Origin of the sequence: uncultured Roseobacter sp. (assembly GCF_947493125.1) — a bacterium.
Taxonomy (GTDB): Bacteria; Pseudomonadota; Alphaproteobacteria; order Rhodobacterales; family Rhodobacteraceae; genus Roseobacter.
Map to the genome: position 1 here is coordinate 1 of NZ_CANLQB010000017.1, position 43,231 is coordinate 43,231.

Consider the following 43,231-nt stretch of genomic DNA (forward strand, 5'->3'; position numbering starts at 1 on the left):
TTCGCAAAATCCACGCCGCTTACATCAGCGCACAACATCCGCCGTAAGCGCCAATACCGCGAGAGCGGTTTCGTCCTCGTCCCGCAGTGCTACCGTCCGAACACCTTACAGTTGAGATCCGAAGCGAGTCCAGCGTGCTCATTAGTCGGAAAAAGGCGAACGTCTGGTTCCGGGGCTTGTCATTCTTCTTCGCCTGTGGATTGCTGCGATCTTAGGAATTTACGGAGAAAGCAGAATGATCGAACCCGCCGTGCTGCTAACCTATTCGTTGATCGTTCTTGGCTTTGTTTTCATTCCCGGACCGGCGACCCTCCTTACGGTCGCGCGGGCCACAACTTCAGGAACGAAAGTCGGTATTGCGACGGGTGCTGGTATCACAGCGGGCGACGTCCTCCATACCATAATGGCAGTGGTCGGTATCTCCGCCATCATTGCGGCGTCTGCCACGCTGTTTACCATCGTGAAATAACTTGGGGCTGCATATCTGGTTTATCTTGGTTTGAAGGCGATACTCGAGAAAGCTTCCGTCGATCTTGGCCAGGGTCGCGTTCCCATCACGGCACCTCAAGCTTTCAGACAGGCGATCCTTGCCGAAGTTTTGAACCCTAAGACCGCGCTGTTCTTCCTTGCGTTTCTGCCTCAGTTCGTCGCCCCAGAAAGAGGTTTTGTGGTCGCACAGCTTACCATTCTTGGGATTGTATTCGCGCTGATCGGCTTCGTCTGCACAATCGTCTACTCCGTCGCAGCAGGTGGCCTGGGCAACTTCCTCCGCCGCAATCCAACTGTTCTCAAGTGGCAAGGGAAGGTTGTCGGCAGCATCTATTGCGCTCTGGGTGTTCGGCTCGCGATTCAGGAGCGATGATAGACGGCCCGCTATGGCAGCTTTTCTGAGCATGACAGACCCGGGACGATCAAGACTGAACGTCAGCTATGGCAATTTATGGGGCCCACTACCGTTGCAATGCACCACTGCCTGACCACTGTATCAGCCGGGCAAGCAAGGTAAGCATCAAGACTCATCAGACGCCTTCAGATGCACGTCGCTTGAACAGAGGTTGTCGCGAACAGCACTACACAGCGCGTCACCTGGCAGATGTCGGCAAAGGCTCACCTCCATTACCACATTGTCTTCTCTGCGTGTGACGAATACTCAGAATCGTATTTCTCCGTGTCAAAGCCGGATATCTGCTCTCTAAGGAATTGACCTGCCGATGGCAGATCTGATCCCTCAGCATTCCCCTTCCAAAGGTCTGACCTCATCAAAGCTTTTGCACACTGGAAGTAGACCTCCGAAACCCTAACGACTACAACTGTGTTTGGCAGAGTTTTCCGCTTAGTGAAATCCTGCCGTAGATCTTGGTCGGCCGTTACGATTCCAGTTCCATTTATCCGTACAACATTGTTTGAATTTGGATTCATGAACATCAAGCTGAGGCGCCCGTCCGACACGATGTTCCGCAGGGAATCAATTCGATTATTGCCACGCCAATCCGCGAACAGAACTGTCTTGGGATCACGTATCCTTACGGCCGGCACATCCTCACCACGAGGGCTTCCATCTGTCCCTCCGGGTCCCACAGTCGATAGCACCATAAATCGCGACGCCTGTATCCATTTACGGTATAGCGGCGTCAAATGATTAACGACCTTTCTGTTTGCGCCCTCCGGCACTTCGCCGTACTGCGCTTCAAGCTCTGAAATCTGTGTGATTGGTTTCATTGTAAGTCCATAAACTGTAAGTAATGCGATGTGCTCTCAGTAGATGCATGTCTTGAGTTCCAGGGCAGACGCCGAAAGCATGCTTTTTGACGTTTAGGTTAGAGCCGATTTACTTACTGGGCTACAGACCGGGTGAACAAACGCCATCGTGGGATCGTCATCAGGAAGGGCGATATTGGGATCCTCGATGCAGCCGAGACTCTCACACAGCTTGATGGATGCTGCATTACTGGGATCTACGTAACTCACAATCCTGTCCCATCCCAGATCCCTGGTAACATGACGGCGAAGAGCCTTGACGGCCTCGGTCGCATAGCCGAATCCCTCGTATTCGGCTCCCCACAGAGACCATGTGAGCTCGCGTTCCGGCCAACCTCTCGGATACCATGGGCCAGCCATGCCGATGACTTGGGCGTCCTCGAGTTTCTCGATGGCAAACGGACCCGTCCCTCGGAGGTGCCAATGGCCAAGAAGACTGGAGAAGACCCGCCAAGACAGTGCCTCACCCGACTCGCTCCCGCCGCCAACATATTGGGCGCGGTCACTCAGGAAGAATTGGTCCCAACCTTCCAGATCCGTTGCTTTCAGCCGTCTGAAGCGTAGCCTTTTAGTCGTGATGTCCTTCTGTTTCATGTCGGCTCCTTGAGTTTTCCAGGTAGTGTTCCCGGCTGGCAAACTTGAAAAAGGTCGGCTTCGCGAACCAGGTGCAACGCTCATTTGGGTTTTCGCAACATGGGATGGATCGCCGGGCACCCGCCGACATCTATCGTTCCGAGACTTTCGAAGCCGTGCCGAAGATAAAGCGCTCGGCTGCGCACCGTCGTCGCTTCGAGGTAGGCCGGGACACGATCGGCGTCGCAAAGCTTCAGAACCGGACGCAACAGCGCACTCCCCAGACCTTGGCCCTGTCGTTCCGGGACCACTCCCATCAGGGGCAGGTACCAATGCGGTTCTTCAATATGAAAAGCTTCCATCGCCTCGAACACAGAGAACACGCTGTTGTGCCGTTCTGCCGGGATGGAATTTTCGATGACGGCTTCGATCGCGCCTTCGGACGGGCCGCCACCCCGCGGGATCCAGAGTGCCGCACCGCCGTCTCGCGCTTGATATGTGTTCCGTGCGAACGCAGCTCCGCCGAAAGCGCGCGCAAAATCAGGGAAATAGGTCTGATACTCGGACAGTTCCGGATAGAGCCAACGGACGGGGGGATCGGCCTCAAATGCTGCAGCCAGAACCGTTAGCAACTCCGTCTCCTGAAAGCCGGAACCGTGTAGCGCCGATTTTTTGGCCGACGTTTTCAGTTCGATGGTCATTGGAGCCTCATGCGCTTGAAGAAAGTTGTGAGAGGGCCGGCAAACCGGCCCACCGACGTTCAGAGCCGATCAACCGACGGTTCACCCTCGCCGAGCCAAGCCCGCTCGAAGGCCCGACGCGCAGCGGCAACCGTTCCGATGTCGAGTTGATCAACGGCGAGCGCCTCTTCGGCTTGCCAAATCCCCCAGAGCGCCCAGGCGTTATTTGGATGAGTCTCCAGCGCCGCCTCGAACGCAGCCAGCGCGCCAAGTGCATCGCCAGCCTGGAGCCGGACCGCGCCGAGCGTCTGACGCACGGGATAGGACCAATAAGGCGGCTCCATGTAGGGTATGGTGTCCTCGAGCGCGATTGCTTCTTCGAGATGATGCTCGGCTGCATGCCAGTTGCCTTGAGCCTGCTCGATCCGCGCCTCTACGAGGTGCTTCGCGATTTCCAGCACGTCGCGCGCGGGCAGGTATTGTTCTTCCAGGCCGGACAGATCTGCGTCTGCGATGAGCACCTCGATGGCCTGCTGTTCCGCAAGTGCCGCTGACAGATCGCCCTGAAGAGCAAAGGCCGTGCCGCGTGCCCAGTGCCAGTGGCCCCGCACGAACGGAAACGTTGCGCCGGGATCGGGGAGCGCGAGGATCACCTCCGGCTCAGCCAGTTGGGCGTGGGCGGCATAAGGTGCAGTGTCGATTGCCTGCACCCAGGCCAGCTCTCCGGAGACCTTGTCCGATGTGACGTCCGCAAGAAGGTCCGCGGCTTCGAGCGCATCCTCACGCAGGCCGGCCATCTGTGCGCCGACGAGAAGAAAATGGATGTTATGAGGATAGTACCCGTATCGGTAAAGCGGGCTTGCCGCATCGCCAGCTGCCGCGAGATAGGCCTGATCCGCAGCAATTGCCTCTCGGTTGACAGCGATGGAGTCCGCATACCGACCGATCCGATTGTAGATGTGCGCAGGCATGTGCAGAAGGTGCCCGGCTACCGGAACCGCTCCTCGAAGTGCATCTGCGGCAGCCTCTGCCGCCTCCGGTTCCGCTGACGCCTCCACCGCGTGAATGTAAAGATGGAGCGCGCCGGGATGGTCCGGCGACAGGGCGATGGCGCGTTCGAGGGTCGAAAGAATGGTTTCGGTTTCGCCCCTGGCGGTGATGCCGTCCGCCTCCCAGTAGTCCCAAGGTTGCAAATTCATCAACGCGTCCGCGTAGATAACCTGCACATTCGGATTGTCGGGAAGCCGCTCTGCCGCAATTGCCATTCTGTTTGCAAATGCCTGATCTTGAGCCGCCCGGTAGCCAAGGGACGGATCGTGGCGCGACATGACCGCCGCAGCAAGCATCCGATCACGCGGCGTGATCGACAGCGCGAATGCTCGTCCAGCCGCCGCGGCAGCGGCTTCAGCATTCCGTTCGCGCATGCCGTCGTTTAGGTTCGGTCCAAGCGCGTAGGCCTCACCCCAGAAGCAGGCTGAACAGGCAGGGTCGGCCTCTTGCGCCAAGCGAAAAGCCTGCACAGCTGCGGAATGATTGAAGCCCCAAAGGAGTGCGATGCCGCGCGCAAACGCCTCGCGCGCCTCGGGAACATCGCTGCCGACGTCGAAACCAAAGTCGCCATATCCTGCGAATACCATCGCGGCATGCGCATCGTCCGCCGGTATTTGTCCCTCTGCATGACCGACACCCGGGCGAAAGAGTTCGGTCCGCCGCTCAGGTTCGTGCGCTATTGCGATACTGGTTAGTAAGGTTGTCGCCGTTAAAGCGGCCATCGTGGTCAGTCGGATACCCATCGGGCTACTCCTTTATGTTTGACTTAAGACGAGCTGGCGTTCGCCAAAGCTCGGTTTGGTGTCAGTGCAGGCCAGGGCGATGCACGCAGCAATCGGCGATGGCTTCGACATGACGATGGTCGGTGCCACAGCAGCCTCCATAGACGCGGAGATCCGGCAAAATCTGCTTCAGACGGGCGTAGTCGCGCCCGAGTTCGGCGGGGTTGCCGGGATCCAGTTCCTCCGCCTCATCCAGTTCGGCATGGCTGAGGCGGGACGCGTTTGCACGCACGCCCCATATCCGCTTGAGCCAGGCCGCCTCGGTTTCGAGTGCTGCGCGGAAATGGTCTGGATGTGCGCAGTTCACCATGAAGTACGCCGCAGCACCGGCCGTCGCCATGTCGGTCTGCTCGATTGCCTCACCAAGCGCTGTGCCGTCTGGCAGCCTGCCATCCGTTTCGGTTGTGTACGAGACGACGGATGGAATGCCCGCCGCTGACGCGGCGCGGATGACACCGACCCCTTCGTTCACTGTTGAAAGGGTGAAGGCGCTGACCATATCTGCGGCGGTTGCGGCAAACCACTTGATCTGCTCAGCGTGGTACGCCTCGGCTTCCTCCGCACCCATCGCGGTGTCAGGGCGATAGCCATCGCCGCGCGGGCCGATGTTCCCGGAAATCACGATCGGCGAGATTGCCTCTGCCGTACTGCGAATATCGGCAAGCAAAGTGATCGCTGCCTTGTTGAGCCGCTCCAGATCGCCTGAGGAGTGTCCGACTTGTACGCCCCAGTCTCGACTTGCTCGCCATGTCGGCGCTTCAAGGACGAATCCTATGCCCTTGTCAGCAGCTATGGACAGGTGCCGCTCAAAATACGCACGGAGCGTCTGACGGCCGGAAACGCTGTCCAAAAGCGGATAGGACGCAAAGCAAGGCAGATCGAGGCCATTCTCGAAGATAAGCGTCGTTTCGAGACCGGAGTCGGTGAGAAATTGTCCACCCTGAGATTGAGGCAGGTTGTTTCGATATATCGCGGTCATCAAAGCCATCCTCTCGGATGCTTCAGAAGGTGACCGATAATTTCATCGGACCGGTCCAATTCGGGCAACCCGACGTCGCGACGAAGGTGTGCTGTAAAGGGAGGGGACGCGTGCTTGCGCCGGAAACGGACAAGGAAACACATAAGATCGTCTTTCTCGTTTGTTGACGATCAAGGTGTCCCTCATCGGTGTAGCTGAACGCACCGCTCCTGCGTTAAATCCGTGTGAAATGCGGTCCGCGCCGCACCAATTTTGACTTGAGCGAGAAGCCGCGTCGGCTGTCGCGCTGCAGTGACGACCTAGCCTTACCTGTGGATACTTCGGGGAAACTACCGCTCTGGAGCTGACGTCAACCGTGTGCCAGCCCAGCCGCGACACGTCCGACCTTAATCACGTACCGGTTGCTATTCGGAAAGAACCGGAGCCATGAAGGACGCGCAGGTAAGGCAATCAGGCAACTGGCAAGGTGCATAGCCCTGCTCGCTTGCAATTGCGTCTGCGGCCGAGCGTAGAGCGTCGGCACTGTCTCCGTCCCACTCGGCGCGGGCATATATGAGCGCGATCCGAACCAGGGGTAGATCGAGTTCTTCGGCCCGATGCTGTAGGGCCTCAAGAGACCGGTGTGGCTCGACTCCACGTGCTACTTCATGGCAGGCAAGCGCCGCGTCCACCTCAAGCCGCACAATCGGATCGAGGCTCGCCGCGTTTTGGGTGAGCTTCTTGAGCCTTCTGGCGCCAATCGATGCCTGCCCGGTCCGTAATTCCGCGCGCCCGAGTGACGCTTCTGCCAAGGTCTCAAAGAAGCCGTGTGTCTGACCCCGCGCGATGTGCCTTGCACTCTGAAAGGCTTTCGCCGCCTCTTCCCATCGGTTTGCGAAAAAGAACAGATCGCCCAATGCCAGAAAGGCGATGTAGCGGTCGATCGGGTGGTTGTTCGCCAGGGCGGAATTGACGGATCGACGCGCATGGGACAGCGCCATTTCCGTCTCACCAATCGCCGCGTAACTTCGCGTCAACATGTACTGCATAAAGACATAGCGGGATACGAGATACTCATCTCGTTCTGCCGGATTGTCCTCCCAGGCGTCGGCATAGTCAGCGATTGCATCAAGTGCTGCCCGCATTTTCCCCTGATAGGTGAAGATCTGGCAGCGGGAAACTGCGCTTTCGCGAAGGATCATTGCGTCCGATAGCTTGACGCCAATGGACCCCGCGGCATCCGCGTGGCGAAGCGCCGTGGCAGGTTCGTGGTGCTGATAAGCGAAGGCCGCGTGCAAAGACAGGAAGCCGAACATCCAGTCGTCGCCAAGTGTGCGGCAGAGGCTCAGCGCGTCAGACAAGGTCGTATGCAGACCGGCGGCGTCAGAGTAGGAGACAAGAACCGGCAAGCTGAGTTGAAGACGTCGAAGTTCGAGCCTCAGCACCTCCTCGCTAGTTTCCATCCTTGCCAAGCATCCCCGCACGAGAGACAGCATTCGGTCGGCGAGAGCGAAAGCGCACATCTTGATCGCGTCTTCCGAAGCCGCGAAAGCGAAATCGACTGCTTTGTACGTCAAGTCCGCTTTGGCAGCATGGTCAGCCAGCACGGCGCTGTATTCTCTCTCTCCTCCCTGCCACTCGGGTTCAAGATGGGCGACGATTGCGGCATGGAGCGCTTTGCGCCGCGTTGCGGGGATCGATTGATTGGCAGTGTCCTGAAAGAGGGCGTGTTTGAAGGCAAAGACACGTTCCGGAACGCTCCGAACGCGAAACAGGAGATCAGCATCCGAAAGCGCCGAAACCGCATGTTCGTAGGCTGACGGAGTCAATCCCGACACGACCTTGAGCAGGGTGTCGGAAGGCTCGGCGCCGATAACCGATGCCGCCTCGATAAGCCGTCTCGGTCCGCTTTCCAGGGCATCAAGGCGTTGCGCAAGCAATCCTTGCAGCGGCAGCGGAATTGCACTGAGCTGATGATCTTCTACACCTGCCGAATGTCGTGCGAGCTCTTCGATGAAAAGTGGGATACCTTCACCGCGCGACAAGATCTGCGCCCTGGTCGAAGATGGCAGGGAGAATTCGTCCAGCATTTCCTTGGATTCGTTGTCCTGCAGAGCGTTCAACGCCAGGACAACCACCTGACCTTGCCCGGCCCATGTCCGAGGTGCGCCCGGTCTTTGCGTGACGACAAGCATTGGCCCTGCGGCGTCGAGCGATCGCACAATTCTGTCCAGAAGGCAGTGCGCGTCTCGATCCGCCCAATGCGCGTCCTCTACCAGAAGCACCGCATTGCGGCCGCTGACAGAGGCTATGGCGGCAAGGAATGCATCCGCGAGCCACTGGAATTTTCCATCGCGCGGGGTCTCGATCCAAGTCCGATCTTCTCCTGACATGCCCAATAAGCTCGCAAGCGGTGCCAGGAAGCGCTCGGTCAGGCCCTGCGAGGCAAGTGTTTGCCTCAATCGCTCGATTACGGCCGCGGGCTCCGACGCGTCTTCCGTTTCGAACAGCGCACACAATGGCTCCTTGAAGCGTTCGAAACCGCTGCCAATTTCTCCGGGGGTGAACTGAACACGCAGCACAGTTTCTTCTTCGAACCTTTTGGAGAATTCGTGGACAAGCCGAGACTTTCCGATACCGGGTTCGCCGATCACGACAGCTGCGCGCGGTCCATCGGATCGGAGAGTGTTCGAGAGTGCCTGGATCTCGACCTGTCTTCCGACGAACCGGCCAAGCCCGCGAGCCTTGCGGATATCAAATCCGCCGCGACCCCTTGCCTCTCCGGAAAGCCGCCACACGTCGACCGCGTCAGAAGCGGTTTCAACAGACGGCATCGGCCTAGAGGCAAAGACACCGCGGCACGCCAACTCGACAGGTTCCGTCATGGTGACGGTCCCCATCTCAGTGTTCTCAACTATGGTCTGCGCCACGTAGGTCAGCGGCAGGACCTCCGAGTTTGTACCGATCAGAGCGCGGCCGGCGTGGAGGCCCACCGCACTGCTCTGTTGAGCGATCTCAAATGCAGCCAACGCCGCGGAGAGCGCCGGGCTCTCATCAGGTCGCCCGGCACCAAAAACGCAGGATACGTGGTGGCCCGCTCGCCCAACGATCTTGCCGCCTTCGCGCCTGATCGCTTCTTCCATGTTCGTCAGTGCCGCACGGCTCAGGGCTTCTGCGTTCTCCGGATCTGCATCGCGCAGCGCAGCCAGAAGCCGCTCAGACACAATGTGCATGACCGCGACATGCCGCAAATGAACAGGTGAGCCTGGATCATCGTTCACTGAGATGGAATCGATAGTGTCATGCTCCGACGCGCCAGGTGCATCCGGAGCCGGTTCGACAGCGGCTTGCGGTGCGGGCGCATGAGCAGCCGAACGCACTTCCTTAAACAAGGCCTGCGTGGCCGGCTCGACCTCGACCGAAAGTTCCGCTCGAATGCGTTTGCTGGCGACATGAAAGGCTTCCAACGCTGCATTTCTTCGCCCTTGGCGCGACAACGCAACCATGAGCGTCCGCAATGCGCCTTCGTCATAGTTATCCAGCAAGAGATGCATTCGGGCCAGGCTCTCAAGCTCAACGTAGTTGTGCGTTTCGAGTCCCTGCTGCTCTGCTTGTTCCAGCCAGTTCACGAAACGTTGACGCAGCTCCGCCCGACGTGCGTGCAGCAGATCTTCGATCTCGGGTTCAAATCCCGAAAGACCGTCCAGCGGAATGCCGCTTGGTGCGTCGGCTAGGGGCCCAGCCTCTTCCAGGCGGTCCATGTCCAGGGATACCCTGTCACGGCGCAGCTTGAGCCAACCGGGAGTCACTTCCAGTGCCTCGACATGGGACGGACCCAGGGTCGTACGAAGCCGGAAGATCGCTTGGCGAAGCGAAGTGCGGGACTGCTCTTCCGCCTGCAGCGGCCAAATTAGCGACGCGAGATGGGATCGGCTGATGGCGCGGTCGATATCAAGCGCGAGAAGCGCCAGGATCAACTCGACCCGGCGGGTCGGCAAGCGAACCGGTACGCCATCGATCCGCGCTTCGAAGACCCCAAAGAGGTTAATCTCGAGCTTGTCCTCAGAGTTCTGGTCTTGAAGCATCGAGGTCTCCGGTGTCGGCATTATACGCCGTTCCTTGAGGCCGAACAAAGTTTCGGCAATCGCCCCTGCAGCAACTCTGACGCTGCCGCGTCCTGGAGCATGGAACAGCAGCAACACTAGGTGAGCGTCAGTCGCTTCGCAAACGGAGCCAGTCAGACAGAGCTAGATTTAACGCTCCCGTCACGCCGCCTAAACGAGGAATGAACGGTTCCGAGACAAACGGTCTTAAACCCTGACGACTGGGTAGCGGTATGATGCTGGTCAGACGTCGGAGAACACTTGCCAGACCTGTGAAGGTGAGCGGCGGAGACTGAATATGAAACGGAGGTTGTTGCGCGATGATTGCGGTCACTGCGACCTCATAATACGGCGTGCCGTCCCCGACGATGCTCCGCATGTCGCAATGGTCGAGAGATCGGCAGCGCAGCCTTTCAGCAAGATCCCATCGATTTGGTGGCTGATGCAGCAAAGCGCTTCTACCGTAGAATGGGCGTCATACCTTGCCAAAAGCGACGCCGCTCTCGTGGCGCAGAACCACAGCGACGGAGTTGTTGCTTTCCTGGGCGCGAGCGTTATTGATCGCTATCTGCACATCGACGAGCTGTCGGTAAAGCACGGGATGCAGCGAAGGGGCATCGGTCGGCAGCTGGTCGACCAGTGTCTTGAACGGGCGAGATCGTTCGGAATGGTGGCGATAACGCCAACGACATATCACGACGTTCCCTGGAACGCGCCATGGTATCTACGCCGCGGCTTTTGCATTGTCGGCGAGGAACGTATGCCCGGCTTTCTGAGAGATCAGCTCGACTCCGATCACGAACAGGGGTTATCCCCGCCAGTGCGGGCAGCCATGTGGCAACGGATTTCATCAAACCAGGCCAGAAGCGTGAGCGAGAAGTGTCGTGAACAGTGATCCGTTGCCTCGATCTCACCACTCGGTGTGCCCGGGATGTGGTGCCGTCTTGAAAGACATCGACGGACCGACCCATCCTTACATGCTCTCTTCGCCCACATGCTTTGCAGCATATACCGAGCTCCTGGCATTTGAGTACAGCGATCCAGCCTTGATGCCGACCCACAGGCTCAGCGTGGACGCTTTTGCCGTTCAACATCCCGGCGACGGGGTATCCCGCCAAGCCATACAATCTGTGGGTCTCCATCTCGCGAGACTCGCCGTGCAACTTCAGCATCTCCATGTGCCTAATCGGTCCGCGGACATCATGTTGCTTCTGGGCAAATACAAAGGCGAGTTGGAAGCCCTGTCACCGCCCATTGAGTTCTCGATGACTATTGCTGATGTGCAGGCAGATGCCGGTACGCCAGCCCACATCTGCGCCGTAACAAATTGGGCGAAATCAGCATGGAACGACTGGAGGGAACATCACGACTACATCCTGGACTGGGCCGAACGTCACCTATCAATCGACAATCGTTAGATGAAACGTTTTCTTGAACGTCGGTGCAGTTTTAGCTTGTTGCGCCGCTTCTGTGAGCTCGGCCGAAAGCCGTCATTGGTGACTTCGAAATGCAGCTGCCAATGGAGTGACCGCCTTGTATCCGAACTCTTTGGCCCAGCGTTCGAAAACGCTGCTGCCGAACCTCAAAAAATTCATCTTCCCAAGGATTAAAGATGCCACTTCATCCCGACGCCCGTGCCCTGATTGGCGAACCAAGGCCAAAACCGAATGATTGGGACGTCGCCGACGTGCGTGCAGCGGAATTCAAATCAATTCCGCTCGGTGGCCAACCTGTTGCAGTGGCGTCAGTAGAGGACCTTGAAATCCCCGGTCACCCAGAGCTGAGCATCACGCACTATGCGCCGTTGGATCGGGATCAAGGCACTGGCATCATCTGGTTTCCGGGAGGCGGCTTTGTTTGTCCACCAACGGCGTATGATCGGTCGATGAGGCGACTGTGTCAGAAGTCCAAGCGGGATGTCTTTCTTGCGCACTACCGCCTTGCTCCCGAATACCCGTTTCCGGCTCAGTTCGAAGACGCGCCCGTATTGTTCCAACACGCGCTGCAATACGCGACCGGAAAAAGTCCGACCGAGGCCTTGCTCCATGTTGGTGGAGACAGTTCAGGGGGCAACATCGCCGCGGCGTTGGCGCTTCATGCCAATCGTGACGCAAAGAAACACATCGCTTCGGTGAGCCTCGTTTATCCGATGTTGGATGCCACCTGCTGCCAGCCTTCCTACCAAACCTACGCCGAGGGCTACGGGTTCACAGCACGAAAGTCAGAATGGTACTTTCGGCAATGGATTGCCCAATCGGAAGTGCGAAACCCACGCGCATCACCTTATTGGGCAGAAGACCTATCGAGCTTTGGACGTTGCTTTGTTGCCTCTGCCGAATGCGATCCGCTCCGCGATGAGGCCGAGGCATTCGCAGGACGCCTGATCGCTGCCGGCAACGATTGTCGGGTAAAGCGATATGATGGCATGATACACGGCTTTTTTCAGATGCCGGGTGTGCTTGAAGGCGGCGAGGTGCTGATTGCGGACTTGGCGCGTTACCTCGAAAGAGGAGCGGTTGAGTAAGCATGTCTGCCGCTTTGTTGGGTCCAGCCATGACAGTGTGCATTCGAGCGTACTGCCAACCAAGTGCCGCGGCGTGGACGAATGGCAGGTCTTGCGATGCGGCCGCTTATCAAATCAGCTTTATGCAGAGGTTAGAAGTGCATGACATCGACTGAATTGTTCTACGGGCCCGATCTTGCGGCCATACATGCAGACCACCATGAGGCCTTGGCCCGGACCGCGGCTGACGTCCTGTTGCCGCTGATGCCAAGCGCAGGCCGCGTCTTGGACCTCGGGTGTGGTGCTGGTCGACTATCCTTGATGCTCGCGGCGGATGGACATGAGGTCGTCGGCGTCGACCTTTCGCCTGCATTGTTGTCCATCGCCCAGCGGCGAGTGCCCTCGGGGCGCTTTAAAGAAGGCGATATACTCTCCGCAGACTTCGGCACCGTGGATGCAATTGCTGCAATCGGCGAGGTCGTGAACTACGCTACAGCCACCGGTGGCCCCAGTGCTTTGGAGACCCTGTTTCGTCGTGTACGCGAAAGCTTGCTACTCCGAGGTCGGTTCCTTTTTGACTGCGCTGGTCCCAATCGCCATGGGCAAGGCGAATGCGTCTGGTCTGAGAAGCCGGACAGCTTCGTTGCGATGCAGGCCTCTGTGCGGGACGACATCATTACCCGAAAAATCGTTACCTTTATCAGGCGGGGCAGCGGTTGGGAAAAGTCCAGCGAACTTCACCGCCTGCGCACCTACGAGCCTGCCGAGGTTTGCAGAATGTTGGAAGAAGCAGGCTTTGAGGTGCAACGTCTGTCGGGGTATGGCGAGGCTCAGTTGCCGAACGGCCTTCATCCGTTTCTTGCGACAGCCGTTAACTTGAGTGGCTACTTAAGGGAACGCTCCGACCAAACAGCGGCAGAATATTCAAAGCCGTCGTCATGGTAGAGCCATTGCAGAAACACCAAGAAGCTGAGTAAGAGATGACTAGGCGCAGTTTCCGTTACGCAAAGATGGCTGATGCAGATCGCTGCTTCGCTATCGAGACCTCTGCCTACGAAGGGGACGAGGCCGCGACCCACACCAAAATCTCCAAACGGATCGCCACCTACCCGGAGGGTTTTCTGATCCTTGAAGTAGACGGAAAAGTCGTTGGCTTCATCAATAGCGGCTGCGTGTATCAGGTCGAGATGTCCGACGAGGACTTCAAAGAACTCATAGGACATGACCCCGATGCACCCAATGTGGTCATCATGTCTGTCGTGGTCAATCCTACCGCGCAAGGTCAAGGGCATTCGCGGGCGCTGATGGAAGAATTCATCAGGCACATGCGACGGATGGGGAAATCAACAATCCACCTCATGTGCAAAGAACATCATGTGCCGCTCTATGAGAGATTTGGGTACAGCTATGTGCGACCATCAGCCTCCAATCATGGAGGTATGACTTGGCATGAAATGTCATTACAAATTTAGATCAATGGCTAATTGACCAAACATTCAACTTTTCAGCGTGAAAGTTAGCTTCACCTGCGAAGCCAACCTTGACTTAAACGTCTTCGCTACCGCTGCATCCTGTTACGTCCGTGTGCGGAGACGGACCTCATGGGTGCTTTCACCGCACCTCTGTCGCCAAACACTCTGCACGATAGACGTAATACCTTGCCCTTCCGCGACAGTCACATCGCCGACACCGAAAGCGCCCGACCAGGTTGACCAGCGGCATTGACGGGTTGAACCGTAGGTAGAGCTGATAAGGCGGAACCATGTACTTGTGCGAGCAATCAGCACAGATGACCTCAAGCACGTCTGCCGCCTTTAAGTCGCAAATCTTGACGTGGTGGCCGAAGCCATAGACTTGAGAGATGAGCGGCATACCGGAGAGAACATAATAAGAACATACGTTCTGAGTCCAGCCTCAGATTTCGCTAAGCAGTCTTGCCTGGCGCCAATCGCTACGGTTTCCAATAACCTCATCTGGCCATGGTCTCATAGGCTGCAGTGGCCCGTCGCATCAGCTCGACCGCGATGACCCCGCCTTCATCGAGTGGCAAGGCTGTTGCAAAGCTGAGAGTTGCTGGCGGGTGCGCCCTTCCTGTCAGCGTTCGCTTCGAGCCAGAAGCCACTTGCTCCCTCCATGTCGTAAATGCCGCTCTCCCAGAGCACTGATCCATGCTCGATACTGACCGAAAAGTCTTCTTCATTCTCAAGACCGGATCGAAGCACCCTATCGAGGTTCCCAATCTGGAACTCATCCGTAGACCTCCAGTTTGTGTAATAGACGGTGTTCTCGTTTTCCTGAGGGCCGGCGTGAACCAAATCGATAGGAACAGCTCGTTTCGAGTTCTGAAAGTTGAAGAAGACGCGCATGCTCGCTGGCGCTCTCCCTTCAGGAAAAACTGCGGATCGAACGCTCTCACTTAGAAAAATCAGCATGATATTTGCGGCCCGGTAGTTGCATGCAAATCCCAGCTGAAGACCTGTCTGAGTTAGTAACAAGTCGCTGCTGTAGCGGTGATCCCCCTGCGGTTGAGCGACAATCGTCCAACGATTTCGAACGGGATTTTTCCCATCGGTTCTCTCGCTCGGCACTGCGGAAGGTGTCGGTTGAGTGTTCTCGGCCACGAGGCAGGAAAGGCTCCTCTCAGCAATGCATCTTCTCCACTCGCTCAGCGAAGTGCGAATGTCTCCTATAGAAGCCGGAAGGAGCAAGACGGCGGCCACGAGAGCTATGACGAAGGCCACTTTCTTGCTGAAGTGCTTGCGAGGGTCATCCCCGTAAAGAACCTTGTTGAGCAAAAAAGTAAGGCCGACAGCGAGGACGGGCAAGACAATCACGAGAATGGTGTAACGCATTTAGCTACCTGTACTGGGGTTCGACTGGCTTGCAGCTCATTGTCTGGCTTTCCAAGTGCGAGCATCGCAACCGCCTACTTGTGAAGCAAAGTGCTGCCCTCATCTTGCCGCGCGCCATAAGCAACAATCGTCAGCGCATCGTCTGGCAGTGGCCGTTGCAGGGCCAGAGCCTCCGCCGTGGGCGCTGTGAGCCACGTTTGCACCTCATCCCGGCTGGTCAGGATAACCGGCATCGCCCTGGGGTGGTGCGGCTTTACCACCGCGTTCGCATCGGTCGTCAAGAAGCCATACAGCTCGTCAGTGGTCTTACCTTCCTTCACCTTCCGTATCGAGGTCCATTGCGTCCAGATGCCAGCGAAGAACGCCAGCGGGCGGCTCTCATCCAGCGCGAACCACACGTTGCCCTTCTTCCAGTCTGGAAGCTTGCCGGGCTCGCAGAAGCTCGTCATCGGGACCACGCAACGGTTCTCTACCCCAAGCCATCGGCGCCAGTGACCCGAGGCGGTGTTGCGGATATTGGTCAAGCCCGGATCGCGACCGCTTGCCGATATGCGGCTGCGCGGCGACGGCATCCCCCAGCGCATCATGGTCAGCTCGGGCCCGTCAGGGCCGTTGCGAACGACCGGAGCCATTGTGTCTGGGTAGATACCCGGCAGAGCTGCCAGGTTGCCGGTATTGTCCGTTATCCCTTCAAATATCTGCCGTATGGCGTCCTGCGCCGTCGTCATCGAATATAGATTGCACATAATTCATAGCCTGATTCCCCATCAGTGCATTGGGCCTCCGTAATTCTCGCCGATCAAGGACATATGCAGACGGCCATGGCTTAACGTGTGAAGGGTCCACATTGGGCACTTTCTGACAAATGCTGCGGATTACACCAATGTCTGTTTTCGCTGAGAAGGTGTGGGTGCTGACGCTCCGTATCAATGGTTCATTACGTCTGCCGCACTGCGCCTGATGCTGTGTTCAAAACACCAGATGCCAAACACTCGAAAGCCGCGTTGGCCTTGGGCAATGTCAAATGTGCGTCCTCACTGGCAGCCACCCCGAGGGCTGCATTCAACGCGAGAGCGTTCAGCAGACGGGCCAAGGCCTCAATATCGACCGGTTTGATATGCGCAGCAGCAGCCAACCCGTGCAATGTCGCAATGGTCGCTTGTGAGCAGCGGTTCGCCGAGGTAGCCGCCGAAGTAAGCGACGGCGACAACAAGTACAACGGTCGCAACGACACGCGCATAGTAAGTCGCCGGCTTGACCGCATCCAGTCGGTCATTCTTCGCCGCCGCTGCATATCCGCGTGGAATGCGACAGGCTGCAATGACCGACGCGTTGAAACCCGCATCGGTCAAAATCCGCGAAAGCGCGATGCCCGTTGGACCAGAATCATAGAAGATATGCTCAATGTTGAGCCCCACGTCTTCTAGCTGGTGCGCCAGCGCTGCTTCACCTGCCGGACAGGTGTAGCTCTCTACCAAACCGTCCTCTTTTGAGAACAGCGCAACCGAGTACGTCTTCTTGTGAAAATCAAGCCCGACGGCAACCGGCTGATCTTCGACAGCCGCCACAAACCGCGAAATGCCCGTTGCTTTCTTAACTATGCCGGGAACTCCCATGCTTGGAATGTTACGGCATCGCAGCAGTCAGTCGCGCCACCGTCCAGCATGGTATTTTTGAGGAACTCACACCTATCATCCATTGAATACTGATATCAAGCCGTATATATATGATATCATCTGCAAGGAGATACTGCTATGGGCGATATGACAGTCAGAAACATCCCAGAGGACCAACACCTTGCGTTGAAACGATTGGCACGGCTCAAGGGTGGCAGCGCCGAGGCGGAAGCTCGGAAGGCAATCGCGTTCTATGTGGAAGCTCAGAGCGACCGAGGCTTTGGCTCGCGTTTGCATGAAAAATATGGCGGTATTGTGGATCAAGACTTTTCGATTGATCGCGAAGGAGGCTCAAGCGATCCCGTGTCGTTTGAATGATCATTCTCGATACAATGGTTCTGTCGGAGCCAATGAAACCCAAGCCTGATCCATCAGTAATCTCGTGGCTTGATGAACAAGCCCCGGGGGACCTCTATGTCACGATCATCAACAAGGCCGAAATGAACTATGGCCTGCATAATCTGCCCGATGGCGCTCGAAAAGATGCTCTTAGGGGCGCGGTGATAGGTCTCTTTGTGGACGACTTTGCGGGCAGAGTCCTCAGCTTTGGTTCAGATGCAGCCGAGCAATTCGGAATACACATAGCGCGTGTCCGGAGAAAGCACGGTAAGGACTATGTGAAGGATTTGGATGGAATGATCGCAGCTATCGCGCTCAGTGAGGTCGATTGCAAAGTTGCCACCCGTGATGTCAGACCCTTCGAAGCTATGGGGGTCGAGGTAATCAATCCGTGGGATGCAGTGATGTGATCCCGCCATTTCGCATCCCGCGTGAGTTTCGAGCGGCTAGCACCAGGACTGCCGCGACCCGCCCGTATATGGGCGCGCAAACCCCTCATCCACCATCGTAGCTGCCACGTCCTTACCATCGAGCGTGAGCTGCGCCAGTCGCCGCTGATATCTATCGGGGTTTGCGCGAAAGCTCAGCTGCGCCTCTGACGCGGCATCGAGGAGATCCCGCAAGCGGGCGGTTGCAGCCTCACCTCGCACTCGCTCGCTTTCACAGGCGGCTTCGAATGTTTCGGGTGCATCAAAGCCGATCAAGCGGATCGTTTCGCCGTCGAGGCGTACCGTGTCGCCATCTACTACGGCTAACCGGCTGGTTGCTACACTCACTATTGCTTGCCTGATCTCTGTAGCTATCTGGCTCTTGAGGATGTCGAGGTCGGAAAACCATATGCACAGCAAGGTCAGTACGAAGCCGAAGACCAGTGTGCCAAGAAATACCCCGCTCCTGCGGCGTATCCGTGGCCGGAGGCGCCGTAGTCGTCTGATTGGCCGTCTGATCAACACGGGCGTGCCAAGTCTCCTATGGGGGCATTGGTGGCAAAGTGTTTCGCCTTCAATATGGCCGTTTATGACCTCCAGTCCAAGAAACCTGCCCGCCGATTTGGCCAGCTCGTAAAGGGGCCCCGTTGCGGTCGGTGTGGGTTGGTTTCGTATGTTGTGTGGGCGGACCCATCCATGCGTGAGTCTTTGGATTTGTGAGGCTGTGAAAAGATGATCCATGAGACAGAGCCGCTTTGGCCATCACAGATGAATGCAATGTGGCGTCAGAGTGATGTGAACGATCACCACCGGCCACCTCCCTCGTTTCTCTTTTGATGGGGACGAAGGAAACGCCCGAAGAATGTCCCTTCAGCTCGTCGATTGGGATCTGCGCCTACGGCTCCGATCGCAAGATCCTGATGAGCTTCAGCAAACAGATAATCGGCTCCCCCACGCTGCGCGCGGTCCCCCCAATTTTCCGCCTGCATCCTTCATTCGATCCCTTCTTGCTTATCCCCATCGAAACAAAGGAGATGACCAATGGCAATCGACGGACAAATCACCCGCACTGACGACGACGCATTCACCGGCTGGATCGCATCGCTGACCTTCGACGTGGATATCACGCTCACACCGAACCCCCACAAAGCCAAAGACACCCACCCGGACTTTGAGATCAACACACGCACCCCGCGCAACCGGGTCATCCGCATCGGCTCTGCTTGGGAGCAGACCAGCAACCGCACCGGTGCCGACTATCTCAGCATGGCGGTCATGGTGAACGGCCAGCAGGTCCGCGTGAACGCACTGCGCACAGACGACGATCCCGAGGGTGAGTACCGCCTGGTTCCGCTGGCTGGCTAAGGCCAGACCAGGGGCGGCGTAAGCCGCCCCCCGGAACCGGGCATCGAGCAGCGGGCACAAAGACCCGGCAAGCCAAAAATGGCCACCTCCGTCGCCCCGTCCTCCGGGCGGCGGTTTTTCCGAAAAACACGCCTTTCTTTCCGCGTGACCGGGCGGCATCAACTCCCAGAGGATCTCGAGATGAAAGACAAGCCAGACCCCCGACATCACCTGCCCGGTCGACGGCTCACCGAGACCCGGCGCTTTGAAACGCCCGAGGGGCACACAATCCACTTGTCCGTTGGATTTGATCCAAACGAAGACGGCAGACCGCGTGAGGTTTTCTACTCCGCGGGCTTCAAGTCCGGCTCCGCTCTGGAGTTCCAGATACAAGACGCCTGTGTGCTGATCTCCCTCTTGCTGCAGCACGGCCACCGTCCCGAAAACATCACGAAGTCGCTCGCGCGCACAGAGCAGCCAGACGGATCTATCACTTACGCGAGTATTACAGGTCTGATCGCAGCCGAGCTGGCTGGAGCAGATACATCGCGTTGATCAGCGCATGAGCCTCTTGAGGATTTGGTTTTCATGAAGGACGTTCATCGGCAGTGAGGCCCCTGCCCCGCCTATGGGCGTGTCACCGCGCCCTAGGTTCCGGCCGGCGCCGCCGGCCTCCACCCAGAACACCCCTCCCCGATGCGAGCTGATGCAATAGGCTTGAACCCGTCTCTCCGAGCCGCCTTCAAACCTTTCCTTCATGCCCACCCTGGGCAGGCGCGATCTGCCCTGCGGGTGACGGTCGCTGGGGCGACGGATCTGCGATCCTGATTTTTCATGGTCCCTTGGGGTTCGCGCAAGCGCGATACGCCACTTCGGGACGTCAGGGTGGAGGCGCAGCCTCCCCCCTCGGACAAGATCAATAGACAAGACCGAGTTGTCGGCTGCGCCTCCGGTCCGCACCACTCCTGTCGATTGATCCTGTCTCGCCCCCCTCCGCACTCGCCGTGAGCAGGTTTGCAAGCACAGCCGCGTTTCACGCGGTTGGCTTCAAACCCGCCAATTCGGGGCAACGACCCCAAACCTCACCACAAAGGAATTAGGACATGGCCAAGGAACGTTTCGACATCAAACAGCATGTGACCGACGCGATCATTGCGGAGATCGAGGCGGGGACGCCGCCGTGGCGTAAGCCGTGGACGGGAGAGACGGGCGGGGCCTGTTTTCCACTGCGGCACAATGGGGATGCCTATCGCGGGATCAACATTCTGATTTTGTGGCTCACGTCGATGAACCGAGGCTATACCTCTGCCCGGTGGATGACCTTCAAGCAAGCGCAGGAGCTGGGCGGTTGTGTGCGCAAGGGCGAGAGATCCACGAAATCGGTCTACTACGGCACCTATGAAAAGGAGACCGAGGGCGAGACTGGCGAGACCGAAACCCGCACCGGCCGGTTCGCCAAGTCGTTCAGTGTCTTCAATGCGGATCAGATCGAGGGGTTGCCCGACGACTATTACATCCGGCCCGCGCCGCCGCGTGATCTGGGCACCGAGGCAGATCCGGGGCTTGATGCCTTCTTTGCGGCAACGGGGGCTAAGATTATGACCACGGACGATCCTCGCGCGTATTACTCGCCACAGGATGATCATGTTCACATGCCGCCGATTGCGACGTTTCACGACGCGGCAGGGTACTATGGGTGCCTAAGCCATGAGGTTGGTCACTACTACCTCGCTGACCACCGGATTGGAACGCAGAAGAAATTCACCACCAAGGCCGAGTACGCCATGGGCGAGTTGGAGGCCGAGATTTTCAGTGCCTTTTTGGCGGTACATCTCGGCTTTGAGCCACACTTTGATCAAACCGCGGCCTATGTCGAAAGCTGGTTGAAGGCGCTCAAAGAAGATCGGAACGCGATTTTTTCAGCTGCTGCGCCGGCGCAAAAGGCGTTCGATCATGTGGTGGGTCTTGCCGCAGATAGTGGGGCAGACGCAGAAGCCGCTTAGCAATGTTGGGGCCGTCTGCAGCTGCATCGCCTGAAAGGCGGTGCAGCTGTTTGAGCGTGTTGCGTTCAATCGACTTCAGATCTCGCTGCCTCTCGCCTTTGGCTCGAACGCGAAATCTGAAACGCGTCAGACCTGTGCAAACCCAACACGCTCTGATCGGCGCTCGCGCCGATGTGCCCTGCATGCGTTATCCAGTCGTAGGCATTTCGACTTCAGGAGAAATGGCATCGACCGGAGCAGGTCGTAAGCGGAGACACCATACATCGGAGCGTCGGCCTGTGGATAACGGATGCAGGGCGCCACCTTTCTGAGTTGGGTTTGCCGCTTGCAAATGCGCGCAGGATCAGCCCGATCATCACGGCGACCACGTGGCCTTGTAGCATGATGTCCGTGACTGGCGCGTATGTCGCTTGCGGGACGTAGAGTAGACCACCGCCGCAGACGACGAGGGTCAGGCCGCCGAAGATCCACGAGGCGCGGCCCAGGGCCACGCTCGTGAACCATGCCGCAAAGATGCATGCAATGGGCATAATGCCCGATGCGGTTTCACTGACCAAAACCGGGTAAGCGTCGAAGATGATCGCGGCTGCTGTAAACAAAGCGGAGAAGATGAGAGGCCGAAGACCAGTGAGGGCGCCGCGCGCCGAAAGGCGAGGACGCGGGCGCCGCACGGGATGCGACGGTTGCGGGTCCAACCCGCCGTCTACAACACGAAGCTTTGCCATGGCCCCTCCTTGTCTATCAACTGGCCCGTTTTGCGAACCGGTTGGCGCCGAGCTTTTCAACCATCTCAGGACGCCGGAAATAGACCGCGCGCCCGCAGCGCAGCGGGCGGCGGCCCTGGACAAAGACGAGCTGTTCGTCAGAACGCATCTCCTGCAGGATCTCATGCGCCAGGATCAAACGTCGTTTTTGGTCCGAGTAGTTGCGGGTGTTGGTGGCGCGTTTGCTGAACATGCTGGACTTGGTTCGGGTCACGGCTTCAACAGTATACTCGCCGCACATGGCCGAGAGCTCTTCCGCCGTTTTGGGATCAGCGATAGCCGCGAAAATCCGGAAGGATGTGGACTCGAACCACGCGGGTTTGGCCTGTGGTCCCCATGTGTCGACCAGCTGCCCAATGCTTTGATAGATCATCAGCAAAGTGATCCCGTACTTCCGACCGGCATCCCGTGCGGTCTGCAAGATACCCATGCGCCCGATCAGAAACGCCTCGTCGAGCAAGAATAGGGTGCGGTCTTTGACTTCGCCGTCCGCTTCATAGAGCGAGTTCAGCAGCGCGCCGACGATGACGCGGCCAAAGCCGGGGTGCGTTTGCAGTGTCTTCAAATCGAGATTGATGAAGACATCGGTCTTGCCCTCGCGCAGCGAGGCCGATGTGAAATGGTTCCCGCTGACGAGCTGGCCGAAGCGCTCAAAGGACAGCCACTGGGTTTCCTTGGCCGCGTTTGCGTAAACGCCAGAGAAGGTCGTATCGGTCATGCGGATGAAGGGAGCGACCGTCTCCCGCACGAAGCTGTTGCGGCTTTCCTGATAGATGCCTTCAAGCCGTTTCTTCAAATCGGGCTCAGGCGATGCGATGATCTTTCGAAGGTATCGCAGGTTTTGCTTTGACGGGTCCGTGTTGCCGGAGAGCATGATATCTCCCAGAATACCAGTGATCAGTTGCAAGGCCGAGTTGCGGAAAAAGTCGTCCGACCCGCTTGAGACGGATGGCTTTTCCGTCATGAGCCAGCTTGCAGTTGCTGCCACGCTTTCCTCTGGATTGCCCGAGTTGGCAATCCAATCGAGCACGTTAAAGCCGAGTTCAGGCCGATCCGGATCAAGGGTATGTATGATCCGATCCTGCGCATCACGCGCATCAGCCACCATGGGTGCGACTTCTTTGGATGGGTCCAGCACGACGAGAGAGCCCGACCAGTTTAGGGCGGTTGGCACGACAACCGCGGTTGTCTTGAAGCCACCCGATCCGGCAAAGACCAATCCATGCGTCGGGCCGAACTGTCCGTTGAAGCACAGTTTGTCGTGGCGTCCCCCCTGCCCCCACGTGGACTTGTCGGACGGAACGAAAGTCGGACCGGCGCTGTAGTCTTCATCTGGGCGATAGTTTTCGCCGATGACAATGCCCGGGCCGTCCGGGAAAAGCTCCGCAGCTTCGCTCTCGGTCATCCAGTCCGCATCGCCGTAGGTGGCGTTGCGCGACCGCTTGGCGCGCGTCTTGCCAGATCGCGTCTGCGTTGGTGGCCCCGTGCCCATGCGCATGAACCAGATGGCGAAGGGCAGTGCTACGATGGCAGCGGTGAGCGCATACGCGTCCACATGTGGCATCAGGTCTGCCCAGCTGTAGCCGCGCGCGGTGAATGGGGCGAGGCGCTGGTACTCTGCGATAGCTGCCCAGCCAATGACGACGAGGACACCGAGAGCGCTACCGACTGCCACGTCCCGGAAGCCAGTCTCATTCATGAGCGCGCGCAAGAAGAGCATGAGCGCAAGCATCGGGAAGAGGATGACAAGCGGAGGGCCGAGGCGCAGCAGTTCTGCATCGACCGCTCCTGCGAAGCTGTCAAAGAAGAAGCTGACCACGAATACCATCGCAACAGCGGCAGCAGCCGGTCCCGTGAGATAGAGCGCTCGGATCATGAGAAGAAGGTCCTTCTCCCTCGCCGCTCGAGGCGGTGACGCTCTTCTGACTGTTCAAGTCGTTCGGCCAGGTCGACCAACCCGCCATAGAGGATGAGCTTGTCCACCTCCCCCATACCGGCTTTGACAATGAGGCCACCGAGTTCGATCTTGTGACGTGTGTCTTTCTTGCGGTCTGCGAGAGCGGCGCGCGCGCGGTCTGCCTCCACCTTACGCAGCCTGGCCCGAAGTGTGCCCAACGGGCCCTTCTTGCGCTTTGTTACTGGCCCGCTTCTGAAATCGCCCGGCAAACTCCTTGAAGAGGGTCTTCCACTCGGCGTCTGAAATGCTGAGATCAAGCAGGCCTTCGGCTGCGGCCAGCTTTCCAATCTTGATGGCGGCGCGTTCTTCTGCTTCCGAGATCTGCGCTTCGAGGGCTGCCATTTCTGCCTTGAGTGTTGCGATTGATTTACGTGCCACGGTGCTGCTCCTGTTTCTCGTATTACGAGAATCTTGGCTTAGAGCAGAACGGCCGTAAAGCGGCCTCTTCGCCGTAGGCGGTCACTTGCCTTCAAGTGCGCACTTACGAGTTGCATTTGCAACTCAGAGTGAAATCGCCAAGATTCATCGCGTGGATTCAATCGATTGAAAGGCGGGCGCCCTGGCGATCTACCATCTCAGCATGAAGCCGATCTCGCGGTCACAAGGGCGCAGTGCCGTGGCTGCAGCGGCCTATCGCGCCGGGGTAAGTCTCACCAATGCGCGCGATGATCTGACCCACGACTTCACAAACAAGCGTGGCGTCCTTCACGCAGAGATCGTGTTGCCAGAGGGCGTCGAGGCGGCATGGGCACAAGACCGGTCCGATCTCTGGAACGGTGCCGAAGAGGCCGAGAAGCGGAAAGATGCGCGCGTTGCGCGGGAGTTCGAGGTGGCGCTTCCGCATGAGCTTACTGCCGAGCAGCGGCTTCAGGTCACACGGTACATCTCAAAGGTGCTTGCAGATCGATACGGGGCGGCGGTCGATTTTGCCATTCATGCACCGCACGAAGAAGCGGATGTCCGCAATCATCACGCGCATATCCTGATGACGACACGGCAGGTCACAGCTGAGGGGTTTGGAGAGAAGACTCACATCGAGCGCGAAAACAAGTGGCTGCTCGCGAACAGTCTGGCAACGACAGACATGCAGTTGCGGGAGCTGCGGCAGGCCTGGGAGATGATCGTCAACGAGCGGTTGGCGTTGGCCGGGTTCGATGTGCGGATTGATCACAGGTCTCATATGGCGCGCGGTTTGGAAATTATCCCGACCGAACATATGGGTGTGCAGGCGACGCAGTTGGAGCGCCTTGGGCTCACGCCATCGCGGGTGCGGTTGGGTCTGGAGGCCGCCAAGCACAACGCCGATCTGATCCGAGACAAGCCCGAGCAGGTGCTGGACATCATCACGGCAGAGAAGAGCGTTTTTGATCGTCGCGATGTGGCGCGCACGCTGCATCGGTACATCAACGACGACGCGACGGAGTTCCAGACCCTCTTTGCAAAGGTGATGGCCTCCCCTGCCCTGGTCGAGCTTCAAGCGGAGTATGAGGCCACGGAGCCGGGCGAAAGCGGGCTGGCGCTCTACTCCACGCGCGAGATGGTCGACGTCGAGACTGGTATGTTGGAAGCCGCGGTGCGGTTGCATGCGACAGAGGATCATGTCGTTGATCCAACGCAGGTGGCGCGGGCCACTGCGACGCAGGATGCCGCGATCCAAAAGAGTTCGGGTGATCCGAACGCGGGTCTTTCTGAGGAACAGAAGAGTGCGATCAGTCACATCACGGGCGCAGAGCGTGTCTCCGCTGTCGTTGGGTTCGCAGGCGCGGGTAAGAGTACGATGCTGGCCGCGGCCCGGGAGGCCTGGGAGGCGCAGGGTTACCGGGTGCGGGGGGCTGCACTGTCAGGTAAAGCGGCAGAGGGGCTGGAGGAGTCGTCGGGTATATCCAGCCGCACCTTGGCGTCCTGGACGCGCAGTTGGGACCACGACCGCAACCGGATCGCCAACGGCGATGTGTTTGTCATTGACGAAGCCGGGATGGTGGGCAGCCGTCAGTTGGCCGGGTTCGTGGCTGAGGTCGAGGTGCGTGGTGCCAAGATCGTGCTGGTGGGGGACCATGAACAGCTGCAAGCCATTGGCGCTGGTGCGCCCTTCCGCGCAATCACCGAGTACATTGGACGGGCCGAGCTGTCGGAGATCCGACGCCAGCGTGTCGGCTGGCAACGGGAGGCCTCCGTGGGTTTTGCAACGCATCGGACGGCAGAGGCGCTGGCGGCGTACCGAGATCAGGGCGCGATTGAGTTGCGCAAGACAGGAGAGGACGCGATCCGGGCGATTGCGCATGACTACCTTGCCGATCACGATGTTGGCGTCGACGATACACGCGTGGCGATGGCGCATCGCCGGGCTGATGTGCGTGCGATCAATGATGCGATCCGTGAAGAGTTGCAAGCGCGGGGTGCGTTGGCGCGTGTCGAGGACTCGGAGGCGCCCCGGCCGATACGCGATGACGGACCCCGCGCGCTGCGCTTCCAGACGAATGATGGCGCGCGCGACTTCGCAGTCGGCGACCGCATTGTCTTCCTGGAGAACAATCGTGATCTCGGCGTGAAGAACGGGATGCTGGGCACGGTGGCTTCTCTTGTCGATGGGCGCATGAATGTGGTGGTGGACGGTCGAGGTGGCGCGCAGGTCAGCGTGTCCGCTGAGGACTACAAAGCCATCGACCACGGCTATGCGACGACCATCCACAAGACCCAAGGCGCGACCGTGGATCGTGCCTTTGTCCTCGCGTCGCGCACCATGGACCGGCAGCTCGCTTACGTGGCGATGACGCGGCATCGGACGGATGTGAAGCTCTATGCCGCGATGGATGAGTTTGCAGACAAACGGGCGGGCCGGTTGGTGGCGCACGGCGCAGCACCGTTTGAGCACGATCCCGGCAAGAGCGAGAGCTACTTCGTCACCCTGGAAAGTGCCAACGGCAAGCAGCATACGCTTTGGAGCAAAGACCTTGGGCGCGTCATGACGGAAGAGGCGCCACAGATTGGTGACGAGATCGCGCTTCAGCATTTGGGCTCTACCCCTGTCACCCTGCCCGATGGCACGCAGACCCATCGCAATACGTGGAAGCTACAGACCGTCGACGAACTGGTGCATGCGCAGCTGGAAAACCGGCTGTCTCGCTCCGGCCTGAAATCCAGCACGCTCGACTATGTGAACGGCGTCGACATCAAGAGCGCCATCGAATTTGGCGAGCGGCGTGGCCTCGCATCCAGACCGTCGGTGCTGCGCAGTGTGCGCAACACTATCGCGCGCCAGGCCAAGCGCCTCGCGGGCCTCGTGACCCGGCTGAGGGATGTTGCTCCGGAGGTGTCGAGAGCGAGCGAGTGGCTAATCGCGCCGATGGTTGAAGCGGACCGCGACGCAGGCAAGCTCGCGCGTGATCGTGCCTTGGTCTCGCCAAAAGTGGCGGAGGCCGAGCGCGATTTGCAGGCTGCCGCAGCCAAGGTATTCCGCAATCCTGATGCGGCGATGGCGATGTTCCGTCAGCTGCTCAACGAGCCAGCCGATGCGGCGGACCGGATGGCCAGCCAAGTGCTCAACGACCCCGAAAGCGTTGCCGCACTGCGCGGGGGTACGGGTCTGATGGCGGGGCGTGCGGCCCGAGAGGAACGCGCGGCTGCAATTGCCGCAGTCCCGCTGCTGCGGCGGTGCATCCGCGACTACCGCGGAATGTTTGGAGCGATGGAAGCCCAGGAACGCGGTATTGAGAGCGAACGCCGTGAGCGGCTTGGCGTTGGCATCCCAGCCCTTACGCAAGAGGCATCGTCCCTGCTCCAGCGGCTCGATGGCGCCGCGCGAGAGGGTAACACCGCATTTGCGGCGGCGCTTGAACAGGCCCGTAGAGATGCACCGGAGGTCATGACGCGGCTTGAAGGCTTCCAGGCGGCGCTCAGCAAGCGCCTAGGCCCGCTTGAGCGCTTCTTGGCAGGTCATGATGACGATGCGCCAGGAGAGGTCGCAAAGACCGATCGAAAGCGGCTCATGGCCCAAATCCCCAAGCTGCGACAGCTGCAGCGCGTGAAGCAAAGCATCGAGGAGCAACAAAGGTTGGAACAGTCGCGTGATCAAAGTCTTCGGCCTTAGTGGCTTAAGGTCTTTAGCACAGGAGCAAAGACCGCCCACCAGTCGGCAAACGCTGGCCATAGGCATCATGGTTGGACGCCTCTTTGTCCGCCAAGCCCCCTGCCCTCTCCCAAACCATTTTGGGACGTCTTGGTTTCTCAGAGGTTCTTCGCGCCGAGCTGGCGGACCCACCCGTCTTGCTATTGCGGTCATTCATCCTCAGCGCGGCGGAGGGCAGCAGTGAGCCCATTTCGACCGATGCTGCGCTCTGCACCAATGTTGGCTCTGAGGCTGCCGCATAGCCGGAATTACGGAATAAAGAATTCATTGAACTCGTCAAACCTGCCTATTCGTTGCTGGCAAAGACAGTAGAAGCCCACCAAAAATCAACGCTGAACCAGTGAGTTGTAAAACAGAGAACTCCTCGTCAAGTAACCATGCCGATAGCCCCAGTCCGAACATCGGGACCAAGAGAAAGAAGGGCGCAACCTGCGATATGGAGTAGCTGACCAACAATCTGCCCCAGATCGCGTAGACCACCACCGTCGCGAGAACAGCTGAATACGCAACAGCAGCCACAGTTTTCCATAACACTGTGCGAAAGAGGTCTGCGACAGAGTGATCGGCTTCCAGATAGTAACTAAGGATTGCAAGCGGCAAGAGGGGTACAAGGCTCATCCAAACCGCCACGCTGATCATATCCACAATTCCGACGGACTTGAGAACCACATTGCCTGACGCGCCGCAAAGAGCGGCAAGGATCATCAGAACAAAGCCGATCACCGCGCCACCCTGGGCGCGGTCCAGCATCAGACAAGCGAGTCCTGTCGCCGCTAGGGCAATGGTGAGATACGTGCGCACCGTTGGTCGCTCATTCAGAAACATCACCGCAATCAGGACCGTGAAGATGGCCTGTGTGTGCACAAGAACCGCAGCCACCCCGGCGGGCATACCTTGCGCCATGGCTACGAACATGAAGCCGTATTGCCCTGCGCCGAGGAACAGACCTAGCATCGTGAGTTTCTTCCATCCGATCTTTGGACGTGGGACCAAGATGACGAATGACGCGGCCAACAAGAACCTCAGAAAGGTGAAAAAGACCGGCGGCGTATCTTCCAGCGCAATGGCCGAGACAGGGAATGTCGCGCCCCAGATGAAGGCGGCGAGAACGGCCAAAACTGTATCTCTTGTGGTCAAGTTCATGGCTCTTAGTAACAGAAACGGTTATGATCATCCGCAATGAAACGAAGGGCTCAAAGCCGAAGGGCGGCGTCATGAAGATCACTTTTGCTGGGTGCGGCGATGCGTTTGGGAGCGGTGGCCGCTTCAACACCTGCTTTCATGTCAGATGCCAATCATCGTGCTTTCTGATCGACTGCGGCGCATCGTCGATGATCGCGCTCAAGGCGCAGCAATTGGATCCGAATGAGATTGAAACCATCCTGATCACTCATTTTCATGGCGATCACTTTGGAGGCCTTCCCTACTTCATGCTCGACGCACAGTTCTTCTCGAAGCGGCGCGCACCTCTCCAAGTTCTCGGCCCTCCGGGTTTGAAAGAGCGCTTTGCGGACGTGATGGAGACAGCATTTCCAGGCTCTTCCAAGACAGCGCCCAAGTTCGAGTTGACGTTCGAGGAGCTTGTACCCGGAACATCTCGCGTTGTGGGAGACAAGGAAATCACGACTGCGCAAGTACGACACGGGCCGCCCGAAGGCCCATTTCATGCTTATCGCATTGGGGTAGATGACAAGGTTCTGGCCTATACCGGTGACACGGAGTGGGTCGATGAATTGATCGAGATCGGCCACAATGCCGACTTGTTGATCGCTGAAGCCTATTTCTACGACAAAAAGGTGCCATTACATCTCGACCTCCAGACGCTGGAAGGCAAGCTGCATCTAATCCACCCGAAGAGGCTCATCCTCACACATATGAACGACGACATGCTATCCCGTTTGACTGAACTGTCTCATGAATGTGCCTATGATGGTTTGCAGGTGTTGATATGATCCGAAATTTGAATTCGGCTGATGTGCCTGAGATCTCCTATATGCTCAAAACTACGCAAGACAATCACGTCGAGCACGAGCCGCAAATTTAACGGCGCATTGATCAGCGTGCTGAACTGACCGCGATACTGAACGACCAACTGGCAACCATAGATTCAATCGCGCTTTGCTATGAGGATGGCAACACGATCGCGGGTTACGTGATCGCCGTTGTTTTCGATGTTGCCCCTGGCGGAATATCTGCACCTCGACGCATCGCGATGTTGAATGAGATAGCTGTTCGTGAGGAATTCAGGGGGCAGGGCATAGCGGATCGCTTGCTGACTGAGCTGGTGAAGCTTGCGAAGTCTGAAGGGGCCACCGCTTTATAAGCGGCACATGGCGCATTTAACGAACATTCAGCACGATTGCTGGATCGGCACGGATTGAGGGTAATTTCAATAACGCGCGAGCGGTGTCTTTAGATGCTTTTGCGGACATTGATCCGTGCGCAAGGAAGGCTCGCTTTGTCCCGCCCTGCCGCCATCCAAACGCCATGCAGCTAAGGTCCGAGGTGAGCCCATTTTGAAAGATGCTGCGTCGTGCGTGAATGGCGGCTTTTTGAGGAAAGACCTTGCCAAGAAAAAGGTGCTCAGCGACGATGCTGAAAGATAAAAAAATGGAGGGGCGAAAATGTTATCAATTTATGCGCTTACATGGCTTGGTGTCTTAGCAGCACAGATGTCGCCTGGGCCAAACCTTGCAGCAGTCGCATCGGTCGGATTGGCACAGGGACGCAAACCCGCGCTCTGCGTCGTGGCTGGAATTTCTTCGGGGATGCTAGTTTGGTCAGCAGCGACGGCTTTAGGACTTGGCGCTTTGATAGAGGCGTTTCCGCTGTCACTTCTTTTCCTAAAGTTCTTGGGTGGTGGATACTTACTCTTTCTCGGAATCAAGGCAGCCCGCGCAACACTCAAGGGCGGTGGTAGCGCAACATTTGCACCTGATACGCGCCCACTCACCAATGCACTTGCGTGGCGTCGAGGCGTTTTGGTTCTGCTCACCAATCCCAAGGCTGCTCTGATGTGGGCAGCGGTCGCGTCCTTCCTGTTTGGGCAGGGACTGAGCGCGTGGCATGTGCTCGCATTCGGACCAATGGGCGCATTGTCGGGCTTGGTCATCTACGGGACCTATGCGTTGCTCTTTTCGACCGGCGTCGCCATGCGCGGTTATTCTCGTTTCTCAAGGTGGTTCGAGGGTGTTTTCGCCGCTGCCTTCGGAGCAATGGGAGCAAGCTTGATTTGGGCCGGAGTCCGCGAAGCGAAAGACTAAGCCGACATTGGCACAGCCGCAGCGAAAGCCAGCAAAGTCTAAGATTTTTTGATGCGGGCCAAGGCGTTAGGTTTGGTCTTGGCGGGATGGCCCGCGTTAACAAATCTGACAAGGTGGAAGCCGCGGGATACGTGCGCCTTCCTATGGGGAAAGCGCTGGCGTATGTTCCCGATGTCGGTTTGAGTTTGGGCAGGTCGTCGAGTTTTGAAGGGTCGGTTGCGCGGTCTTTTGGGTACAATCGGGCGTCTTTGTAAGTCTTTTGGCTTTGGTAAGGCTCGCGTTGCGGCGCATGGATGGGATTGAAGCAATACCTCCCTTTGACCGGCGCGTTGAGCGTCGGACCGGTGAACGAGTATGAGACGGGCTGTTCATCATGCGGCCTGCTGTCTGGGTGGCGCTCGGGTTCGGGGTGTCTGTCCGCGCCGGAAGGTCTCAACGATGCGCATCAGGCCACCACAGCAGGGGCATGGCTCGCGCAATGTGAGCGGTGGTGCTGCTTCAGCCGGTGGTTGGTCTCGTTCCGCCGATTTGATGTCTCCGAGCAGCGCGCGGATTTGTGCGACTTTCTCTTTTGCGACCGGCACCCGCCAGGAACCCGTAATGGCGGATGCGATGGAAGCGGTCTGGTAGCACGTGCATCATGAAGCGGCGGATGAACTCATGTGTATTGAGCCGCATGACCCTCATGCGGTCCCCGCGCTTGACGCGGTAATCCTTCCATTTGAACGCCACGGTGCCCGCATCGGCATTGACCAGACGGTGGTTTGAGATGGCGACACGGTGGGTGTAGCGGGACAGGTAAGCCAGCACTGCCTCTGGCCCGCCAAATGGTGGCTTTGCGTACACGACCCAGTCGATCTTGCGCAGCCGAGCCAACCATTCGGCGAAGGCATCGGCATCTGCCAACGCGGTGAGCTCGCCAAAGAACCTCAGCTGTCCTGCACGATGTAGAGCGGCCAACCCTTCCAAGAACAAACGCCGGAACAATCGCGACAACACCCGTACGTGCAGAAAGAACCCGGGCTTGCATGCGACCCATCGGGTGCCATCCATGGATAGCCCGCCGCCCGGGACAATCATGTGGATATGCGGGTGATGGGTGAGCGCTGATCCCCAAGTGTGCAAGACGCTGGTCATACCGACGCGGGCCCCAAGGCGTTTGGGATCGGCGGCAATGGTCGCCACCGTTTGGGCTGATGCTTTGAACAGAAGGCCGTAGATGGAACGCTTGTTCCGGAGGGCTATCCGCGCGATCTCCGCTGGCAGCGTGAAGACCACGTGGAAATACTCGACCGGCAGCAGGTCCTCTGCGCGGGCCGCCATCCAGTCCCGCGCAGCCGGTGCCTGGCACTTCGGGCAATGGCGGTTTTTGCAGCTGTTATATGCGCTCTTTGCCTGCGGACTGATAGGCATCGTGATGTATGGGCTTATCGGCTATTTCGGCGCGGCCTTCATCGGGCGGTTTATCACGCGCATCCCGACACGTGTCTTGTATCCGATCATCTTCCTCACCTCGTTCGTCGCCGCATATACCTCACGCGGAAACCTCTTCGACGTCTATGTTATGGTCGCCGCTGGCTTTGCCGGTTGGGCCATGCGCAAGCTTGATTTCAACCCGGGCGCATTCGTGATTTCCTTCGTCCTCGCGGGTGGCGCGGAAGAGACGTTCCGCCAAGCCCTTCTGCTTAGCGACAACGGTTTGATGATCTTCGTCACCCGGCCCGTTGCGCTGCTGTTCCTCCTGATCGGCATTGCGGCGCTCTTCTTCCGGGTACGGAGCCTCGGCAAACAGGCGCGTGCTCACGCGTTGGGGGACGCATGATGGTCGCGCCCCTAGACGGCATCCGAGTGATCGACTGGTCCCATGTCTTGGCCGGTCCCGCCTGTTCCTATTACCTCGGCCTTCTTGGTGCCGAGGTCATCAAGGTCGAGCGCCCTGGCCGCGGTGACGCCATGCGCCATCGCGGTGGCACGGACAAGGCGCGGGCGGCCGGCGGCATGAGCACCGCCTACCTGACCCAAAGTGCGGGGAAGCAATCGCTTGCGCTCGATCTGGAGCGCGAGGCGGGACGCGCCGTCTTCGAGCGACTCCTCAAATCGGCCGATGTGCTGGTTGAGAACCACCGTCCTGACACCCTCACACACCTCGGCCTGGAAGAAGAAGCGACACGCGCAATAAATCCACGCCTGATCCACTGTGCGATGACAGGATACGGGCGCGGGAATGCCATGGCTGACGCACCGGCCTATGATGTGAACATCCAAGCGATCAGCGGATTGATGGCCCTGACGGGCACGACTGAGACCGGTCCGCTCAGAACCGGCGCGCCGATCATCGACTACGCCACGGGAATGGCCGCCGCAATGGCGGTGATGGCCGCGTTGATCCAGCGCGAAAAGACAGGGCAGGGCGCGTTTGCGGATGTGTCGATGCTTGATACGGCCTTCGCGCTGATGAGTTCGACGATCACCGACTATGCCCTCACCGGCACAGAGCCGAAAGCGCGCGGGAACGCCGCGAACAGCCGGTCGCCTTCATCGGGCGTCTTCGCCTGCGCCGAAGGTCGTATTAGCCTCGGTGTGAACGAAGAGGCGCAGTTCCGCGCGTTGGCGCAAGCCTTGGGCAGGTCCGAATGGCTGAGCGATCCGCGGTTCGCGGATCCAGTCGAACGGAACCGCAACGGTGCCGAACTCGGACATGCCATTGCCGTGGCGCTTGCCGGGCGGTCTGCGAACGACTGGGAAGAGGAGTTGATGGCCGCTGGTGTTCCTTGTGCCAAACTGCGGACGCTCGCCGAAGCCCTTGCCCTGCCACCCGCCGAGCAGCGTGGTTTTGCCCGGCGAGGCGCTGCCGGATATTGCGGGCTGCCGTTTCAGATACAGCACGCGTCTCAGCCAAATGGTGCAATACCACCGCAAGCGCTTGGAACTGGAACGCAGGCGATTCTTCGAGACTTGGGTTACTCGGAAACAGAGATCCAAAGGTTGGCGGACCAAGGCGCTGTGACTTGCTCTAGTCAGTGAAGTGGTACCGCGGAGAAATGCGCCATGATAGAATTCACCTGGCTTGGTTTCTTCGACTAGGAACGATGGTTCTCGGGACTATACGGACCTAGACGTTAGCGTCATTTCGATGCTCCACCAACGTCCGCTATCCGGGCTGCACATGCAGCATTCGTCACCTGTGTTGGAGGTCGGCTCTGGGCCGTCAGTATCAGTGCCATCTCGTTTTAGACGCCAAGATGCTGCGAATTGGAGAATGACCGCAACGAGCCCAAATTGACCGTTTTCTGCATTGCGACGAATGACTGCTATGGTCGGCGGCTCAACGCTTCCATATGTTTGTGATGAGAAAGTTTGAAGGTTCGCTGCATGGAAAAGAAACAGATTGAGTCATTGAAACCAAACGACAAAGGCCATCAGTTTGTATTCTACGGGGACAGTTGCTCCGGCGTGCCCGAAGCATTGCACGAAGAGAAGCTGGCAAAGGTTAATGACGTAGTACAGCGACTGACGCCTGCGCCAGAATTCATCATTTTTCCGGGCGATGAGGTTATTGGACTAATCCCTGACGAGACTGAACTACGTGAACAGTGGAAACACTTCTTTGAAGTGGAAATGGCGTGGCTGGATCGTGCTAAAACACCGATGTACCACTCAACCGGCAACCACACGACGTATGACAAGATGAGCGAACGTGTGTTTGCAGATGTCATGTCTCATTTGCCGCGGAATGGACCTGAGGATCAACAGGGACTGTCCTACTTCGTCCGCAACGGAGACCTGCTTTTTGTCTTCGTTCACACGCTTTGGTCAGAACTTGGCGGCGAAGGCCACTTGGAGTTGGAATGGCTTTCTAAGACACTAGAGAGCAATGCCGACGCCCGATGGAAGTTCGTTGTTGGCCATCATCCGGCTTTCACGGTGAATGGATTTGCCGGAACCTATCAGCGCAATATCGGCACCGAATATGTTGAAGGCTTCTGGAGTATTCTGACTGAGAATAGCGTCTTTGCTTACCTGTGTAGCCACATTCTCGCCTTCGATGTTCAGTGCCATCGAGGCGTTCTTCAGATCACAAGTGCGGGTGCTGGAACGGCACATCGAATGCCCGAAGGTTTCGAATACCTGCATTGCGCCCAAATGGCCGTGGATCAGGACGGTTTACGGTATCAGGTCTTGGATGAAGACGGCGCGCTACGTGAAAAACTGTCGTGGCCACCAAAAACGCCAGTTGCTGATCATGTATTGCCGCGAGGCCAAAACGTCTGTTCATGGGCCGCGCAAGGAACCCCACCCCTTATCACTTGCCTGAAACTGGAAGGGTCTGTGTCAGGCACAAGCCCTCGTCAGACAATCCTCGCTGCCCTCGATGACAGTGGGACTTGCCCGCTGTGGATCGGTCTTGTCGGGCAAAAAATGCAGCTCACCGTTGTCATGCAACCGCAGAGAGGCAGGAGCCCGCATCAATGGCTTGGTCCGTGTTTCGCTGATGGCGAGGAATTGGACCTGGAGCTTATGCTTCATTCTGGCATGGGGCCTGGCGGCATACTCTGGCGCAAAACCGGGACAGACATTTGGAACGGATTGGTCGGTATGTCGGCCTGGGGAATTGAACGCCTGATTTGGCCCAAGACTCTCAGCGTCGGAGAACATGGAAACAATGACACTGACACCAGATTTGCTGGGAGCTCATTGAGCCTTTCTATTGGAACATCGTTCGGAGATGGTTGAATTTAATACGCAAAGATTTGCTGCGATTTCAGATGTTCATGGCAATATTGATGCTCTGAATGCTATGATGGATGACCTGGAAACACTCGGCATCGAAAGCGTCGTGAACCTCGGGGACCACTTGAGCGGCCCTTTGGCAGCCAGAGAGACTGCCGACTACATCATGTCGTCTTCGATGGTGTGTATTCGAGGGAACCACGACCGTTTGTTGACCGAGCAAACAGCAGAACAAATGGGCCCTTCTGAAACCGTCGCCTACGGTCAACTCGATAGCCAGCATCTGGCGTGGCTTCGTGACCTACCAGCCACCAGATATCTAGGTGATGACATATTTCTGTGCCACGGGACCCCAACAAGCGACACAACATATTGGCTTGAAGCCGTGGCATCGGACGGTCGCGTGTCGCTTCGTCCTAAACAAGAGATTTTATCGGAAGCGAAAGGTGTTCATTCTTCTCTCATGCTATGTGGGCATACCCATACGCCACGCCGGATCGAAATTGACAACCAACGCTGTATCGTCAATCCGGGTAGTGTCGGCGGACCTGGATATGACTACGACAATCCCGTGCAGCATATCATGCAGACAGGCACACCAACTGCATCCTATGCGATCATCGAAAAATCTGCGGCCGGTTGGCTAACGACTTTCCGGAACGTGCCCTATGACCGTTCCCGTATGGTCGAACTCGCCAAGAACGCGAACAGGCCTGAGTGGAAATCAGCGCTAGATACAGGCTGGATCGAGTAGAAAATAGCGCGCGCCAACAAGCCTTTCAGTCTCAACGGGCATTGTTTCCTAATCGCTTTATCTTGACGCAATCACACCAGCCGCTCCACCGAGCGACACCGCACCGACGCGATTAGCAACCCGCATGGCGCGAGGTGTTCGCAGCAGCCGTCTTGCGTGGTGAGCCGCAACGATCCATGCGAGGTCGACAAGGGCCAAACTCGCTACTGTCACCACCGACACAACGGCCCAGAGGGCTACGGTCGCATTCGTCAGGTCGATCAGGTTCGGCAGTAAAGCGAGATAGAAGACCATGATCTTCGGATTGCCTATAGTAAGCGCCATGCCAGCCGCGAACATGGACCAGCCGGATTTGCGCTCCGGGATAGACTCACCTTCCGTTGCGACCGGTTCGGTCCACATCTTCCAAGCCAGCCATATAAGATAGGCCACACCCAGATATTTCAGCACGACAAATGCCAAATGAAACGTCTCGGCCAGAGCGGAAAGACCAGCCATAGCAACGGTGAGCCAAAGGACTTCACCGATCCACATGGCTGCAACAAAGGGTGCAACGTCCCTCCAGCCGCGCGAGATGACGCGGCTAACGAGGGCCGCGATGCTCGGGCCGGGTGTTCCGGCATTGAGGATGAGGGCAGTGGCGAAGAGGGCGAGAGCGACAGGTTCCATGGTGTGTAAACCTATGAGAGACAGAGAATTTTGGAAAGTGAATATCGATTGGAGACTGGTGCATGATCTGCAGATCAACCCTCTTACCACGTGCGCTGTTGGGTCCACAGATCGCAAGGCGATATCGGGTAAGCGGACTTTCATAGAAGAAGAGTAGAGGTCCGCTTTGTCCCGCATTTTACTCGTTCAAGGGGCCAACAGCGAACGTCAGCATTTGCAATTCGGGTTGAGTTTGGTGCGCTACAATGCTCTGCGCCGCTACTGCGTCTCTGGAGGCGGGTCGCGTTTACATTCTGGAAGCGAGGACAAGGCCCCTGCCCCGCCTGATAGAGACAAACTATAGTGACAAGAGCCTCCGTCATACCTTACCGCAGCGAATCCTTGGCAAATCATGAAACCAGATCTTGTTCCCAATTGATCGGGCGATTGGACATTGAAAGCTAGAGAAGCGCCGGTTCAGAGCAGAGGATGTGCCTTGGCGATTCGCTATGAACGACCCGCAATACAAACGAATTCCAGTGCGTTAGAGCCTTGCCGAATTGTGACCTATGTCGATTTGGCAACCGCTTGTTGCTGCCGCAAGGGCTCGCGCAACGGGCGCCTCTTGTTAAGGTGCATCATGCAGGTTAGAGCTGATGGGAGCTTAATTTCCAAATATATCAGTGAGTTATGAGCGCCATTACGATAGATGATTGAACGGCCTACGCCATCTTGTAGGGAAAGTTGGGTGTGCCGCAACATCTTGTTGCCCTTAGAACAAATTGCAGAATCGGAGCCTTTGATCCTATCACTGGACGCATTCTATCGTTTCATGTAACGATCTGACGCAAAAGAACCGTCATGAGGCCGGTTTACCGTCAGAGAGAAGAAATGCCAGTAGATACTCTCAAATCCGTCAGGTCACCTGACGAAGATGCTGCCGAAAAGATTGTGCGGCACGCAAACATGCTTTCGAAGCAGCTACAAGATTTGCGAGAGCGCATGTATCCACCTCAGGCGCAGAAAGAATTGCGCAGGTTTATGACGCCAGAAGTGGCAAAGCTGACTGCTATCTCTGAGTCGTCTCTGAGAACACTTTCTATCGAAGGCAAAGGTCCCTCCCCCGCTAGGCTGGAAAACAATCATCGTGCCTATACATTGGGCCAGATCAACGAACTCCGGAGCTATTTTGCAGAAAGAAATCCGAACGACGCAGTGAGCTACCTGCCGCACCGTGGCGATGGCGAACATCTTCAGATTTTGGCCGTAGCCAACTTCAAAGGGGGCAGTGCCAAAACTACGACGAGCGTTCACCTTGCCCATTTTCTCGCTCTCCGCGGTTACAGGGTCCTAGCGATTGATCTCGATCCACAGGCTTCCATGTCAGCAATGTTCGGTGCACAGCCTGAGTTTGACGTGGACACGAACGAGACAGTTTACGCGACCTTGCGGTATGATGAGCATCGCAAATCGATCAGGGACGTCATCCGGCCTACCTACTTTGCAGGTCTCGACCTAATCCCTGGCAATATTGAAGTTATGGAGTTCGAATACGATACTCCACGTGTCCTTGCGATGAAGGAGGCGAAGTCCGGCTCGGTTTTCTTTGAACGGCTAAACGAGGCAATCCGAGAAGTCGAAGATGAGTACGATGTAGTCATTCTGGATACCCCCCCTTCCCTTGGCTATCTGACCCTCGCGTCTCTCTATGCTGCTACGGGATTGCTGGTGACGGTGCATCCCGCAATGATGGATGTCGCGTCAATGAACCAGTTCCTGTTGATGATGGGCGACCTCGTTGGTGTCATCAAAGATGCTGGCGCGACAATGGACAAAGACTTCATGCGTTACCTTATGACACGGCACGACCCCAATGATCAGGCTCAGGCGCAAATTGTGGGGTTGCTGCGACACCTGTTCATCGATGACGTCCTGCTTCCCACCGCGGTCGAAAGCACGGCGATTGAGGCTGCGGGCCTTGGTAAGCGTACAATCTACGAAGTTGAACCTGGCGAGATTCAACGTAGCACCCTTAAGCGCGCGCGCGAGTCGATGGATGCGGTCAATGAAGCGCTTCTGGGCCTAATTGAAACGTCATGGGGCAGGTCATGAGCAAACGTAAATCCATAGTCTCGTCTTTCGGCGACTTCCGGAGTGACCCAAAAGAAGATGACGCCTTGGAAAATGAGGCGCCGCCGGAAGAACCGCGCAAGGCTAGGAGGGTCGCTGCTGGCATTATCGGGACGACACAGCGCACTCTGACACAGATACGCGAGGAACGTGACGCGCTGCTCGAGCAAGCGACGAACAGCAGTCAGGTTGTCGTACTCGACCCAGAGCTTATCGACCCGTCTCCATTCAGAGATAGGTTGCCTGACGACGAAACATCGGGCTTCGAAGCTTTCAAGACCAGCATCGCAGAAGAAGGCCAAAAGGTACCAGTCACAGTGCGCCGCCACGCGCAGACTCCGGAACGATTTCAGGTTGTCTATGGGCATCGTAGGTTGCGAGCATTGCGAGAGCTTGGCCAGACTGTTCTCGCAATTGTCGCGGACTATTCGGATCGTGATCTAGTAATCGCTCAGGGTATCGAGAACGCAAGCCGGCAGGATTTGTCCTGGATAGAGAAGGCTCTGTTTGCCGATGAGATGCAAACAGCAGGTATCAAGCCAAAAGACATTAAGGCAGCGCTCGGCATTGACGATGCGGAACTCTCTAAATTGCGCTCGGTGCTTAAATCTCTACCGAAGGATATTATTGAAAGCATTGGTCGAGCTCCATCCGTAGGGCGACCTCGTTGGTTGGAGTTGGCCGGAAGCGTACGAAATAAAGCCGAGCTCGACGACCTTAGGGATGCCTTGTCAGATGACAAGGTTCTGCACCGTAGTTCTGACGAGCGGTTTATTGCGGCGTTAGCTAGCCGAGCAAGAGCGGGAGACAAACCGCGGCCCGCTCCTCAACAAACAAGTCTCGAGCTGGGCGAAGTAGGCTCGATGACCATTACCCCGAAGTCCGTAAAGATCAGCCTGGACTCGAAACATGGAGTAGGGTTCTCGAGGTTCCTCGAGACAGAGATGATCTCACTCGTAGAGCGATACAGAAAAAGCCTTCGAGAGTGATCGGCGACCTTGTCAGATGACAAGGTTTTCACTTGGTTCGCGCCGATAAGCTTGGCGAGCCACAATTGGAACGAGCAGAAACGAAGGAAGATACTGGCAAAAGAAAAGCCCCCAAGCAAAGAGCCTGAGAGCTTATCTGAAATAGTTTGGTCGCTATCAGATTAAGTCTCCAGCGAATCATTGTCAACGATGAACGCTTCTGAGCGAATGGACTTCTTTTGCCTTCCATCGAGTACAGGAGGCAAAAACACACCATGACACATTCAGGTTGGCGCAAGCCGACACCGGGTCTCGTGGTTGCTGAGAAGCATGCACAAGCCGGTGAAAACTTATCTATACCCAAATCCCAAGCGATCGTCGCGACTAAGAAGGTGGCGGCTGCGATCGGGCTGAAGTCACAGGACTTGCTGCTTCTCGATACGTTTGGCGCTATCACACAGCCCCAAGACTGGGAGCAGGGTAGGCGGCCCATAGTCTGGGCCTCGAACAACTTTCTGATGGAGCAGACGGGGTTTTCGCTCTCGACGCTGAGACTGCACGTTCGGCGTCTGTGTGAGGCCGGCCTGATCTGGATGAAGGACAGTCCCAACGGCAAGCGTTACGGTGCGCGCGACGCTGACGGATACATCGTTGAGGCCTTTGGCTTCGACCTGGCTCCTCTGGCGGCCCGTGCCGAAGAGTTCGAACAGCTCCACGCGCGCCTCCAAGAGGAACGCCAGTTCTGTAAATCCCTGCGCAACACGATCACTGTGACACGACGTGTCATTCGGGCGAAGATCGAGAAGGCCCTAGAGAGCAGCCTGAGGGGGCCTTGGAGCGAGTTACAGGAGGAGTATGCTCTGATGCTCGAGAAGCTGCCCAAGCGGTCCGCAGGGCCCGATAAGCTCCTCAATATCGTTGATTGGTTCAAAGCCCTTCAGGAGCGCGTTGAGGCTGCTTTCGAGGCTGCGTTTGACTGGCCCGACAAAACCGATGCGGAAACGCCTGTTCAAGAGCCTTCATCGGGGACCAATGTTGTTCAATTGAATACGAATATAGGACCCAGGGGTTCGGAAAATGGCACCCACATACTAACTACAAAACAACCTGATCCTGTAAAAAGTAATTGCTTTGAAAAAAAGCACGCCGCCGACGTCGCGCCCGAAAACCCACCACCGGATGCGGTTGAGAGGCCGGATGAGGTGGATCTGGATATCAGCTGGAGCACCCATAACCGCAAACGGTCTTCAGAGGTGGATATTCCGATGCTGATGGTCACCTGCCCGCATTTTGCAGAGATGGCGCGGTCCCTGTCGGATGGGTATATCCGCAACTGGAACGATCTCCATCGAGCGGCCAGCAAAATACGGGGCCTCGCGGGTATTTCTGAAGACGCCTGGAATGCGTCTCAGAAGGTTCTTGGGCCGCAAATCGCTGCGGCGACCATGGCTTTGGTCTTTGATAAATACTCCACGGGTGAGGTGTCTTCGCCGGGTGGGTACCTGCGGGGGATGGTTCAGAAAGCACAAGCTGGGGAACTGCATTTGGATCGGAGCTTCTATGGCCGCATGAGTGAACGGGCACAGGTCTGATGATGGTCTCTGGATCCGCAGGGCAGGGGGTTGTCTGTTTGGCGTCAGAGCCCCGCAGCTTTGGTGAGATTGACTCGGAACCGATCCCGCCGGCGTTGGTATTTGCGGGTCATTTCGGCGGAGGCGTGACCGAGCTGCTTTTGGACGTAGCGCTCATCGACCTCAGCGCTGGAGGCAAGGCCGGCGCGCAGGGAGTGACCGGAAAACAGGGCGAGGCGGTCTTTTTCCGGCAGCTCGGCACGGATGCCGCTTTTGAGTACGGTTTGCTTGATCAGACGCGCGACGTGCTTGTCGCTCAGCCTCGTGTCGAGTGCGCGTTTGCCATCGCGGGAGGTGCGCACAAACACGGGGCCAAAATCGATCTTGGCAAAATGCAGCCACTGTTCCAGCGCATGGACGGGGCAGGTCGCCTTCGAGGAGCCACAGCCGATCTCAACCTCGCGCCAGCCCGTTTTGGCATTGAGGGTGAGCAGGGCGCCATTCTCCATGATCTCGATCCAACCGCCGCTATCGGGCGTGTCGTCTCTCCCGACGTCAAGGCTCACGATTTCGGAGCGTCGGAGGCCCCCAGCATATCCCAGAAGCAAAATCGCACGGTCGCGGAGGCCGCGGAGATCAAGGGGGAGGGTGGAGACCATGGCGAGGATGTCCTCGGGCAGGATGGCCTCTTTCTGCACAGGCGGGCGCGCATGTTTGCGCTTGATCCCGGCCAGCACGGTGGCGATGTGCCGGTCCTTGCGATCGAGAGAGAAGCCGCGTTGCGCGTAGTTCCAGGCAAGTCCGGACAGGCGACGGTCTATGGTCGAGACGGTGAGGGCAGGGGCGGGGCCTGTCGGGGCAGCCAGATCGGTCAGATAGAGCCCGACCATCGCGGGCGAGGGGGGCAGGGGGGCTGTTCCCTTCATCCTGCACCAGCGTGCGAAGTGCTTCCAATCGGCCGCGTAAGCCTTGTTGGTGTTCTCGGCCGTCGAGGCTGTGGCGTAGTCACGTGCATTCTCAACCAACCGATCAAGGGCGCCGGAGCCGGCAACATGGGAGGGTAGGGCGATCGTATCGCTTTCCTCTTGATCTCTCTCGTCGACCTGAACATCATCAAACGCGTCGGAGGGCGCCGAGGTCGATTTCTCGCTTTCTGAGTCCACCATTTCCCCACAAATTCACCAATTTTGAAATGTCGTTCTTGTTTCACCGCTGGACTTTAAGTTGTTGATTTTATGAGAGTCATGTTCCTGTTTCATTTCTGGATTCT

At 57.6% G+C, this 43,231-nt stretch carries 38 protein-coding genes and 2 pseudogenes; 22 read left to right on the plus strand and 18 right to left on the minus strand.

Annotated features, from left to right (window positions below):
- Window positions 1-235: 235 nt before the first annotated feature.
- A pseudogene (locus Q1A71_RS22950) lies at window positions 236-862 on the plus strand (LysE family translocator).
- A 254-nt stretch (window positions 863-1,116) separates the two neighbouring features.
- Here Q1A71_RS22950 and Q1A71_RS22955 read toward each other — a convergent pair.
- The 6 genes from Q1A71_RS22955 to Q1A71_RS22980 form a co-directional block, all read right to left on the minus strand.
- Complete coding sequence (locus Q1A71_RS22955; RefSeq protein WP_299682494.1) at window positions 1,117-1,719, minus strand: MSMEG_1061 family FMN-dependent PPOX-type flavoprotein; 603 nt, start codon at window positions 1,717-1,719, stop codon at window positions 1,117-1,119.
- Window positions 1,720-1,812: 93 nt separating this feature from the next.
- The gene (locus Q1A71_RS22960; protein ID WP_299682497.1) at window positions 1,813-2,352 is read right to left on the minus strand and encodes a GNAT family N-acetyltransferase; all 540 of its coding nucleotides are present in this window, start codon (window positions 2,350-2,352) and stop codon (window positions 1,813-1,815) included.
- Window positions 2,353-2,432: 80 nt separating this feature from the next.
- Window positions 2,433-3,032, minus strand: coding sequence for a GNAT family N-acetyltransferase (locus Q1A71_RS22965; RefSeq protein WP_299682499.1), 600 nt, complete (start codon window positions 3,030-3,032; stop codon window positions 2,433-2,435).
- A gap of 59 nt (window positions 3,033-3,091) precedes the next feature.
- Window positions 3,092-4,804: a hypothetical protein gene (locus tag Q1A71_RS22970; RefSeq protein ID WP_299682502.1), complete on the minus strand. Its 1,713-nt coding sequence runs from the start codon at window positions 4,802-4,804 to the stop codon at window positions 3,092-3,094.
- A gap of 61 nt (window positions 4,805-4,865) precedes the next feature.
- Window positions 4,866-5,822: a homocysteine S-methyltransferase family protein gene (locus tag Q1A71_RS22975; RefSeq protein ID WP_299682505.1), complete on the minus strand. Its 957-nt coding sequence runs from the start codon at window positions 5,820-5,822 to the stop codon at window positions 4,866-4,868.
- A 404-nt stretch (window positions 5,823-6,226) separates the two neighbouring features.
- The gene (locus Q1A71_RS22980) at window positions 6,227-9,907 is read right to left on the minus strand and encodes an AAA family ATPase (protein WP_299682508.1); all 3,681 of its coding nucleotides are present in this window, start codon (window positions 9,905-9,907) and stop codon (window positions 6,227-6,229) included.
- Window positions 9,908-10,202: 295 nt separating this feature from the next.
- On the opposite strand from Q1A71_RS22980, the gene Q1A71_RS22985 reads away from it, so the two are divergent.
- From Q1A71_RS22985 to Q1A71_RS23005, 5 genes are all read left to right on the plus strand, one after another.
- Window positions 10,203-10,799 (plus strand): GNAT family N-acetyltransferase, encoded by a 597-nt coding sequence (locus tag Q1A71_RS22985; protein ID WP_299682511.1) that lies wholly within the window; start codon window positions 10,203-10,205, stop codon window positions 10,797-10,799.
- Window positions 10,800-10,824: 25 nt separating this feature from the next.
- Window positions 10,825-11,322: a DUF5946 family protein gene (locus Q1A71_RS22990; protein WP_299682593.1), complete on the plus strand. Its 498-nt coding sequence runs from the start codon at window positions 10,825-10,827 to the stop codon at window positions 11,320-11,322.
- A 194-nt stretch (window positions 11,323-11,516) separates the two neighbouring features.
- On the plus strand, window positions 11,517-12,428 hold the full coding sequence (locus Q1A71_RS22995; RefSeq protein WP_299682514.1) for an alpha/beta hydrolase: 912 nt from the start codon (window positions 11,517-11,519) through the stop codon (window positions 12,426-12,428).
- 141 nt (window positions 12,429-12,569) lie between these two features.
- Window positions 12,570-13,352 carry a class I SAM-dependent methyltransferase gene (locus Q1A71_RS23000; protein WP_299682517.1) on the plus strand — a complete coding sequence of 261 codons (783 nt, stop codon included), beginning with the start codon at window positions 12,570-12,572 and terminating at the stop codon, window positions 13,350-13,352.
- Window positions 13,353-13,387: 35 nt separating this feature from the next.
- Entirely contained in the window at window positions 13,388-13,879 is a 492-nt protein-coding gene (locus Q1A71_RS23005) for a GNAT family N-acetyltransferase (RefSeq protein WP_299682520.1), read from the plus strand.
- A gap of 564 nt (window positions 13,880-14,443) precedes the next feature.
- Here the strand turns inward: Q1A71_RS23005 and Q1A71_RS23010 are convergent.
- From Q1A71_RS23010 to Q1A71_RS23020, 4 genes are all read right to left on the minus strand, one after another.
- Window positions 14,444-15,259 carry a hypothetical protein gene (locus tag Q1A71_RS23010; RefSeq protein ID WP_299682523.1) on the minus strand — a complete coding sequence of 272 codons (816 nt, stop codon included), beginning with the start codon at window positions 15,257-15,259 and terminating at the stop codon, window positions 14,444-14,446.
- Between the two features lie 74 nt (window positions 15,260-15,333).
- Window positions 15,334-16,005 carry an SOS response-associated peptidase gene (locus Q1A71_RS23015; RefSeq protein ID WP_299682526.1) on the minus strand — a complete coding sequence of 224 codons (672 nt, stop codon included), beginning with the start codon at window positions 16,003-16,005 and terminating at the stop codon, window positions 15,334-15,336.
- A gap of 191 nt (window positions 16,006-16,196) precedes the next feature.
- Entirely contained in the window at window positions 16,197-16,472 is a 276-nt protein-coding gene (locus tag Q1A71_RS23735; RefSeq protein WP_366140342.1) for a hypothetical protein, read from the minus strand.
- Window positions 16,357-16,875, minus strand: coding sequence for a hypothetical protein (locus Q1A71_RS23020; RefSeq protein WP_299682529.1), 519 nt, complete (start codon window positions 16,873-16,875; stop codon window positions 16,357-16,359). The genes Q1A71_RS23735 and Q1A71_RS23020 overlap by 116 nt, the downstream gene beginning before the upstream one ends.
- A 138-nt stretch (window positions 16,876-17,013) precedes the next feature.
- Between Q1A71_RS23020 and Q1A71_RS23025 the strand changes: the two genes are divergently transcribed.
- Window positions 17,014-17,253: a hypothetical protein gene (locus tag Q1A71_RS23025; protein ID WP_299682531.1), complete on the plus strand. Its 240-nt coding sequence runs from the start codon at window positions 17,014-17,016 to the stop codon at window positions 17,251-17,253.
- The gene (locus tag Q1A71_RS23030; protein ID WP_299682533.1) at window positions 17,250-17,684 is read left to right on the plus strand and encodes a type II toxin-antitoxin system VapC family toxin; all 435 of its coding nucleotides are present in this window, start codon (window positions 17,250-17,252) and stop codon (window positions 17,682-17,684) included. The genes Q1A71_RS23025 and Q1A71_RS23030 overlap by 4 nt, the downstream gene beginning before the upstream one ends.
- A gap of 36 nt (window positions 17,685-17,720) precedes the next feature.
- On the opposite strand, the gene Q1A71_RS23035 is transcribed toward Q1A71_RS23030, so the two are convergent.
- A complete protein-coding gene (locus Q1A71_RS23035) occupies window positions 17,721-18,050 on the minus strand; it encodes a thermonuclease family protein (RefSeq protein WP_299682536.1) in 330 nt (109 codons plus the stop codon).
- A gap of 693 nt (window positions 18,051-18,743) precedes the next feature.
- On the opposite strand from Q1A71_RS23035, the gene Q1A71_RS23040 reads away from it, so the two are divergent.
- From Q1A71_RS23040 to Q1A71_RS23050, 3 genes are all read left to right on the plus strand, one after another.
- Window positions 18,744-19,067, plus strand: a complete 324-nt coding sequence (locus tag Q1A71_RS23040) for a DUF736 family protein (RefSeq protein WP_299682539.1) — start codon at window positions 18,744-18,746, stop codon at window positions 19,065-19,067.
- Between the two features lie 180 nt (window positions 19,068-19,247).
- Window positions 19,248-19,601 carry a hypothetical protein gene (locus tag Q1A71_RS23045; RefSeq protein ID WP_299682542.1) on the plus strand — a complete coding sequence of 118 codons (354 nt, stop codon included), beginning with the start codon at window positions 19,248-19,250 and terminating at the stop codon, window positions 19,599-19,601.
- A 548-nt stretch (window positions 19,602-20,149) separates the two neighbouring features.
- Complete coding sequence (locus Q1A71_RS23050; protein WP_299682545.1) at window positions 20,150-21,049, plus strand: ArdC-like ssDNA-binding domain-containing protein; 900 nt, start codon at window positions 20,150-20,152, stop codon at window positions 21,047-21,049.
- A gap of 741 nt (window positions 21,050-21,790) precedes the next feature.
- On the opposite strand, the gene Q1A71_RS23055 is transcribed toward Q1A71_RS23050, so the two are convergent.
- From Q1A71_RS23055 to Q1A71_RS23065, 3 genes are read right to left on the minus strand one after another with little or no spacing between them, the layout of a single operon-like run.
- Window positions 21,791-23,689, minus strand: a complete 1,899-nt coding sequence (locus Q1A71_RS23055; protein WP_299682548.1) for a type IV secretory system conjugative DNA transfer family protein — start codon at window positions 23,687-23,689, stop codon at window positions 21,791-21,793.
- The gene (locus Q1A71_RS23060) at window positions 23,686-23,928 is read right to left on the minus strand and encodes a conjugal transfer protein TraD (RefSeq protein WP_299682551.1); all 243 of its coding nucleotides are present in this window, start codon (window positions 23,926-23,928) and stop codon (window positions 23,686-23,688) included. Before Q1A71_RS23060 ends, Q1A71_RS23055 begins: the two co-directional genes overlap by 4 nt.
- A complete protein-coding gene (locus Q1A71_RS23065; RefSeq protein WP_299682554.1) occupies window positions 23,900-24,148 on the minus strand; it encodes a TraC family protein in 249 nt (82 codons plus the stop codon). The genes Q1A71_RS23060 and Q1A71_RS23065 overlap by 29 nt, the downstream gene beginning before the upstream one ends.
- A 187-nt stretch (window positions 24,149-24,335) precedes the next feature.
- Here Q1A71_RS23065 and traA point away from each other — a divergent pair, with 187 nt between their 5' ends.
- Window positions 24,336-27,857, plus strand: a complete 3,522-nt coding sequence (traA, locus tag Q1A71_RS23070; RefSeq protein WP_299682597.1) for a Ti-type conjugative transfer relaxase TraA — start codon at window positions 24,336-24,338, stop codon at window positions 27,855-27,857.
- A 315-nt stretch (window positions 27,858-28,172) separates the two neighbouring features.
- Here the strand turns inward: traA and Q1A71_RS23075 are convergent, their stop codons facing one another.
- Window positions 28,173-29,039 carry an EamA family transporter gene (locus tag Q1A71_RS23075; RefSeq protein ID WP_299682557.1) on the minus strand — a complete coding sequence of 289 codons (867 nt, stop codon included), beginning with the start codon at window positions 29,037-29,039 and terminating at the stop codon, window positions 28,173-28,175.
- Between the two features lie 23 nt (window positions 29,040-29,062).
- Here Q1A71_RS23075 and Q1A71_RS23080 point away from each other — a divergent pair, with 23 nt between their 5' ends.
- From Q1A71_RS23080 to Q1A71_RS23085, 3 genes are all read left to right on the plus strand, one after another.
- The gene (locus tag Q1A71_RS23080) at window positions 29,063-29,848 is read left to right on the plus strand and encodes an MBL fold metallo-hydrolase (RefSeq protein ID WP_299682559.1); all 786 of its coding nucleotides are present in this window, start codon (window positions 29,063-29,065) and stop codon (window positions 29,846-29,848) included.
- Window positions 29,849-30,006: 158 nt separating this feature from the next.
- Complete coding sequence (locus tag Q1A71_RS23740; RefSeq protein ID WP_366140343.1) at window positions 30,007-30,219, plus strand: GNAT family N-acetyltransferase; 213 nt, start codon at window positions 30,007-30,009, stop codon at window positions 30,217-30,219.
- 301 nt (window positions 30,220-30,520) lie between these two features.
- Window positions 30,521-31,159: a LysE family translocator gene (locus Q1A71_RS23085; protein ID WP_299682562.1), complete on the plus strand. Its 639-nt coding sequence runs from the start codon at window positions 30,521-30,523 to the stop codon at window positions 31,157-31,159.
- Between the two features lie 371 nt (window positions 31,160-31,530).
- Here Q1A71_RS23085 and Q1A71_RS23090 read toward each other — a convergent pair.
- Window positions 31,531-32,551: pseudogene (locus Q1A71_RS23090) on the minus strand (IS91 family transposase); the annotation flags it as partial.
- A 25-nt stretch (window positions 32,552-32,576) separates the two neighbouring features.
- Between Q1A71_RS23090 and Q1A71_RS23095 the strand changes: the two are divergent.
- From Q1A71_RS23095 to Q1A71_RS23110, 4 genes are all read left to right on the plus strand, one after another.
- Window positions 32,577-32,981, plus strand: a complete 405-nt coding sequence (locus Q1A71_RS23095) for a tripartite tricarboxylate transporter permease (RefSeq protein WP_299682565.1) — start codon at window positions 32,577-32,579, stop codon at window positions 32,979-32,981.
- A complete protein-coding gene (locus tag Q1A71_RS23100; protein WP_299682568.1) occupies window positions 32,981-34,183 on the plus strand; it encodes a CaiB/BaiF CoA-transferase family protein in 1,203 nt (400 codons plus the stop codon). The genes Q1A71_RS23095 and Q1A71_RS23100 overlap by 1 nt, the downstream gene beginning before the upstream one ends.
- A gap of 348 nt (window positions 34,184-34,531) precedes the next feature.
- On the plus strand, window positions 34,532-35,893 hold the full coding sequence (locus tag Q1A71_RS23105; protein ID WP_299682571.1) for a metallophosphoesterase: 1,362 nt from the start codon (window positions 34,532-34,534) through the stop codon (window positions 35,891-35,893).
- Window positions 35,868-36,644 (plus strand): metallophosphoesterase family protein, encoded by a 777-nt coding sequence (locus tag Q1A71_RS23110; RefSeq protein ID WP_299682574.1) that lies wholly within the window; start codon window positions 35,868-35,870, stop codon window positions 36,642-36,644. Before Q1A71_RS23105 ends, Q1A71_RS23110 begins: the two co-directional genes overlap by 26 nt.
- 57 nt (window positions 36,645-36,701) lie before the next feature.
- On the opposite strand, the gene Q1A71_RS23115 is transcribed toward Q1A71_RS23110, so the two are convergent.
- Window positions 36,702-37,313, minus strand: a complete 612-nt coding sequence (locus tag Q1A71_RS23115; protein WP_299682579.1) for a LysE family translocator — start codon at window positions 37,311-37,313, stop codon at window positions 36,702-36,704.
- 870 nt (window positions 37,314-38,183) lie between these two features.
- On the opposite strand from Q1A71_RS23115, the gene repA reads away from it, so the two are divergent.
- The 3 genes from repA to repC all read left to right on the plus strand — a co-directional run bounded on the left by repA (window position 38,184) and on the right by repC (window position 41,982).
- Window positions 38,184-39,404, plus strand: a complete 1,221-nt coding sequence (gene repA / locus Q1A71_RS23120) for a plasmid partitioning protein RepA (protein WP_299682582.1) — start codon at window positions 38,184-38,186, stop codon at window positions 39,402-39,404.
- Window positions 39,401-40,411, plus strand: a complete 1,011-nt coding sequence (repB, locus tag Q1A71_RS23125; RefSeq protein ID WP_299682585.1) for a plasmid partitioning protein RepB — start codon at window positions 39,401-39,403, stop codon at window positions 40,409-40,411. The genes repA and repB overlap by 4 nt, the downstream gene beginning before the upstream one ends.
- A 254-nt stretch (window positions 40,412-40,665) precedes the next feature.
- Window positions 40,666-41,982 carry a plasmid replication protein RepC gene (repC, locus tag Q1A71_RS23130; protein ID WP_299682587.1) on the plus strand — a complete coding sequence of 439 codons (1,317 nt, stop codon included), beginning with the start codon at window positions 40,666-40,668 and terminating at the stop codon, window positions 41,980-41,982.
- 44 nt (window positions 41,983-42,026) lie between these two features.
- Here repC and Q1A71_RS23135 read toward each other — a convergent pair whose 3' ends face one another.
- Complete coding sequence (locus tag Q1A71_RS23135) at window positions 42,027-43,127, minus strand: tyrosine-type recombinase/integrase (RefSeq protein WP_299682590.1); 1,101 nt, start codon at window positions 43,125-43,127, stop codon at window positions 42,027-42,029.
- Between the last annotated feature and the right edge of the window lie 104 nt (window positions 43,128-43,231).

What these genes read in the sequence shown, in the direction of transcription:
- Q1A71_RS23075 (WP_299682557.1), bottom strand. Translation starts at nt 29,039, where the DNA reads ATGAACTTGACCACAAGAGATACAGTTTTGGCCGTTCTCGCCGCCTTC.
- Q1A71_RS22970 (WP_299682502.1), bottom strand. Translation starts at nt 4,804, where the DNA reads ATGGGTATCCGACTGACCACGATGGCCGCTTTAACGGCGACAACCTTA.
- Q1A71_RS22960 (WP_299682497.1), bottom strand. Translation starts at nt 2,352, where the DNA reads ATGAAACAGAAGGACATCACGACTAAAAGGCTACGCTTCAGACGGCTG.
- Q1A71_RS22980 (WP_299682508.1), bottom strand. Translation starts at nt 9,907, where the DNA reads ATGCCGACACCGGAGACCTCGATGCTTCAAGACCAGAACTCTGAGGAC.
- Q1A71_RS23115 (WP_299682579.1), bottom strand. Translation starts at nt 37,313, where the DNA reads ATGGAACCTGTCGCTCTCGCCCTCTTCGCCACTGCCCTCATCCTCAAT.
- repA (WP_299682582.1), top strand. Translation starts at nt 38,184, where the DNA reads ATGCCAGTAGATACTCTCAAATCCGTCAGGTCACCTGACGAAGATGCT.
- Q1A71_RS23055 (WP_299682548.1), bottom strand. Translation starts at nt 23,689, where the DNA reads ATGATCCGAGCGCTCTATCTCACGGGACCGGCTGCTGCCGCTGTTGCG.
- Q1A71_RS23100 (WP_299682568.1), top strand. Translation starts at nt 32,981, where the DNA reads ATGGTCGCGCCCCTAGACGGCATCCGAGTGATCGACTGGTCCCATGTC.
- Q1A71_RS23010 (WP_299682523.1), bottom strand. Translation starts at nt 15,259, where the DNA reads ATGCGTTACACCATTCTCGTGATTGTCTTGCCCGTCCTCGCTGTCGGC.
- Q1A71_RS23020 (WP_299682529.1), bottom strand. Translation starts at nt 16,875, where the DNA reads ATGGGAGTTCCCGGCATAGTTAAGAAAGCAACGGGCATTTCGCGGTTT.
- Q1A71_RS23135 (WP_299682590.1), bottom strand. Translation starts at nt 43,127, where the DNA reads ATGGTGGACTCAGAAAGCGAGAAATCGACCTCGGCGCCCTCCGACGCG.
- repC (WP_299682587.1), top strand. Translation starts at nt 40,666, where the DNA reads ATGACACATTCAGGTTGGCGCAAGCCGACACCGGGTCTCGTGGTTGCT.
- Q1A71_RS22985 (WP_299682511.1), top strand. Translation starts at nt 10,203, where the DNA reads ATGAAACGGAGGTTGTTGCGCGATGATTGCGGTCACTGCGACCTCATA.
- Q1A71_RS23045 (WP_299682542.1), top strand. Translation starts at nt 19,248, where the DNA reads ATGAAAGACAAGCCAGACCCCCGACATCACCTGCCCGGTCGACGGCTC.
- Q1A71_RS22955 (WP_299682494.1), bottom strand. Translation starts at nt 1,719, where the DNA reads ATGAAACCAATCACACAGATTTCAGAGCTTGAAGCGCAGTACGGCGAA.
- Q1A71_RS23085 (WP_299682562.1), top strand. Translation starts at nt 30,521, where the DNA reads ATGTTATCAATTTATGCGCTTACATGGCTTGGTGTCTTAGCAGCACAG.
- repB (WP_299682585.1), top strand. Translation starts at nt 39,401, where the DNA reads ATGAGCAAACGTAAATCCATAGTCTCGTCTTTCGGCGACTTCCGGAGT.
- Q1A71_RS22965 (WP_299682499.1), bottom strand. Translation starts at nt 3,032, where the DNA reads ATGACCATCGAACTGAAAACGTCGGCCAAAAAATCGGCGCTACACGGT.
- Q1A71_RS23080 (WP_299682559.1), top strand. Translation starts at nt 29,063, where the DNA reads ATGATCATCCGCAATGAAACGAAGGGCTCAAAGCCGAAGGGCGGCGTC.
- Q1A71_RS23050 (WP_299682545.1), top strand. Translation starts at nt 20,150, where the DNA reads ATGGCCAAGGAACGTTTCGACATCAAACAGCATGTGACCGACGCGATC.
- Q1A71_RS23030 (WP_299682533.1), top strand. Translation starts at nt 17,250, where the DNA reads ATGATCATTCTCGATACAATGGTTCTGTCGGAGCCAATGAAACCCAAG.
- Q1A71_RS23000 (WP_299682517.1), top strand. Translation starts at nt 12,570, where the DNA reads ATGACATCGACTGAATTGTTCTACGGGCCCGATCTTGCGGCCATACAT.
- Q1A71_RS22975 (WP_299682505.1), bottom strand. Translation starts at nt 5,822, where the DNA reads ATGACCGCGATATATCGAAACAACCTGCCTCAATCTCAGGGTGGACAA.
- Q1A71_RS22995 (WP_299682514.1), top strand. Translation starts at nt 11,517, where the DNA reads ATGCCACTTCATCCCGACGCCCGTGCCCTGATTGGCGAACCAAGGCCA.
- Q1A71_RS23105 (WP_299682571.1), top strand. Translation starts at nt 34,532, where the DNA reads ATGGAAAAGAAACAGATTGAGTCATTGAAACCAAACGACAAAGGCCAT.
- Q1A71_RS23005 (WP_299682520.1), top strand. Translation starts at nt 13,388, where the DNA reads ATGACTAGGCGCAGTTTCCGTTACGCAAAGATGGCTGATGCAGATCGC.
- Q1A71_RS23025 (WP_299682531.1), top strand. Translation starts at nt 17,014, where the DNA reads ATGGGCGATATGACAGTCAGAAACATCCCAGAGGACCAACACCTTGCG.
- Q1A71_RS23015 (WP_299682526.1), bottom strand. Translation starts at nt 16,005, where the DNA reads ATGTGCAATCTATATTCGATGACGACGGCGCAGGACGCCATACGGCAG.
- Q1A71_RS23095 (WP_299682565.1), top strand. Translation starts at nt 32,577, where the DNA reads ATGTATGGGCTTATCGGCTATTTCGGCGCGGCCTTCATCGGGCGGTTT.
- Q1A71_RS23040 (WP_299682539.1), top strand. Translation starts at nt 18,744, where the DNA reads ATGGCAATCGACGGACAAATCACCCGCACTGACGACGACGCATTCACC.